Origin of the sequence: Paraburkholderia sp. ZP32-5, assembly GCF_021390495.1 — a bacterium.
Lineage (GTDB): Bacteria > Pseudomonadota > Gammaproteobacteria > Burkholderiales > Burkholderiaceae > Paraburkholderia.
Genome location: NZ_JAJEJP010000001.1, coordinates 4084683 through 4142353, shown reverse-complemented (window position 1 = coordinate 4142353; position 57671 = coordinate 4084683). Strand labels below are relative to the sequence as shown.

The following is a 57671-nucleotide window of genomic DNA, read 5'->3' as shown; positions in this document are numbered from 1 at the left end:
ACCCATCGATCGATGCATGCGCCTGCTGCCCCGTCGAATCCGTCCCACTCGCATGCTGATAGACACCGACCGCATAGACATCGGTGCGCTTGCTGAAGAAATAATCGGCGCCGGCCGCGATCTGGTTGTAAGTCGCGCCGAGTTCCTTGCCGCTCGCCGTCGTCACCGATCCGCCCTTGACCCAGTTATACGCAGCACCGAGCAGCACGGACGTCGTCAGTTGATACTTGAAGTTGAGCTCGACGCTGTTGAACGACGTCGAACTGCCGGGCGAGAACGTCGGCGTGCCCGATACCGCCAGTGCACCGAGATTGCTGAAACGCACGTTCGAGTAGATCAAGCCGACGCGGGCTGCGCCAAACGCATAGGCTCCCGCTGCCGCGGCAATCTGCTCGGTGCCCGCCGAGGCAAACCCTGAAAATGCTGGCCGCGTGCTGCCGATGTTGTTGGTATTCGGCGCACCGGAGCTGGTGACGGAACTCGGCGTCAATGCATTGCCGTTGCCGCCGAAGAAACCGTAATTCGGGTCCCGCGCGTTCAGGTACGCAGTGGCCAACGCGAGCGGACCGTTCGCATAATCGGCGCCGAGCGCGAATACCTGATTGCGCGTCACATCGCCGGCCACGCCGCCGAGGCTATAAACGCCGCCGAAGCGCACGCCGCCGAACCGTTGCGTATTGAACTTGATCGCATTGTTGAGGCGGTTCGTGTCGACGATGTTATCGACCTCATCCGCGTGACCCATCATGTAGCCGCCCCACTGCGCGGCGGCCGACAGCGGCTGCACGTAGTCGGCCAGCGAGTCGTACTGGCGGCCCAACGTCAACGTGCCGACGCTGTTGCTGAGCCCCACGTAAGCCTGACGCCCGAACAGCAGGCCGCCTTGCTGAAGCCCGCCGTTCGGCAGCGTATAACCGTTTTCGAGCACGAACAGGCTGCTCAGGCCGCCGCCAAGCGACTCGGTGCCACGCAGGCCGAAGCGGCTGCCGTTCGCGCCGGTGTTGTTGCCGTCCTGTTGCATGATCGTCGAGTGGCCGCCCGCGTTGTTCGTGTACGTGATGCCGTTATCGAGGATGCCGTACAGCGTGACCGAGCCTTGCGCGAAGGCTGCGCCGTGAACGGCCAGGCCGCAGGTGGTGCCGAGCAGCAGGCCGATCGAGCGGATGCGAAAAGTGGTTCGCACGTTCCATGTCTCCTTTGATTTGAATTGGCCGTGTGGCGACGGTGCCAAACGGCAAGGGCGAGTGCGCGGCCTGCTGACGGATGAGCTGGCACGAGCGCGCCCCGGCCGGCGGTGCGCGCACACGCAGCCTGTCGAGGTTGAAAAAATTGGGCGTGAGAGGAGTCCTGCTTTGCGCGGACTCACTAGCTAGCGGCCGGTTATGGCCGCGCTGTCAGCTCGTGGGACTTGGCCCGCCGGCGGGTAGCAGACCGCTCTCGCCGGCGATGTCGTGAGACAGCCGGCGCGACTGGAAAAACCACTGCCCATCGACTCGCACGACTTCGTCTTCATAGCGGCCGGCCACCGCGATCGCGGGTCCGTTCGCACTGTCGCGAACCACCATGAAATACGAGCGGACCGTCGCTGTATCGCCGCGCAGATCGATCAGGATGTTGGTCGTCAGGTGCCGGCGGCGCGTGCCGGGTCCCGGCACCGGAACCAGCGACGTCAGCAATTGTTCGATCGCACGCGGGCCGGTGGCCGTGCCGTTGCGCGAACTCCATGTGCCATCCGCGGCGAACAGTGCGGCGAATTCGCTCAATCGATAATCGTCGAGCAGGAAGCAGTAGCGGGCCAACAGTTCCCTGATGCTGTCCTTGTCGTCGGCCGCGCTCATACGTTCGCTCCTGAAGTCGTGCTGATCTGCACGTCGCCGGATGCGGTAGCAGGTGCAATCGGCTTGCGGGTCATCGTCAGACACACGGTCGCGCCCACCACCAGCAGGATGCCGGCGATCACGAACGCCGCGCTATAGCTGCCTGTGAAGGACACCACGTAGCCGGTCGCGATCGGCGCGAGCACGCCGAACAGGTTGCCGCCGGTCACGAGGAAACCATGCGCGCGCCCGGTGTTGGCCGGATTGGGCAGCAGATCGCTGAGCAGCGCGATATTCAGCCCGACCGTGCTGCCGATGCTCGTCAGCGAGAACGAGAACAGCGCGAGCACGACGAAGGTGTTGTGGACCAGCGGCGTCACCAGAATGCAGGCCGAGCACAGCAACAGCAGCGCGACCATGTTGCGGCGGCGTCCTGAATTGACGGGTGCGTTGCGCAGCAGGCGGTCACTGAGCCAGCCCATGAAAATCGTGCCCGGCACCGCGACCGCATACGGCACGGCCGTGTAGAAACCGGTCTTCAGCACCGACAATCCGTGAGCGCTTTGCAGATAGCTCGGCAGCCAGCTCAGAAACAGATAGACGGTGTAGACCGCGCAGCCCTGCACGATAAAGAGCCCCCACAGGCTCGTGCAGCGCAGCAGCGCGGACAACGGCGCGCTCGCCGATGCTTGCGCGCTGCCGCCGCGCTCGGCGAGGATCATCGCCCGTTCTTCGTCGCCGATATAACGCGCTTTCTCAGGCGAGCGATATGCGATCAGCCAGATCAGCATCCAGCCGAAGCCGATTGCCGCGGACACGAAAAAGCCGCCGCGCCAACCCATTGCGCTGACCAGCGTGCCCATCAGGATCGAGCCGATCGCCGGTCCCGCGTAGCCGCCGCAGTTGAACACCGTCGTCGCGAAGCCGCGTTCGCGAGCCGGCATCCATTCGCGAATCGTGCGGGCACCGGCCGGATAGGTCGAGGCTTCGCCGAAACCCATCAGCAGTCGCGACAGGATCGCCGAACCGAAGCCGCCGCTGACGCCGGTCAGCACGGTCGCGAACGACCAGATTGCCATGCCCCACGCGGTGGAGCGCTTCGTGCCGATGCGGTCGACCAACATGCCCCAAGGCAACACGAAGATCAGATAGGTCCACAGGAATGCCGAAAAGAGATAGCCCAGTTGGACCGTCGACAATCCGAACTCCTGCGCAATCGGATGAGCCGCCACCGACAGCACGACGCGATCGATGTAGTTGATCGAGCATCCGGAAAACAGCAACAGGTAAATAACGATCCGGCCCGCTTTCATTGACGTGTCTCCATCGATGTTCCTTTTATGCGTTGTGCAATACGGTCGATGGTCAGAACTGTGCGTCAATGCCCCGCTTTTGTAAAAAACCTTTGGGTGATCGGAAGCCATGCCGCTTTGGTATGGCTGCCGGGATGAAATCGGGCCGCGGGGAGCGCCCGGAAACAACGCTCCCCGCGCTCGCTGTTACGGCAACTCCGCCGCGCTCACGCCCGCCGGCAACGTCGCGCCATCACGAACATAGAGCGGCAACGTATCCACATCCGGAAGGATCGTGCGCGACTGCGGCCCCTGATACACGGCACCGGTCCAGAAGTCGTGCCACGTGCCCGCCGGCAGATAGACGTGCCGCGTGCCGATCCCGACGGTGGACAGCGTCGACGTCACCGGCGCGACCAGCAGGTCCGGGCCGAACAGATATTCGTCGTCGGCGGCAACCGCATTGGCGTCGCTCGGATACGCATACGGCAGCGGCCGCACGATCGGCGTGCCATCGGCAATCGTCTGACGCGCGGCGGCAGCGATATACGGCACCAGACGATCATGCAGCGTCGCATAGCGGCGATACACGGTGATCGCGTGATCGGTGACCCACCACGGCGGCACCGGCGTCTGCATCACCGGTGACAGCGCGCCCAGTTCCGTCCAGCGGATATACGTGCCTTCCGTCGGCGTCAGATCGGGATTGTTGAAGCCCGCGACACCGGTGTTCTGCCGATCACCGACATAGCCGCCGACGTCGCCGCCGGTGAACGCAAAGCCGCTCATCGATAGCGACAGCAACGCGCGCAGCGCCTGCGTCAAGCCTTGTTCACCAGGCTGGCTCTGATTGTCCGCCTCCCAATGTCCGGCCCAGCGCGCCGAACCGTTCCAGCCGCCGCGCGCGAGAATCACGAAATCGTCGTTCGGACGTTCGGCATGGAACGCGTCGAAAATCGCGTGGTGATAATCGTCGATATACGCGTTGTGATTGAGCCGGTTCGGCAAGCCGTTTTCCCAGACCGACGTGTCGGAAAGATCTTCCTCGCCGCGATCGACCTTGACGCCATCGACACCGCGACGGATCAGCGCCTGCAGGCTGTCGCGCCACGTCGAATAGGTCGCCGGGTTGGTGAAGTCGACGTGCACGCTCAGTCCGCGCGGCGGGTAATAGGTCTCTTCGTTGTTATCGGAGCGGGTGCCGGTGATGGTCCAGGCTTTGCTCTCGTAACTGGTCTGGTAGGTGCCGTTCACATACGGCGACAGCCACACCATCAGGCGCACGCCCTTGCCGTGGATCTGCGAGATCAGCGCGTCCGGGTCGGCAAACTGGGTCGGGTTGAAGTCGAAGCTGCCTTGACCGTTGTCCCACGGATTGTCGAGCCATACCGCGCCGAGCGGGATATTGCGGCTCTGCATGCCGTCGACCAGATCATTGACCGATTGCGTGCTGGTGTCGCCGTCCTGCCAGACCATCGGCTTCCACATCCAGTCGGGCGGAGTCCATTGCGGACCGCCGACGCGGCCGATGTACGCCGATAGCATTTGTGCCGGCGTGCCGTCGTAGTAGACCAGATCGAGCGCGTTGTTCTCGATCGTCGCGCGTACCGCGTCGGGGCGCTGGTCGCTGCGCGCAAACACGATTTCACCGCGCGCATCCGAATTGATCGCCGCGCCCCAGCCGCACGGACACCAGAAGAACGGCGACACGATTTCATTGGTCGACGTCTGCCGGTTCGAACCGGGACCATGACTGATCCACAGCGGCAGTGCGGTGTTGCGCATGTTGACCGACGAGAACCGTTGGCCGCCGCCGAAATACGCCTGGCTTGCGGGGCTATCCCACGATGTCGAAACAGCGGTGACGTTCGGTGCCGCCGGTGCGTAGTGGACCTTGACCGTACCGTCGCTCGCGAACGTCAGTGTCAGTGCCGCGCCGAGGCCGTCATCGGTCGTGACCGCCACTGTCGCGGTATCGCCCGATACCTGTACCGATTGCGCGCCGGTCGCGTAGTGCCACTGCGACCCGGTCAGATACGACAGCGGCCGATAGCTGACCTGCGGCAGGCCCGGATACGCCTCGTCGATGCCGTTGAGCAGATCGTTGAATTTCGCGTAGTCGGGATTGACCTGGGCCACCGGGCCGCTCGTCGCGGCGTCCTGCATCAGCGTGTTGCCGGCGGCGGTGGTCCATTGCAGATGCCAGCCCGAGCGGCTCAGCGTGAAACTCGTTTGAGCGTTACTGACGACGAATTGCGTGGGCGTTTCGCTGACTTTCAGCGCATTGCTGGTGCTGCCGGTATTGCCGCCACTATTTCCGTTGCCATTTTGTGTCTGAGTGGTTGAATCTTTTGAGCCGCTACAGGCGGCAATCGCGAAAGTCAGGCTGACTAGCAGCGCATGGAGTCGGCGGGCGCGCATCTCGATTTTAAATGTGAGTTATCGGAATTGAACCGCAATGAGAAAGCGGCGGTTCACGGCGAAATAATGACAATGGCGAGAAAAAATATTGAAATCGTTATCAATCGGTCAGGCTAACGATTACGAATTTTTACGCGCTCTTTTACAGATTCGTGTCAGGGCGCCGCGCAATTGGAGCTTGCTAGCGGTGCGACGGATGGTATTCAGCCCGGATTTCAGCTAGATGACGAAAGCCTTGTCGCACCTTGCATCATTCATGCGTGTCAGATCGATGACGAAAGCCTGCGATTTTCAATTCAAATGATCGATTTATAAAAAAACATATTAGGTTTATTCAATAAATTAATAGGTATGGCTAAATGAAGGCATTTCAGTGAAATGAAATAGGGCTAGGTAAGGCACGAAAGCTGTCATTAAGGAGACATACGCCAATGTCTTAATGCCGCACGAATCGCTTTCGGGCCGGGGATTGAATTGTTTTTGAACCCGATTGTGAGCCGACGAGTTCTCTTCGAAAACTGACTTATTGACGGGTTGAAAATGGATCGCCGTAAATTTATCAAGTGGGGCAGCTTCATGACGATGTCGGTCGCGAGCACCACGCTATTGAGCGCATGTGGTGGCAGCGACGTCTCGACGAGCACCACGAACAACGCCGGCGGCGGCGGTACCGGCGGCACGGCGAAACCCATGTCGTTTTCGCTGGGCGTGGCCTCCGGCGATCCGCAACCGGATAGCGTCGTGCTGTGGACGCGCGTCGACGGCGCCGACGGCACCAACCCGGTCAACGTCGGCGTGCAGGTATCGACCACCGCCGACTTCAGCGCGCTGGTCGTCAATACGACGGTGTCGGCGACGCCGGATTGGGATTACACGCTGCGCCACAAGGTCACCGGCCTGAGCGCGAACACGATTTACTACTATCGCTTCACGGTAGGCAGCGTGACCAGCACGACGGGCCGCACGTGGACGCTGCCGGCGGCGGGCCAGTCGCTCGCGAAGCTGAATTTCGCGGTGATCAACTGCCAGGACTGGAGCGTGAATCACTGGGCTGCATTCGACGCGATGCAGAACGAAGACATCAGTTTCATCGTGCACGTGGGCAACTATGTGTACGAGCAACTGGGCATCACGCTGCCGGTTACGCCGGCAACCGACCCGCAGCATCCGCCCATCAAGCTGCCCAACGGCACCGCGCTGCCCGACGGTTCGACCTACGCGACCACGCTCGCCGACTACCGCACGCTGTACATGACGTACCGCAGCGACCCGCGCCTGCAGCGTCTGCACGCGAACTGGCCGATGATCGCGATCTGGAACGACCACGAGTTTTCCGACGATTGCTGGCAGGATCACGAGACCTACACGTCCGCCGAAGCCGAGCAGACCGCGCGCCGCCGCAGCGCGAACCAGGCGTGGTTCGAATTCATGCCGGCCGACGTCACGTTCACGGCCGACAATCCGTCGTTCCAGAACATCCAGATCTATCGTTCGTTCACGTTCGGCGATCTGGCCACGCTGGTGATGACCGACGAGCGTCTGTACCGCGCCGCTCACGAAGTGGCCGAGACGACCTCGGGCAATCCGATCGGTGCCCGTTACTTCGTGCCGAAGGCCACGGTGGCCGCGGCCGAACAGGCGCGCCTGACCACTAGCGGCGGCGCGCTGACGCCGGTGACGATGCTGGGCGACACGCAGCGTCAATGGTGGCAGAGCCAGATGAGCGCGGCGAAGACCACGTGGAAGCTGTGGGGCAACGACGTGTCGCTGCTGCGCATGGAAGTGGATCTGATGGCCGCGCTGACGAACGCGCTGACCCAGGCCGTTCTGCAAACCACAAGCGGCCTCACGCCGTTCGAGGCGGGGTTCCATACGGCGATCCAGGCGGACCTGGCCGCCGCAGTGGCCGGCAACCTGATCCCCGCGCCGTTCGCGAATCTGAGCGCGTTCGCGGGGCCGGGGCCGGGGGGCCTCGGTTTCCCGACAGCCGACGTTCAGGACACGATCGCCGCGCTGAACGCGATGCTGCCGCCGTACTCGACGCTGACCACGATGCTGATGAACGCCGACCAGTGGGACGGTTACAACGCCGAGCGTCTGAATTTGATGGCGTTCCTCGCGGACAACAGCATCAACAACGTGGTGGCGCTGACCGGCGACCTGAATGCGTTCGCCGCCGGTACCGTGATGGACGACTTCGACGCCGCTACACCGAAGCCCGTGATGGTCGATCTGGTGACGGCCGGTATCTCGAGCACGTCGCTGTTCACCTCGTACGTGGGCTTCGTGAACAACCCCGCGAACAACACGGGCTGGCTGAATGAGTTGGCGACCAACGGCACCTTCAACAGCCTCGACACGACGCTGACGTCGAACAACAGCTGGCTGACCTACGCGAACACCAACGCGCAGGGTTACAGCGTGATCACGCTGACGCCGACGCTGCTGACCTGCAACTTCCGCAAGCTTGCTCCGGTGAGCCCGGCGGGTGTGGTGCCGACGGCGGCGACTGCGATCGCCAGCACCCAGGTGGTGACGGTGGCGGTGAATACGCCGGCAGTGACGGTGGTGGCGGCGCCGACGTAAGCCGCTGTTGTGCAGCGGGCGGGCGATGCGAACGCGCATTGCGTGCCCGAATAGATGGCCGCTTGCGGTTGCCGTGGATGCTTTCGCGGTGCCGCAATGCGGCTTTTTTGCATTTGGTCGGCAGCCGCTGTCACGCGACTAGCGACAGGTTGCGAATTACTTCACGGCGCCAACATCGCCAACACCGCCTGCATTGCCGACGCAGCCCACAGACGCCTACAAGCTTGCTGAAAGCCGCCCCTTGCCGATAGAATCCCCCGGTCACTAGGGAGTAGCCTTCCTTCATCGCATGAAGGAGAGCGCGTCAACATACTTGGCCTGCAGGCCATGGCGCGTTCGACCAGGTCGGTTTGGCGAGACTATTGACGCACTGCCTCGTTCTGGTCGGACGAGTGGCGGTGCGTCATGGTTCGTTACCTGCGTCCGACCACGGAGTTGCCCTGTGAATCATCGTTGCCCGCCGGCAGTCCCCTCGTGTGTTTTCCGTCCAGCCAGCCGTGCTCATCAGGCATGCGCCGGGAGTGCCGCATGACCGGTCTCGTCTTCGAACTCGCGATCATGCTGGTCGTCATCCTCGTGGCGGCCGAACTCTTCACCAATGCGCTCGAACATCTGGGCGAACGTCTGAAAATATCGGAAGGCGTGACCGGCTCGCTATTCGCGGCGGTCGGCACCGCGCTGCCCGAAACGCTGGTGCCGTTGCTCGCGATCGCCGGCAGCAAGGCCGGCGGCACGGTCAACGAGGAGATCGGTGTCGGCGCGATTCTCGGCGCGCCGCTGATGCTCTCCACGCTGTCGACGTTTCTGATGACACTCGCGGTGCTGCGCTCACGCGGCGTGCAGGGCTGGGTCGCGCCCGAGCGCACCGGCTTCACGCGCGATCTGAACTACTTCCTGTGCGCGTTCGCGCTGGCGGCCGTGGCGATGTACGTGCCGCATGAGCAACTGATCGTGCGCGCGCTGTTCAGCGTGGCGCTGGTGGGCGTCTACGTCGTCTATGTGGTGATGACGTTCCGTGCGTCGAGTCAGCTCGTCGACGCCGGGCACGGCACCGAGGCGCCGGGCAAGATGCTGCTCGCGCGTATCGGATTGCCGACCAATCTCGCGACGATCGCGCTGCAACTGGCGCTCGCGGTCGCGTTGCTGGTTTGGGGCGCGGAAGGCTTCATTCACGGCGTGCGCGGCGTGTCCGAAGCGGTGGGTGTATCGCCGCTGCTGCTGTCGCTGTTGATCATTCCGATCGCGACGGAATTGCCGGAGAAGGTCAACAGCATTCTATGGATCCGGCGCGGCAAGGACACGCTCGCGTTCGGCAACATCACCGGCGCGATGGTGTTTCAGGGCACGCTGCTGCCTGCGATCGGCATTCTGCTGACGCCGTGGACGCCGCGCATCGAAGTGCTGACCGGTGTCGCGATCACGCTTGCCTCCGCCGCATGGCTGCGTATCAACGTACGCGAGCAAGGCTTGCGTGTCGGCGCGCTGCTGGTGTGTGGCGTGCTCTACGTGACCTATCTGTCGATCACGTTGACGCGTTAGTGCCGGGCCCCGCCGCGCTTTTTCGAGTGCCGCAAACTCGTGATACAGTGCGACGCCATAGAGGACCGCCGCCACGGCCGGGGCCCACACAGGACAGACGCTAAGACAGACCCGACCACGGTTGGACGAAGTCAATCCGCAAAATCGCCGCAACCGGAAAACGCGCCGGCTTATCGTGCCGGCGCAATCCCTACCCATGCCAAACAACGTCCCGATCGTCACCGTCTCGTACAACACGCCGGATCTGGTCTGCAACCTCGTGCGCTCGATACGCGCTTTCTATCCGGCCAACCCCATTCATATCGTGGATGGCTCGGATAGCGCGCAAGTGGACGCGCTGCGCGAAGGACTGCAAGGTATCCCCGGCGTGGAACTGCACGCGCATGGCTTCAATATTCATCACGGCCCGGGCATCGCCTGGGCGCTGCAAAACCTGCCGCTCGGCGAACGCTGCCTGTTTCTCGACAGCGACGTGACGCTGCTCAAGCCCGGCATGCTCGAAGATCTGCTGGCGAAGCTGCAGCCCGGCATGTACGGCGTCGGCTGCGTGATGTCGGTGCGCCCCGACGGCATCAACGTGCGCGAAGGCGAGCCTGCCGATCCCAGCCTGCTGTACCTGCATCCGGCCTGCATGCTGTGTCATCCGGCGGTGATGCTGCAATGGCCGTTGCCGTTCAAGCACGGCGCGCCGATGCTGGCGGCGATGCAGGCCATCCACGATGCGGGCAAGTCGGCCGAGCTGCTCGGCGACGTGCGGTGGGTCGAGCACGATTTTGCCAATCCTGTTGAGCCGGTGTTTATTTCGCACCCGTGGCAAGGCACGGTGCAGCGCTCGGGTAGCTACAACCTCGATAGTCCCGATCGCGACATCCGCAAGAGCGGGCAATACGACACGACCGGCATCCCGTTCAATGCCGATCTGCTGAACGTGATCCAGCCGGAGACGCAGCGCGTTATCGAGGTCGGATGTAACGTCGGTGGCCTCGCGGCCGCGCTGAAGCGGCGCAACGCGCAGTGTCACGTGGTTGGGATTGAAATCCGCGAGGAAGCGGCGCGCTCGGCGATGCAGCACTGCGATGCGGTCTACGCGCTGGACGTCGAGGCGATCCCCGAGACCGCGTTCCAGCAGTTCTCCGATCGCCAGTGCTGGGTATTCGGCGACGTGCTGGAGCACCTGACCGATCCGTGGAAGGTGCTCAAGCGTATCCGCGCCGTGCTGCCGCCCGGCGGCAGCGTGGCGGTGTGCCTGCCCAACATGCAGCACTGGAGCGTGCAGGCGAGGCTCGCGATCGGCGCGCTGCGCTACGAAGAGGGCGGCTTGCTGGACCGCACGCACTTGCGTTGGTTTACCCGCCAGACCATCCTCGAAATGTTTGACGGCTGCGGTTATCGGCTGGTGGCTGGCCATCCGCGCATCTTCGACGAACCGCAGCGCGCCGCCGCACTGCCGTGGATCAAGGGCTTGGCCCAGGCGCTCGGCGTCGATCCCGAGCAGGCCGAAGCCGATGCACTGCCGATGCAGTACGTGATGCGCTTCGAAGCGGCCTGAGCGCCGCAGTCGCAACGCGAAGGGACCGAGCGCGGCAGCGCCGGTCTCCTTCACCACTCCGCGCTTTCCCGATCCGACCGCGACCAATCACGACCAGTCGCCAGCGCGCCGCGATGTACCGACAAAGCGGCGCTCGCTCGTCACTCAGTTCCGCCCCCCATTCCCACGCAAGCCGCCGCCCGACCCGTCACCCGGCAAACAGCCACAGGTTTCGGGCTCTAATTCGTGATTTGCGCGCGTGACAGGCTTGTCATAATCCGCTGAGCATCCGGAAGTGTCGGCGCAAAGCGCTTGTGATGAACGCGGGCGAACCCCCGTCACGCGCGCGCAAAGGCAATCCGGATGGCCGCCGCCGGCATCCCGCCGATCGCCCGGGCGGCCACATCAGAGCGGCAGACGGTTTGTCGTCCGGCAGGACGAGCGCTGTTATCCAGGATCGATTCGGGAAATTCATTCAATGACTGAAGGCAGCGGTGCGACGACCCAGACGGGCATGCTGCTCGTCGTGCTCGGTATGCACAGAAGCGGGACCAGTGCGACGGCTCGCGCGATGACGGCGCTGGGCGCCGATCTGGGCAATCGCCTGCTGCCGGCCGCCGACGGCAACAACGACAAGGGCTTCTTCGAAGACTACGACATCGTCAAGCTCAACGTCGAACTGATGGCGGCAGCCGGCATGGACTGGCACACGCTGGGCGAACTGGACCTGTCCCGGATCCCGCCGGAGCGGCTCGACGCATTTCAGACCGAGGCGCTGATGACGCTGCGCGGCAAATGCGCCGGCAAGGTCTTCGCGATGAAGGACCCGCGCCTGTCGCGGCTGATCAAATTCTGGAAACCGGTGTTCGACTGCGTCGGCGTGCCGGTCAAGTACGTGCTGTCGGTGCGGCATCCGCTCAGCGTTGCGCGCTCGCTGGCCAAGCGCGACGGTATGGCCGAAGAAAAGGCGCTGCATCTGTGGCTCGAACATGTGGTGCCGTCGCTCGTCGAAACCCGCGACCGTGAGCGCGTGATCGTCGACTACGACTGCCTGCTCGACCAGCCCGCCGCCGAACTGGAGCGGATCGCCGCGCAACTGTCGCTGCCGCTCGACCCGCAACGCTTCGACGAATATCGCGCGACGTTTCTGGAAGACGGCCTGCGCCACACGCGCTTCCAGCCGCAGGATCTGAATCTGGTTCGCGCGGCGCCGCGCGCGCTCAGACAACTTTACGGCGCGCTCGATGCCGTGTGCCGCGACGGCGCAAGCGGCGCCCCGGCGCTCGATACCGCGCTCGACGACGCGCAACAGTTCCTGACCGACGTCGCGCCGATGCTGCGCTACGAAGCGCGGGTCTATCACCACATCGCCGAGCGCAATGCCGCGATCGCGCAACTGAACCAGCATCTGGAGATCTTCAAGCAGGCCGTGGCCGGCAGAGATCAAAAGATCGCCGCACTCGAAGCACGTCATCCGCAGCGCGCGGATAACGCGATGCCGGCACCGGTTCGCGGCAACGGACCGTTGATCATCAGTTGCCTGTTCGGCGCGATTTTCAGCGAGGTTCACGACGCCATTCCGGGCATGCGCTGCGTGTTCTTCTCCAATAACCGCAACCTGAAAAAAGCCGCCGAAGCGAAAGGCTGGATCTTCGAGTTCGTGAAGACGCACCCGATGACGGACGATTACCGGTTTGCGTCGCTGCAGTCGAAGTACATCAAGTATCTGCAGTTCTTCGACGCGTTTCCGCAATACGCGGCGGAAGAGCTGATCATTTACTGCGATCACAAGTTCGCGCTCGATAAACGCCACGTCGAGTACATCGTCGGCAATTTCGAGGAAGGCAAAGCGGTGTTGATCCGCAATACGCCGCGCGTCAAGCTGTCGATCCAGGACGAAATCGATCAGGCGATGGAGTGGGAACGCTACGCGAGCACGATGCCGCAGACGGTCGCATGGCTGGAGCGTGAGATCGCGGCCCGAGGTCTGTCGATGTCGAACCGCATCATGAATACAGGGCTGATCGGCTATCGAAACGTCGCATCCGTCAAACCCTTGCTCGACGAAGTCTACGAAACCACATGGCGGCTGGCCCAACCGGAATGCCAGATCATCTGGGGTTTCCTGTCGCAGGCGTACGAAAGATTGATACAGCGGATCGAATGGGAAGTACTCGATCCGAAGTGGGTGGTTCTGATTTGATAGCGGTTTGACAGCGGCTTGACAGACCCAGCGAGCCGGCGCGCGGTTAGCAAACTAAAAAGCAAATTCAAAGCAAATTTAAAAAGCCAAATTTAAAAGGCACCAGATATGGCGAACGAAATAGCCAAGCAAATGCTTCGTCGTGGCAACGACCAACGCTTCTTTACGCGTTGGCTGTCGGGTGACGGCATCGATATCAGTACGGAACCCGGATCGTTGTCGAGCTTGTCCTCTTTCTTTCCGCTGGTGAAGTCGCTGCGCAACTGGCAGCAGTCCGATGGCGACGCGATGTTGATGGGAAGCGTCGCGGACGACACGTACGACTTCGTGCACGCGAGCCACTATCTGGCGCGGATGGACGATCCGCTGCAGGCACTCGGCAACTGGATTCGCATCTGCAAACCGGGCGGCCATCTGATCATCACCGCGCCCGACGAAGACCTGTACGAGCAGGGCGTCTGGCCGTCGACGTTCAATACTGACCACAAGTGGTCGTTCACGATCCATAAGCCGGCAAGCTGGTCGCCGCGTTCGATCAGCCTGTTGAAGCTGTCGATGCATTTTCAGGACGAAGTCGAAGTGCTGAAGATCGAAAAGCTGGATGCCGCGTTCAAGCAGGGCGAGGCGCGTTTCGATCAGTCGTCGTACGGTCTCGCCGAATCGGCAATCGAACTGGTGTTGCGAAAGCGCGAGCGCGCGGCAGAGGCCGGGAGCGCCGTGGATAGCGTCGAGGCCACGTTCGCGCTCGCCACGATTCATCATCAGGCTGGCCAAACCGACGAAGCGCTCGAAGGTTACAAGGCGGTGCTGCAGCATCAGCCCGAACATCTGCCCGCGTTGAACAATCTCGCGTTGCTGCTATCGAGCGAGAAGCGCGAACGTCTGCTGCGGCAAGCGCTGTCGATCAAGCAGGACGATCCGGGCACGCTGCAGAACCTGGCGATGCTGCTGGCCGAAAGCGGTCGCTTCGGCGAAGCGAAGGACATGTACGAGCGCGCGCTGCAGGTGCTGCCCGACGACTCGCGGGTCGTGTCGGCGCTGTGCGATGTCTATGTGGTGCTGGACGAACTGGATGCGGCGATCTCGCTGCTGGAAAGCAAGGCGGCGCTGTTCTCGACGCAGGACCAGGTCTATTGCCTGCTCGGCAAATACTGCCAGGCCGCTAATCGTATCGATGACGCGCTTGCCTATCTGTCGCATGCGTTGGTGCTGAACCCTGAGCACATCGAGGCACATATTCTCCGGGGTCGTCTGTTGTGGAAGAAGGGCGACTATGAGAGCGGCGCGAGCGAAATCCGCTGGGTCTGGCATGCGCATGCACCGGAGTTGCGCGAGCAGACCGGCCTGTTCACCGATGCGGCCGGTGAGCCGATTCGCCAGGATGGACGCACGATCGTGTTGACCGCCGACGGCGGTGCCGGCGACACGCTGCAATTCGCACGCTACGCGAAATTGCTCAACGAGCAGGGCGCGCGCGTGATTCTCGAATGCCCGGATGAACTCGCGCGGGTGCTGCGAGGTATCGACGGTGTAGATGAAGTGGTCGGCATCGGGCAACTGCCCGCGACGGTTGACGCCCGCGTGCCGATGCATAACCTGATCGGCGCGTTCCGCACGACGCTGTCGCGCATTCCGGCCGATGTGCCTTATGTGCATATCGACGCGGCCGATGTGGCCCGCTGGCGCGAACGTCTGGAGCCGCACACCGGATTGCGCGTCGGCCTGTACTGGGACGACCATCCGAAACACTGGCGGGATCTGCGCCGCTCGGTGACGGTCGAGCAGATGCTGACGTTGCCCGCGCTGCCGGGCGCGAACTACTTCACGTTGCGCCAGGGGCTGGAAACGCCGGTGCCCGCGTTGATCGACTGGTCGAGCGAACTGAACGACCTCGCCGACACGGCCGCGCTGATAGCCAACCTGGACCTGGTGATCACCGTCGATTCCGCGATTGCGCATCTTGCCGGCGCGCTCGGCACGCCGGTCTGGCTGCTGAGCCGCTTCGACGCCGAATGGGTCTGGCTCGACGAGCGTGTGGACAGTCCGTGGTATCCGAATCTGACGCTGTTCCGTCAGGCCCGCGCGGGCGACTGGGCGCAGGTATTGGCGAGTGTGTCGGTGCATCTCGCGCAGTGGATTGTGGCGCGCGCGAAGCCGGCGGCGGAAAGCGCGGCGGTGCCGGAAAGCGCGCCGGTGCCGGCGCCGGCGTTGCCCAAAGCCAAGGGACAGAAGTCAAAGAAGGCGGCGTCGACGAAGAAGCATCGCGCGCGCGGGTAAAGCCCCGGCTCGCGCGACCCGCGTCCGCCATGTCGTCATGGCGGACGCGGAATTACAGCGGCTTCACTGCAACCGCATCACAACCTCACAGCAGCTCGGCGGGCAGCCCCAGCCCGACCCGCTGCATCAGCGCCGCGCGTTGCTGGCGCAACGCATCGTTCGGCGCCGGGTGACGGCGATACACATACAGATAGTCCATGATCGCGTGCGCGTTGGTCGCGTTGCTGCTGTCGCCGCGCCGATCGGACGAATCGTCGGTGATTTCGTGGACGATCGAGCACGGCAGCGCAACGTGCGACGCCATCTCCTTGCGATAGATCGCCAGCATGAAGTCCCAGTCTTCGTAAGCCCGCATGAACGGGTCGAAGCGCGTCGAGCCGATCAGCGCGCGCGGGAACATCAGGCACGACATGTGAACCTGGTTCTGCACGAACACCATTTCGTTGAGCCGGCCGGCCGCGTCGAGCCGACGTTCGGAAATGAATTGAGGCTGCGGCCCGGCGCGGTTTTCCGTCACGACGAGGCAGTCGAAATAAACGAAGCGGCCTTCGATGACTTCCTGCTGGCTCGCGAGCCGCGACATCAGATCGGGCTGCCACGCATCGTCGTCGTCCAGAAACATCACGTAGCGCCCGGAGGCGAGATCGAGGCCGAGATTTCTGCTCAATGCCGGGCCCGGCGCGCCGCTGCGCCGGATCTTCATATCGTCCGGGCCGAGCAGGCGTTGGCAAACCTCGTCGGTGGCCGGATCGACCTCGTCGGAAATCACGATGATCTCGTAGGCGAACGGGCTCGTTTGCGACTTGATCGATGACAGCGCGCGTTCCAGCAGAACCGGGCGCTTATGGGTGGGAATGATGATGGAAAGAAAGGGGATGGCGGTTCGCGTCGTCATGTCGTTCACGGTTCGAGCGGATTATCGGCGGCCGGTTGATGCGGCGGATAAGGTTGTTCAGCGGGGCGGGTTGTGTCGTCGAGGACGGCAGCGGAAAAGCTAGACCAGGTCGCCAGCGACACTCACGCCCATCTGTTGCAGAAAATTAACCCGGTGTTGGCGGGCTTCGTCGCTCGGCGCCGGGTGACGGCGATACACATACAGATAGTCGAGCAACGCATTGAGGTCGCGCGCGCCATCGCTTTTGCCGCGATGATCGGTCGATTCGTCCTTGGCCTGAAAGATCATCACGCCTTGCACCGGCACGTGCCGCGCCATTTCCTTCTCGCACAGGCTCAGCAGAAAATCCCAGTCCTCGTACGCGCGCATATGGGTATCGAAGCGGATGCTGGTCAGCAGGCGGCGCGGAATCGCGAGGCTGGAATTCGGCAACTGATTGCGCACGTAGATCAGCTCGTTCAGGCGGCCCGATAGATCGAGCGGCTCTTCGGAAAGGCGGCGAGGCGGCGATTCGGCACGGCTTTCGGTCGCGATCATGCAGTCGAAATACACCAGCCGGTCTTCCTGGATCGCCTGCTGCTGCGCGAGCTGGGCGAGAAAACCGGGCTGCCACGCGTCGTCGTCGTCGAGAAACAGGATGTAGCGGCCCGACGCCAGGCCGATCGCGAGATTTCTGCTTTGGGACGGCCCCGGCGGCCCGTTGCGGCGGATATGGATGTCGCCGGCGCCTAGCAAGCGGTTGCATACCTCGTCATCGGCGGGATTGGCGACGTCGGCCACCACAATGATTTCGCACGGAAGCGAAGGGTCCTGCGACTTCACCGATTTAAGTGCGCGCTCCAATAATACCGGCCGCTTATGGGTCGGAATAATGACCGAGAAAAAGGGCGCTGCGGATTGCATCTTCGCTCCGTGTTGGAAATGAGCACTTTAACGGCGCCCCCCGCCATGCGGCAAGGCACCCGGCCTGTATATCGGCCGCGCGCGGCGCGATTTGAGCCGCTTCGGCGGTTCGGCAGAAATTACCTTTTTCATATAGCTGTCACCCGATCGCCGAACGGTCGTGCGGCAGTGCCGCAACTGCGACGATGAATTCGCGGTGACTTGACATCACCACGTCAAACTCCAGGCCTGGTGCGGCTTTCCGGCCGATTGGCGACGCCCGGCCGGCGCCGCCTGGGTCACTTCACGACGGCTTTTCACGCCGGCCATTTTTCCTTACCGGACATCTCTAAAGGTTTCGTAAACGCCGCCGATATCACCAATGCATGGGTTCAGAGAAGGAACCAGGCGTCGAAGCGTTCGGGTTAGCACCTTCCGGTACTGGCTGGAAACGGATTGATAGCACTACGGGTAGCACTGCGGGCGAGGACGTTTCTCGCATGTTGGCCACGATCTTTCGCGTGATGGCGCGGCGGGAAGAGATCTGCGGTGGCCGGTGATCAAAATTTGAAGATTAAAAAGTCATGACATCTATCATCTCGCTGATGAGTCCGGACAAAGTCGCGGCAATGTCCACGACGCAGTTCCAGCAGCTAGGCAGCGCCGACATTGCGGCACTGACTACCGCGGACATCCAGCAGCTTTCAACCGACCAGCTCTCGGCGATCAACGCCTCCTACGTCGTCAACCTCAGCGCCGCGGCTATTGCGGCGCTGTCCAGCGCTCAGCTGGGGGGCTTGTCGACGACCCAGATCAAGGACCTGTCGACCTCGCAGGTTGCCGCACTCGGCACCTCTGCGCTGGTCGGCCTGACCACGAACCAGATCGGGATCCTGCAAACGGTCCAGCTCAAGGTTCTGACCACGGCGCAACTGAACAACCTCGGCACGACGAACCTGCAAGCGCTCGGGGCGCTGCAATCGGACGTCCAGGCACTGACGACCGCGCAACTGAACGGCTTGAACACCAGCAGCCTGCAGGCACTCGGCACCTCGGGCGTGTCGTCGCTGACGACGGCTCAGGTGGCTGGCCTGAATACGGCGAGCCTGCAAGGCCTGTCGACCGACCAGGTCGGCGCGATGAATTCGGGCGACGTCGCCGCGCTGACGACCGCGCAGCTGAACGGCATGGGCACCGCGAACCTGCAGGCGCTCGGCACGCTCGGTATCTCCGAACTGAAGACGAACCAGGTGGCGGGCCTGAACACGGCCAGCCTGCAAGGCCTGACGACCGACCAGATCGCCCAGCTCGCAGCCTCGACCGGCGACATCGGCGCGCTGACGACGGCGCAACTGAACGGCCTCGGCACGACCAACCTGCAAGCACTCGGCACGGCCGGCGTGTCGGCACTGAAGACGAACCAGGTCTCGGGTCTGAATACGGCCACGCTGCAGGCCCTGACGACCGACCAGATCGACTCGCTGGGCACCGCCGACGTACGCGCCCTGACGACCGCGCAACTGGCTGGTCTGGGCACGACCAACCTGTCGTCACTGACGACGACGGAAGTCGCCGCGCTGACCACCGCGCAACTGAACGCACTGGGCTCGGCTAACCTGCAAGCGCTCGGCACGGCGGGCGTCGCCGCGCTGACGACGGCACAGGTCGCTGGCCTGAGCACGGCCAGCCTGCAAGGCCTGTCGACCGACCAGATCGGCGCGCTGAGCACGACCGATGTCGCCGCACTGACGACGGCACAACTGAACGGCCTCGGCACGACCAACCTGCGCGCCCTCGGCACGACCGGCGTGTCGGCGCTGACGACGGCACAGGTCGCGGGTCTGAACACGGCCGCGCTGCAAGGCCTGAGCACCGACCAGATCGGCGCACTGAGCACGCTCGACGTCGCCGCGCTGACGACCGCGCAACTGAACGGTCTCGGCACGACGAACCTGCAAGCGCTCGGCACGACCGGCATCTCGGCACTGAAGACGAACCAGGTCGCCGGCCTGAACACGGCCACGCTGCAAGGCCTGACGACGGATCAAATCGGCTCGCTGAGCACGGCTGACGTGCGCGCGCTGACGAGCGCCCAATTGGCGGGCCTCGGCACGACCAACCTGTCGTCGCTGACGACGACGGAAGTCGCCGCGCTGACGACCGCGCAGCTGAACGCGCTGGGTTCGGCGAACCTGCAAGCCCTCGGCACGGCCGGCGTGTCGGCACTGACGACGGCACAGGTCGCGGGTCTGAGCACGGCTAGCCTGCAAGGCCTGAGCACCGACCAGATCGGCGCACTGAGCACGACCGACGTCGACGCGCTGACCACGGCGCAACTGAACGGCCTCGGCACGACCAACCTGCGCGCACTCGGCACGACCGGCGTGTCGGCGCTGACGACGGCACAAGTTGCGGGTCTGAACACGGCCGCGCTGCAAGGCCTGAGCACCGACCAGATCGGCGCACTGAGCACGCTCGACGTCGCCGCACTGACGACCGCACAGCTGAACGGCCTCGGCACGACCAACCTGCAAGCGCTCGGCACGACCGGCGTGTCGGCACTGACGACGGCACAGACGGCCGGCCTGAACACGGCTAGCCTGCAAGGCCTGAGCACCGACCAGATCGGCGCACTGAGCTCGACCGATGTCGGCGCACTGACGACGGCGCAACTGAACGGCCTCGGCACGACCAACCTGCAAGCACTCGGCACGACGGGCGTCTCCGAACTGAAGACGAACCAGATCGCCGGTCTGAACACGGCCACGCTGCAAGGCCTGACGACTGACCAGATCGCGCAACTGGCAACGTCGACGGTCGACATCGCCTCGTTGACGACCGCGCAGCTGAACGGCCTCGGCACGACCAACCTGCAAGCGCTCGGCACCGCAGGTATCTCCGAGCTGAAGACGAACCAGGTCGCGGGTCTGAGCACGGCCACGCTGCAAGGCCTGACGACCGACCAGATCGATTCGCTGGGCACCGCTGATGTGCGTGCACTGACGACCGCTCAACTGGCTGGCCTCGGCACGACGAACCTGTCGTCGCTGACAACGACGGAAGTCGCCGCGCTGACGACCGCGCAACTGAACTCGCTCGGTTCGGCCAACCTGCAAGCGCTCGGCACGACCGGTATCTCGGCACTGACGACGGCTCAAGTGGCAGGTCTGAGCACGGCAAGCCTGCAAGGCCTGTCGACCGACCAGATCGGCGCACTGAGCACGACGGATGTCGCCGCACTGACGACCGCGCAACTGAACGGCCTCGGCACGACCAACCTGCAAGCACTCGGCACGGCCGGCGTATCGGCACTGACGACGGCACAGGTCGCGGGTCTGAGCACGGCTAGCCTGCAAGGCCTGTCGACCGACCAGGTCGGCGCACTGAGCACGACCGACGTCGGCGCACTGACGACGGCACAGCTGAACGGCCTCGGCACGACGAACCTGCAAGCACTCGGCACGGCTGGTGTCTCGGCACTGAAGACGGCACAGGTCGCTGGCCTGAGCACGGCTACGCTGCAAGGCCTGACGACCGACCAGATCGGCGCGCTGAACTCGGGCGACGTTGGCGCACTGACGACGGCACAGTTGAACGGCCTCGGCACGACGAACCTGCAAGCGCTCGGCACGACCGGTATCTCGGAACTGAAGACGAACCAGATCGCCGGCCTGAACACCGCGACGCTGCAAGGCCTGACGACCGACCAGATCGATTCGTTGAGCACGGCTGATGTCCGCGCCCTGACGACCGCTCAACTGGCTGGTCTGGGCACGACGAACCTGTCGTCGCTGACGACGACGGAAGTCGCCGCACTGACGACCGCGCAGCTGAACTCGCTCGGCTCGGCCAACCTGCAAGCGCTCGGCACGACCGGTATCTCGGCACTGACGACGGCACAGGTCGCAGGTCTGAGCACGGCAAGCCTGCAAGGCCTGTCGACCGACCAGATCGGCGCACTGAGCACGACGGATGTCGCAGCACTGACGACCGCTCAACTGAATGGCCTCGGCACGACCAACCTGCAAGCTCTGGGCACGGCCGGCGTGTCGGCACTGACGACGGCACAGGTGGCAGGTCTGAACACGGCCGCGCTGCAAGGCCTGTCGACCGACCAGATCGGCGCACTGAGCACGACGGACGTCGCCGCACTGACCACGGCACAGCTGAACGGTCTGGGCACGACGAACCTGCAAGCTCTGGGCACGACCGGCGTATCGGCTCTGACGACGGCTCAGACGGCCGGCCTGAACACGGCTAGCCTGCAAGCGTTGACGACCGACCAGGTCGGCGCGCTGAACTCGAACGACGTTGGCGCACTGACGACGGCACAGCTGAACGGCCTCGGCACGACCAACCTGCAAGCGCTCGGCACGACCGGCATCTCGGAACTGAAGACGGGCCAGCTCGCCGGCCTGAACACGACGACGCTGCAAGCACTGACGACCGACCAGATCGCGCAACTGGCGACCTCGACGGCCGACATCGGCGCGTTGACGACGGCACAGTTGAACGGCCTCGGCACGACGAACCTGCAAGCGCTCGGCACGGCAGGTATCTCGGAGCTGAAGACGAACCAGGTCGCTGGCCTGAACACGGCGACGCTGCAGGGCCTGACGACTGACCAGATCGATTCGCTGAGCAGCGCGGACGTGCGTGCACTGACGACGGCGCAACTGGCCGGCCTCGGCACGACGAACCTCGCCGCACTGACGACGACCGAAGTGTCCAGCCTGACGACCGCGCAGCTGAACTCGCTCGGCTCGGCCAACCTGCAAGCGCTCGGCACGACCGGTATCTCGGCTCTGACGACGGCACAGGTCGCAGGTCTGAGCACGGCAAGCCTGCAAGGCCTGTCGACTGACCAGATCGGCGCACTGAGCACGACGGACGTCGCCGCACTGACCACGGCACAGCTGAACGGTCTGGGCACGACCAACCTGCAAGCTCTGGGCACGTCGGGCGTCTCGGCACTGACGACTGCACAGGTCGCGGGTCTGAGCACGGCAAGCCTGCAAGGCCTGTCGACTGACCAGATCGGCGCACTGAGCACGACCGACGTCGGCGCACTGACGACGGCACAGCTGAACGGCCTCGGCACGACCAACCTGCAAGCCCTCGGCACGGCCGGCGTCTCGGCACTGAAGACGGCGCAGGTCGCTGGCCTGAGCACGGCTACGCTGCAAGGCCTGACGACCGACCAGATCGGCGCGCTGAACTCGGGCGACGTCGGCGCACTGACGACGGCACAGCTGAACGGCCTCGGCACGACGAACCTGCAAGCCCTCGGCACGACCGGTATCTCGGAGCTGAAGACGAACCAGGTCTCTGGCCTGAACACGGCTAGCCTGCAAGCACTGACGACCGACCAGATCGGCGCGTTGGGATCGGCTGACGTCCGCGCCCTGACGACCGCGCAACTGGCAGGTCTGGGTACGACGAACCTCGCCGCGCTGACGACGACGGAAGTCGCCAGCCTGACGACCGCGCAGTTGAACGCGCTGGGTTCGGCGAACCTGCAAGCTCTCGGCACGACCGGCGTCTCGGCACTGACGACGGCACAGGTCGCGGGTCTGAGCACGGCTAGCCTGCAAGGTCTGAGCACCGACCAGGTCGGCGCACTGAGCACGACGGACGTCGCCGCACTGACCACGGCGCAGCTGAACGGTCTGGGCACGACGAACCTGCAAGCTCTGGGCACGACGGGTGTCGCGGCACTGACGACGGCACAGGTCGCGGGTCTGAGCACCGCCACGCTGCAGGGCCTGACGACCGACCAGATCGGCGCGTTGAGCTCGACCGACGTAGGCGCGTTGACGACGGCACAGCTGAACGGCCTGAACACGACGAACCTGCAAGCTCTCGGCACGACCGGTATCTCCGAGCTGAAGACGAGCCAGGTCGCTGGCCTGAACACGGCAAGCCTGCAAGGCCTGACGACGGATCAGATCGGCGCGCTGAACTCGGCTGACGTGGGTGCGTTGACGACGGCACAGCTGAACGGCCTTGGCACGACGAACCTGCAAGCCCTCGGCACGACCGGTATCTCCGAGCTGAAGACGAGCCAGGTGACGGGTCTGAACACGGCCAGCCTGCAAAGCCTGACGACCGACCAGATCGGCGCGCTGGGCTCGGCTGACGTCCGCGCCCTGACGACCGCGCAACTGGCGGGTCTGGGCACGACGAACCTCGCCGCGCTGACGACGGATGAAGTCGCCAGCCTGACGACGGCGCAACTGAACGCGCTGGGTTCGGCGAACCTGCAAGCTCTGGGCACGACCGGCATCTCGGCGCTGACGACGAGCCAGGTCGCGGGTCTGAACACCGCGGCGCTGCAAGGTCTGAGCACCGACCAGATCGGCGCACTGAGCACGACGGACGTCGCGGCACTGACGACGGCACAGCTGAACGGCCTCGGCACGACGAACCTGCAAGCACTGGGTACGACGGGCGTCTCGGCACTGACGACGGCACAGGTCGCTGGCCTGAACACGGCTAGCCTGCAAGGCCTGACCACCGATCAGATCGGTTCGCTCAGCACGACGGATGTCGGCGCGCTGACCACGGCACAGCTGAACGGCCTCGGCACGACCAACCTGCAAGCTCTGGGCACGACCGGTGTGTCGGCTCTGAAGACGAACCAGGTGGCGGGTCTGAGCACGGCAACGCTGCAGAACCTGACGACCGATCAGATCGGCTCGCTGGGTTCGGCTGACGTGGCTGCGCTGACGACGGCACAGCTGAACGGTCTCGGTACGACCAACCTGCAAGCCCTCGGCACGACCGGTATCTCCGAGCTGAAGACGAACCAGGTGGCGGGCCTGAGCACGGCCAGCCTGCAAGGCCTGACGACGGATCAGATCGGCGCGCTGGGTACGGCAGGCGTGCGGGCTCTGACGACCGCGCAACTGGCGGGTCTGGGCACGACGAACCTCGCCGCGCTGAGCACGACGGAAGTCGCCAGCCTGACGACGGCGCAACTGAACGCGCTGGGTTCGGCGAACCTGCAAGCTCTCGGCACGACCGGCGTCTCGGCTCTGACGACGGCACAGGTCGCGGGTCTGAGCACGGCAGCGCTGCAAGGTCTGAGCACTGACCAGATCGGCGCTCTGAGCACGACGGATGTTGGCGCACTGACCACGGCACAGCTGAACGGTCTGGGCACGACCAACCTGCAGGCTCTCGGCACGACCGGTATCGCGGCACTGACGACGGGTCAGGCAGCGGGTCTGAACACGGCTAGCCTGCAAGGCCTGTCGACCGACCAGATCGGCGCGTTGAACGCGAACGATGTGGGCGCGCTGACGACCGCGCAGCTGAACGGTCTCGGTACGACGAACCTGCAAGCCCTCGGCACGACCGGTATCTCGGAGCTGAAGACGAGCCAGATCGCCGGCCTGAACACCGCCGCGCTGCAGGCTCTGACGACCGACCAGGTCGCGCAGCTGGCATCGTCGACGGCTGACATGGGTGCGCTGACGACCGCGCAGCTGGCGGGCCTCGGCACGACCAACCTGGTAGCCCTCGGCACCGCTGGTGTCTCGGTGCTGAAGACGAACCAGGTGGCCGGTCTGAGCACCGCGACGCTGCAGGCTCTGTCGACCGATCAGATCGCGCAGTTGGCGACCTCGACGGCTGACATCGCCGCGCTGACGACCGCGCAGTTGAACGGTCTCGGCACGACGAACCTGCAGGCCCTGGGCACGACGGGTATTGCTGAGTTGAAGACCAGCCAGGTGGCGGGTCTGAGCACGACGCAGTTCACGTCCCTGACCACGGATCAGCTGTCGGCTCTGACGACCGCTCAGGTTAATTCGTTGACGTCGGCTCAGCTCAATGCGCTGGGTACCGATGACATCAAGTACCTGAACATCGCCTAAGCGTTCCAAGCAGTGATCGCCCCGGTGTCGCCAGACGAGCGTAGCAATACTCGTCTGGCGCGCCGGGGCGAAGTTATCTGGTGACTAGCGAAGCCTTCAAACTATGACTTCATCGATCATTTCATCGCTCACCGCTGCTCAAGTCAGCGTCATGACGACCACGCAGTTTGCGCAGATGTCGACCGCCGACGTGGCGGCTCTGACCACGGCGGATGTCGTGCTTCTGAGCAGCAACCAGCTCGGCGCGCTCGCGCCATCGTCGGTCGTGACACTGAGCACCGCGGCAATGGCCTTGCTCAGCTCCGAGCAGTTGAGCGGTTTTTCGACCGCTGAAGTCCAGGCGCTGAAAACCTCGCAATTGAATGCGTTGAACAGCGCGTCGTTTCAAAGCCTGTCTTATGCCGACATCGCTGCGTTGGGCACCGCGCAGTTGAAGGGTCTCGGCACGACACAGATCCAGAACCTCACGTCCACGCAGATCCAGGCGTTGGGCGCGACGGGCGTCGCGGTGCTGAGCACCGCGCAATTGGCCGCACTGGGTTCGGCCGGCGTGAACGCGCTGACCACGGACCAGCTGCAGGCACTGAAAACATCGCAGATCGCAGGCCTGAAGGCCGTCATGTCCAACCTCGGCACGGCCGAGGTGCAGGCGCTGTCGACTGCCTATATCGCCGCATTGAACACCGCGCAGATCTCCGCGCTCGGCACCGCGCAAGTGGCCGCGCTGACGACCGCGCAAGTGCAGGCGCTGACCGCCGCGCAGCTGAACGCGCTCGGCACCGCGCAGCTGCAAGCGCTGTCGACCACCGATATTTCGGTGCTGCGCACCGCGCAGGTGTTGAACCTTGCGACCGCGCAGCTCTCGCACCTGACTTCGACTCAGGTGCAGGCGCTCAACACGTCCGACCTCGATACGCTCAGCGCCGCGCAACTCGGCTCGTTGAGCACGGCGAGCGTCGCCAACCTGAGCACCACGCAAATCCAGGCGCTGCTGACTCGCCAGATCTCCGGCTTGAGTACCGCGCAACTGGCTAACCTGAGCACGACGCAGATCCAGGCGCTGTCGACGGCGGCGCTTGCCGTGTTGAAGACCGCGCAGATCGCGGCGCTGAGCACGACCAGCATCGCGGCGTTCACGTCGAGCCAGGCGCAGGCGTTCACCGCGACGCAGCTGAACGCGCTGGGCGCGGCACAGTTGCAGGCGTTCTCGACCGCTGACGTCGCGGCGCTGCGGACCGTGCAGATCGCGAGCCTCAATACCGCGCACATTGCGAATCTGACCTCCGCGCAGGTCCAGGCGCTCGGCACCGGCGGCCTGCAATTGCTGAGCGCCGCGCAGATCGGCGCGCTGAACACGGCGGCCGTCGCGAATCTGAGCACCGATCAGCTGCAGGCGCTGAAGACCAGCCAGATCGTCGGCTTGACCACGTCGCAGCTGGTGAATCTGTCGACGACGCAGATCCAGTCGCTGCTCAACAGCGATCTCGCGGTACTGAAAACCGCGCAGGTGGCCGGGCTGGATGTCGCCGCGTTGACGTCGGCGCAAGTGCAGTCGCTGGGCACCGCGACGCTGAACGCGCTGAGCTCGTCGCAGATGCAGATGCTGTCGACGGATGACATCGCCGCGCTGGGCACCAAACAGATCGCGAGTCTGAACACCGCTCACGTCAGCTATCTGAACTCGTCGCAAGCCGCGGCGCTGAGCACCTCGGATGTCCAGGCGCTGAGCACCGCGCAACTGAACGCGCTGAGTGCATCGGCCCTGTCCAACCTGAGCAGCGATCAGGTGCAGGCGCTGAAGACGAACCAGATCGCCGGCTTGAGCACGGCGAGCGTCGCCAACCTGAGCACGACGCAAATCCAGGCATTGTCGACCACCGACGTCGCCGCGCTGAAGACCGCGCAGATGGGTGCGCTGGGCACGGCCGGCATCGCCGCGATGTCGTCGACGCAAGTCCGCGCGCTGAACACCGCGAGCCTGAACGCGATGAGCTCGACGCAGTTGCAGACGTTGTCGAGCGACGATATCGCCGCGCTGACCGCGAAGCAGATCGCGGGTCTCGCCACCGCGCAGGTCTCGCATCTGACGACCTCGCAAGCCGTGGCGCTGGGCAGCGCCGGCATCCAGAGTCTGAACACCGCGCAGATCGGCGCGCTCGGCGCGGCGAACGTCGCCAAGCTGACGACCGACCAGATCGAGGCGCTGAAGACCAACCAGATCGCCGGCCTGAACGCGGCCGAATTGTCGGCGATGACGACCGACCAGTTGCAGGCGCTGACGACCGCCGATGTCGCCGCGCTGAAGACCGCGCAAGTCGCGGCGCTGGGCACGAAGGGCATCGCCGCGTTGACCAGCAGCGAAGTACAAGGCCTGAGCGCGGCGACGCTCAATTCGTTGACGACCGCGCAGCTTCAGACGCTGTCGACCGACGATATCGCCGCGTTGAAGACCAATCAGATTTCCGGTCTGAACACCGCGCAGATTTCCAGCCTGACGACCGATCAGGTCGGCGCGCTGTCCACTGCCGACGTGCAGAAGCTGAACACCGCGCAAGTGATCGCGCTCGGCTCGGCCGGCGTGGGCGCGCTGAGCTCGACCCAGGTGACGACGTTGAGCGCCAGCCAGTTGAACGCGATGAGTTCGTCGCAGATCGGCGCGCTGGGCACGACCGGCGTCTCCGAATTGCTGACCTCGCAGATCAAGGCGCTGAGCACCAAACAGATCGCCTCGCTGACGAGCGACCAGATCGGCGCGTTGGGCACGACCGGCATCAGCGTGCTGAGCGCTGCGCAGATGGTCGCGCTGGGCTCGGCGGGCACCGCCGCGCTGACCACCGATCAGGTGCAGTCGCTCGGTACCGCCGCGCTGAACGGCCTGACCGCGAGCGAAGTGCAGGCGCTGAGCACCGACGCGATCGCCGCGCTGAGCACGACCCAGGTTGCCGCGCTCGGCACGCGTCAGATCGCGAGCCTCAGCTCGGCTCAGGTCGTCGCGATGAGCGCCGATATTCCGGCACTGAGCGCGACGCAAGTCGGCGCGCTGGGCTCGGCCAACGTGGCCGCGATGACGAGCGGCGAAATCCAGGCGTTGGGCACCGCACAGGTGACCGGCCTGACCACCGCCGAGCTGTCCGCGCTGAGTACCGACCAGGTGCAGGTGCTGTCGAACGCCGCGATCGCCGCGTTGAAGACCCAGCAGATCGTCGCGCTCGGCTCGAACGGCGCCGCCGCGCTGACCACCGACCAGATCCAGTCGCTGTCCACCGCGAGCCTGAACGCGCTGACGTCGACCCAGGTCTCGTATCTGGGCACCGATGCGATCGGCGCGTTGACGACCTCGCAGGTTTCCGGCCTGAGCACCGCGCAGATCGCCGCGCTGAGCGCCGACCAGCTCGCCGCGCTCGGCACGGCCGACATCAGCATCCTGAGCAACACGCAGCTCGCGGCGCTCGGTTCGAGCGGCATTACCGCGCTCAGCAGCGACCAGATCCAGGCGCTCAGCACCACGCAGGTTGCCAACCTGACCACCGACGAAATGTCCGGTCTGACGAGCAGCCAGGTGCAGTCGTTGTCGACGGCCGACGTGGCCGCGCTGAAGACCGCCCAGGTGGTGGCGCTCGGCTCGAACGGCATCAACGCGCTGAGCACCGATCAGATCCAGTCGCTCGGCACTGCCGCGCTGAACGCGCTGACGTCCGCGCAGGTCACGTATCTGAGCACCGATGACGTGGCGGCGTTGACGACCACGCAGATCGCGGGCCTCAGCTCGACGCAGCTGACCAGCCTGAGCGCGACGCAGATCCAGACCCTGAGCTCGACCCAGTTGAACGCGCTGAAGACCGCGCAGGTCGTGGCGCTCGGTTCGGCCGGCGTGGTGGCGCTGACTTCGACGCAGATCGCCGGCCTGAGCACCGCGGCGCTGAACGCATTCACGTCGACCCAGTTGCAGGCTCTGACGACCGACGAAATCGGCGAACTCAGCAGTACGCAGCTGGCGGGTCTGAAGACCTCGCAAGTCGCGAACCTGACCTCGACGCAGGTACAGGCGCTGGGCTCGGCGGGCATCGCGATGCTGAGCACCGCGCAGATCACCGCGCTCGGCTCGAACGGCGTGTCGTCGCTGACGACCGACCAGATCGCGGCGCTCGGCACCGCGCAGCTTGGCGGCTTGAGCAACACGGAACTGGCGAATCTGTCGTCGACGCAAGTGCAGACGTTGAGCACCAGCCAGATTCAGTCGCTGAGTACCGCGCAGATCGCGGCGCTCGGTTCGAACGGCATCGCCGCGCTGACCTCGGCGCAGATGCAAGGGCTGAGCACGACCGCGGTGGGCGCGCTGACGTCTACTCAGGTGCAGGCGCTGTCGACCGATGACATCGGCAACCTGAGCCTCACGCAACTGGCCGCGCTGAAGACCTCGCAGGTAGCGAATCTGACCTCGTCGCAGATGCAAGGGCTGTCGCTGACGCAGCTTCCGGCGCTGAGCACCGCGCAGATCCAGGCGATCAGTTCGTCGGGAATTCAGGCGCTGAGCTCGACGCAGATACAATCTCTGACGACGACCGAACTGGCCGCACTGAGTTCGTCGCAGATCCTGGCATTCTCGACCGATGACATAGCCGCATTGAGCTCGCAGCAGCAGGCGAGCCTGAATACGACGGGGCTGACCTCGGCGCAAATCCAGGCGTTGAATCTCTAGCCACATCCTGCCGGCCCGTGAAATGACGGGATCACGGGCCGGCAGGCGCTTTCGACCGCATCATGAACCAATCTATCGCCTTCGTTGAATCCGAGTTTTCGAGCAGAATCCTGGCCGCGTGGCGGGGTACGTTGTCGCTGGCCGAGCTGATCGACTACGGCAACCGGCTGACGAACGAGGGCTTGCATGAGTTGTCGGTGGTGCTCTATCAGACCTGGGTCGAGCACAACAACACGGCGTTCAACCATTTCGCGCTGTTCAATCTGGGCGCCGCCTACGACCGGATGGGCCGCCTCGAAGACGCGAAGCGCGTGTATCGCAGCGCGATCGATCTGTCTCCTTCGTTCGTCCAGCCGCACTTCAACCTGGGGCTGGTGTATGAGCGTCTGAAGCAGCCGCAGGCCGCGCTGGCCGAATGGCAATGGGTCGCCAACACGGTCTCGATGCACGACCAGGAAGGCGCGGCGCACCGGTTGATGGCGATGAACAACCTCGCGCGCCTGTTCGAGAACGAGCGCCAGTACGGCGATGCGCTCGACTGGCTGCGCAAGAGTCTGGAAGTCAATCCGAACCAGACCGACGTGCTGCATCACTGGGTGTTCCTGCGCGCGAAGATGTGCGAATGGCCGGTCTACGCGGTGCCGCCGAACGTCGACCCCGCGTTGATGATCCAGTCCACCTCGGCGCTCGCGATGATTTCGCAGTCCGACGACCCCGAGGCGCAACTGGTGGCCGCGCGCCACTATGTCACCAACAAGGTCAATCTGACGCTGCCGGCGCTGTCGAACGGACATGCCTATGGGCACAAGAAGCTGCGCGTCGGCTATCTGTCGTCGGATTTCAGCCTGCATCCGGTGTCGATGCTGATGGTGCAGCTATTCGAGCTGCACGATCGCGAGCATTTCGAGGTGTACGGCTATTGCTGGTCGCCCGAGGACGGTTCGGCGCTGCGCCAGCGCGTGATTGCCGCGATGGACCATTTCCAGCGTATCGATCAGATGAGCGACGCGGACGTGGCGCGCCTGATCCGCGAGCAGGAAATCGACATCCTCGTCGATCTGCAAGGGCAGACCTTCGGTGCCCGTCCCGACATTCTGTCGGCCCGGCCCGCGCCGGTGCAGATCACGTATCTGGGCTTGCCGGCCACTACCGGCTTCCCGTTCATCGACTACGTGATCGCCGACGAATACCTGATTCCGCCGCAATTCGCGCCGTACTACAGCGAGAAGCCGCTGTATATGCCGGACATCTATCAGGTGAGCGACCGCAAGCGCGTGATCGCCGAAGCGCCGACGCGCGAAAGTCTCGGCTTGCCGGCGGAAGGCCTGGTGTTCTGTTCGTTCAACAACAACTACAAGTTCACGCCGCAAATGTTTGAGGTATGGATGAACATTCTGCGGCGCGTGCCGGACAGCGTGCTGTGGCTGCTGTCGGACAATCGCTGGGCCGAAGCGAATCTGCGCAAGGAGGCTGAAGCGCGTGGTATCGACGGCAGCCGTCTGGTGTTTGCGACGCGCACGTGGCCGGAGATGTTCCTCGCGCGCATGAGCATCGCCGATCTGTTCCTCGATTCGTTCCCGTTCAATGCCGGCACCACGGCCAACGACGCGTTGTGGGCCGGCTTGCCGCTGGTCACGTGCTCCGGCCGCTCGTTTGCCGCGCGCATGGCCGGTGCGCTGTTGACCGCGGCCGGACTCAGCGAGCTGATCTCGACCGATCTGCGTAGCTACGAGGAGAAGGCCGTGGCGCTCGCGCAGTCTGCCGACGAGCGGCAGCGCTTGCGCGCGGTACTGGCCGAGACGAAGGAAAGCGGCGCGCTGTTCGATACGCCCAAATTCGTTCGCAATCTGGAGCAGCGCTTTGGCGAGCTGGTCAGCGCGCTGGGGTGAGGCGGGCATCGCCGCCATTCATCGCTAATGCGGCGACGGGCGGCGAAGAGTAACGATGCTGGGCCACGCTCGTGGCCCGGTAAAAACGGCAGCAGCGGCGACCTACGCCTGCTGCAAGCGCTCGATCATCTGGCCTCGCAGGTCGATGTACTTCACGTAGTAGTCGTGGAACGTGGTACTGAGCGCGGCCTGTTTCAACGCATCCAGCGTGACCATCTCATCGCGGAATTTGCCGTTCAGCAGGTTGTTGTCCGCCGGCAATTTGATCGGGTTGTAGTTGCGCACCTTCCAGTTCGACGGCTCCAGGCTCAGCAGCAGCGAAACGATCCGCTCGATTACGAAGATTTTCGCCGGCGTCGGCGGCACGTATTGGGTCGGCGCATTGAGCCGCTGCGCCAGCTCGCCGCGGCCCGATTCCGCGCAGCGGAAAATCACCTCGCACAGTTCGAACCAGCGCCGCCAGAAGCGCGGCTTCGCGACGAAGTAGTTGCAGTACACCGTCTGCATCGAACTCATCAGCATGCCGTGCGTCAGCGTGTTCGCATTCATGCCCGGCGCGACCATCGCGATCGCGTCGCCGATCGTGTGCATGATGCCGGGATGCCAGAACTCCGCCTGCTCGAACACATTCTTGAAGAAGGCCGCGTTGCTGAAATACGGCGAGAACGTGACGACGTCCACGTCGTCGGGCGTGCTGTCCAGGAACGCGTTGACCTGCGCGGAAGTCAAGCCGGTCTTCTCGGCGAATTTCGGCGACAGGAAGCCATAGCGCGTATCGGGCGCCAGCGGGTGCGTCAGCAAAAAGCGGCGGATCGGCCCGTATTCATACCAGTCCGGACGTTGTCCGGAGTTATCCAGCGGAATGAAGCCGGGGTCGAGCATCGCCCGGGTTTGCGACGAGTAGTAGATCTGGTGGACGGCGTGGTTCATGCGTTGAAAACAGGGCTCCAAGGCTCCGCGTTTCGATACGTGTGCATCGCACGCTATGTTCCGAGTGCCGGCCGTTGGCCGATTCGGCAATAAGAAGGGCGTTTCCGGCTTTTCTTCAGCGATCCAGCAGAGGCGAAATCAGTAGACTGAATAGGATCCCGTCGATTCGTTCTTTTCTCGCGATGTCTCATTCGAGTTTTACGCGAGAAATGCCGCGAGCGCGGGCTGCACTATAAAACGTTTACTTCGCACTGAGCAGGATGCGCGTTCATGAATCAATCTTCCAGCGGGCAGGCACTCCCGAAAGCGCTTGGCGTACTGCTGTGCTACAACGACGCCGAAATGCTGTCGGAGGCGATCGACTGGCTGTTGCTGAACCGGCATGACGTGATCGCACTGGATCACGGCTCGGACGACGGCACGGCCGCGGTACTCGACAAATACCGGCATCGGCTGGTGGAAAGAATTTTCCTGCCGCGCGATTTCGACTTCTACAAGCTCTACGAGACGATGTCCCGTCACCTGATGTCGCAATACATCGCGCGCTATGACTGGATTTCCTGGCCCGACCAGGATGAACTGCTCGAAGGCCCCGATCGCAGCAAGTCCTACTACGATCATCTGGTCGACGTGTTCAATTCGCCGTACGACTGGATTCAGTTCAACAACCAGAACTTCTGGTTCACCGACGAAGACGATGCGCGCATCGCGTTGCCCACGCAACGAATCCGCCATTACTCGATCGTGCCGGATTGCGCGCCGCGCATTCGCTCATGGCGCGCGTCGTCGACCAATGTCCGCTGGTTCAATCACAATCCGCCGGAAGGCAAACCGGTGCCGGTGCGCTTCAATCTGCGTCACTATCCGATGCGCAGCGCGGAGCAGGCGGCTAAACGTCTCGATAAGGATCGCGCGGACCTGCGCCGCGGCAACGCGAATTTCCACTACGAGAACATGAAGAAGAACCGCAACATTCTTCATATCGACGCGTCGCAGCTGCATTTCGACGATGGCAAGTCGGAGCTGTCCGTCGAGCCGAAATTCAACTGGCGTGATGTGTACGGGAACGGAGCTGTCCCGGAGTAGGTTTCGCGTGGCACCCTGCTTTGAGGCGGCGGGGCGTTCCTGGCTAGCAGCGCTTCTTGCCCGAGTTCGAATGCTGCTCCGGTTGGCTCCGGGGTTGCATCAGCATCGGCTTCCGCATCTGCATCAGGTTCAGTAACGCCCAGCCTCCAGCACCGGCTCACCGCGCAGCTCGTCGCGGATCTCCGTCGAAGAAATGCCCTCGGTGCGCGGCAGATAGACCACTTCGCAATACGGCTTCAGAAAGTCGAATTTGCCTAGCCAGTCGTCGCCCATTACGAAGATGTCGGCGCCATAGGCCTGCACGTCGCCGACCTTCTGTTCCCAGTTCTTTTCTTCGATTACCAGATCGACGTAACGACACGCTTCCAGCACCGCCTTGCGGTTCGCGAAATCGAGCATCGCGCTTTTCTTCTTCAGCGCGTTGAACTCGTCGTTGGACAGACCGACGATCAGCCGATCGCCTAGTGCCTTCGCGCGCGACAGCAAGCGGATGTGACCGGCATGCAGCACGTCGAACGTGCCATACGTAATCACGGTTTTCATCGCCGTTTTCATCACGTCATCCCCCGATTTCCTGTTTCACCCGCTCGACGACGCGCGCACCGCTCTGGTCGTCGAGATATTCGAAGAACATCTTGCGTTTGAGCTTGTAGATCTCGTCGGGCTCGCGACGGTCTTCGCGCAGCACGTTATCGAGCGACGTCAGCAGCGCCTTGAAGTCGGTGCAGACCGGGCCCGGGAACACTTCGTCGAGGTTGTAGAAGAGGCCGCGCTCGCTGGTCGAGTAGCGTTCGAGATCGTACGCAAAACTGATCTGCGGACGGCCCGTCAACATGAAGTCAATGAAGCAGCTCGAATAGTCGGTGATCAGCGCCGCCGCTTCGCGATACAGCAGTTCGATTTCCGGATAGCCGCCGCGATCGAGACTCACCGTCGGCATGCCCCATACGCAGAGCTTCTGCGAATAGCTGTGCGCGTTGTCGGCCATATGCTCGCGAATGCCGAGCACCGCGCCGTGCGCATTCAGGCAATCGGCGAGCGCCTGGCGCTCCGCGTCGCTGAACGCGTAGTAGCTTTGCGCCTGGGCGCTACGGAAAGTCGGCGCGAACAGCACCAGCCGGCGGCCGTCGAGCACCTTGCGAAGCTGCGCGAGCTGCGCCTGGAAGTCGGTCGGCAAGCGGGTTTCTTCACGCGTGATGTGATCGTTGCGCGGCAGGCCGGTGACCCAGATATCGTGGAACGTCAGCGGGTAAAACGACGCGGTCATCGCCAGCTGGTCCATCTTCGACGAGGCGATGATCGCGTGGTTGTACACGTGCTCCGCTTCCAGATGGTCGCGATGCGATGCGGTATCGATCGACGCGTAGCCCACCCGCTTCAGCGGAATGCCGTGCCACAGATTGATGAAGCGATGCTGCTTCGCGTCGAGCGGAAACGGTACGTTGATACGCGGCGCGTGCTTGACGAAGATATAGCGCGCGCGCATCAGCGCATCCTGCGCGGCGCGGCTCGCGAGCGGCAGGATCTCGACGTTCACGCCGTCGACGTGAACCGCCTTGCTGCGCGTCAGAATGATCTTGCGAATGCGCGGATCGTTTTTGACCACTTCGAACACCGCGCGATCGTTGCCGCCCAGCGAATGATCGAACGCACACACCGGAAACGCCCAGCAGTAGTCGTCTTTCGGCACCTTCAGATCTTCGGCGCGGAACGCCTCATCGTCGAGCAGGCCGTTGCCGTGAAGCTGCACCGGCCGTTCGGCGACCGGACGCGCGCGCTGCCGGTCCGGCTTCGCGGTGATCCGGACCACGTAGCGGCGCGGCTTCGCATCGTCGATGGCGGTATCCGGATCGCTGCCCGCGAGTTTCGCCATCTCGCCGACCTGGCGCAGAAACGGTTCGCCGAAAGGCTCGTCGCCGACCTTCGGCCAGCCGTCGGTCATGTCGAAGCCGGCCTTGTCGAACAGCTCGATCATCGTGGTGCGGGTGAACCAGCGCAGCTGCTTTTTGTCGAGATAGCCGCGTTCATAGCGCAAGTCGCCGATCGCGAGCCTCGCCTGAATCGACCAATGCTGCGCGTTGGGGATGCTGACTACGATCGAGCCGTTTTCCGGCAGCACGTCGCCGATTTTCGCGAGGATGCCCCACGGATCGCGCGCACGCGCGAGTGCGGCGCCGAGCACCCAGCATTCGCGCGAGCGATGCTGCTCGTAAAACTGCTCGCTGGCCGAGTCGAGATCGACGACTTCCACACCGTCGCACTGCATTCTCGCCAACGCGACGGCCGCCGGATCGGCATCGACGCCGAAGTAGTCGCAGGACGGATTCAGCTTCTTGAATTCATGCGCGAGCGCGCCGCTGCCGCAGTCGATCTCGATGACCGATTGCGACGTGACGGGGATGAGCTGCAGCAGGTCCGAATCGTGGCGATGTCGCGCCGGTGCTTGATTCATGGTGATTCTCGGTAAGGCAAAAAATGGAACCTGGAACGGTCTGTCGAACGTGCTCGCAAGCGAGCACGTCGGCGCCGCTCAGGACACCTCGAACGATTCGGCCGGCGCGCCTTCGCACCAGCGCCGCCACATCACACGCAGCGCGCGGCTCATGCTTTCGGCCACGACATCGGGGCGGAACATCGGCGATTGGCTGCAACGTTCGCGCAGACCCGAGCGCAACGTCGCGAGCGCCGGAATGTCCGCGGCGAGCGCGACCGCCTTGTTCACGTAGTCGTCCTTGCCGCTGGCGATGTACTGTTCGAGCCCGACGTGCGACATCGCGGTCAGGCCGCTACGTCCCGGCACCGTATGCGCGGGCAGCGTCAGCGTCGGCACGCCCATCCACAGCGAGTGCAGCGCGGTCGTGAGGCCGGAGAACGGGAAGCTGTCCAGACAGATGTCGACGTGGTGATGCTGCTGCAGATAAACCGACACGCTCGAGCGCGCGCGGAATTCGATGCGCTCGCTCGCGATGCCTTCTTCGGCGAACCACTCGGCCAGCTCGCCGTTGCCGTCGCGCGGCATCGCGCCGATCATCAGACGCGAATTGGGCACTTCGCGCAGCACGCGCGCCCACAGCGCGATCACGTCGCGGCGCAGCTTGTCGAGCCGGTTGAAGCTGCCGAACGTCACATAGCCGTTGTGCAACGCCGGCAAGCCGTTGACCGGCGGACACATGCGGTCGGCCTCGAACGGCGCGAGCGCGGGCAGGTAGGCGATCTTTTCGGTGAACTGGTCGCGGAACTGCTCCGACGGCACCCAGAAGCGATCGGCGATGAAGTAGTCGACCGCGTCGAGCCCGGTCGTGCCGGGATAGCCGATCCAGCTCGCCTGCAGCGGCGCCGGTTTATAAGCGAAGGTTCGCAGACGGTTCAGCGCGGTATGGCCCGACAGGTCGATCAGGATGTCGATGCCGTCGGTCGCGATCAGGTCGGCGAGCGCGCCGTCCTTCATGCCGACGACGTCGCGCCAGTTGCTGCTGAAAAGGCCGCGCAGACGCGCGGTCACGTCGTCGTTCACCGGCGTGCTGGAGTAGCCGTACACGGCGAGACTCGGGTCGCGCAGCAGCGCGATCAGCATCGGCTCGAAGAAGCTCGCCACCGCGTGGTGGCAGAAGTCGCCCGACGTGAAGCCGATTCGCAGACGCCGCTCGGGGTCCTTACCGTTCATGTGCCTGGGCCAGTGCGGCTTCAGTGGCGCTTCGAACTGGTCGGCGAACGCGCGATGCGCGGCAAACACGTCGGCCGGCGTCATGTTTTCGCTGTGCGTGACGCAGAACGCGCGGTTGCTGTACATCATGTCGTTGTCGGGCGACAGACTCGCGCCGCGCGCGAACAGCTCCGCCGCTTCGTCGAGGCGGCCCTGCTTCATCAGCGTGACGCCCAGCGAGTTCACCGGCATGCCGGCGTCGGGCGCGGCCTCGATCGCGCGCAGACCGATTTCCTCGGCGTCTTTCAGATGTCCCTGGCCCATCAGGATCACGCCCATCACGCGCAGACCTTCGGCGTGATCGGGCTTCTGCTTCAGCAGGCGGCTGCAGTAGACGTGCGCTTCGCGCAGGCGGTTCTTCATCTGCAGTATGCCGGCCGCCAGAATCAGCAGATCGATGTCGGTAGGCCAGAATTCGAGCGCTTTTTCGATGTATTCGAGCGAGTCCTCATAGCGGCCAAGGCGATGCAGCGAGATGCCGATCACCTTCCAGCCGAAGCCATGCTCTGGCAGACGCACGACCAGTTCGCGCGCGCCGTCGATCGCTTCCTGGACCTTGCCGCGATTGAACAGATCGGCGATCGCCTTGCACTGCTTTTCCTCGGCGGCGGTAAGCGGGCGCGAGGGCTTGGCCGGCGCGTTCTCGATGGCGCGCGGCGCGTCTGCCGGCTGAACCGGCAGGCCCTCCTGCGGGCCGGCGAAGACCGGGCGCGGCACCTTGACGGTCGGCTGCGAAGAGACCTTCGTCATGATCGCGATCAGCTGATCGATCGCGGGACCCGCGAGGCCGCGTTGCTGGCCCATTTCGAGCGCGACCCAGGCTGCTTTCAGCCGACCGGCCTGGAACAGCGCGTCGACGTAGTGCGCCCAGTACTGGAGCTGATTCGGATTGGCGCCGATGGCCTTTTCGAGCAGCGGAATCGCGGCGTCCGGCTGATGCAGCCGGATCGCGATGGTGGCGAGCTTGTGGCTCGCCTCCGGATAGTCGGGGAAGGTTTCGAGAACGGCCTGAAACAGCTTGCCCGCTGCCGCGTATTCGCCGCGGCTGTCGAGCACGAGACCGTCGCGCATCGCACGCGCGGCGTACAGATGCTGGCTGGACAGCTGGTCGTCCGGTGCGAGCGCGACGAGCTTTTCCAGCGGTGCCAGTGCCGCGGCCAGATCGCCGCGCCGCAGCGCCGCGTGGGCCAGAAACTTCCAGCCGTCGGCGCGCGCCGGGAACGTGTCGGTCATTTGCCGCGCGAGCGTCTCTACCTGTTCGAACGAGCCTTGCTCGACCAGCGTCGAGATGGTCTGCGCGAATTCGTTGGCGAGCAGTTCGGCTTCGTCGGCGGGGGCGGTTTCGGCGGTGGGCGCCGCGTTGGCGCTGTCCGTCACCTGCAGAGTGAAACCGTGTCGGCGGCCCGATTCGCAGACCTCACGCGCTTCGTCGTGACGTCCGTTCAGGCTCAGCGCTTCGATATAGCTCGCCCAGAACTGACGACGCTCAGGCGCCGCCGCGACGGCTGCGCGGAAGTACGGCAGGCCTTCCTCGAACAGGTCCATCTGCAGCGCGAGCAGGCCGAAGTTGTGGTTCGCATCGGGGTGATCGGGTTCGGCGAGCAGGATCGAGCGGTAAAGCTGCTCCGCCTCGGAAAACCGCTCCGCGCGGTGATGTTCCACGGCCCGTTGGAGCTCGATGTCGATAGTCATGCATTTCCTCTTATGCGCGGACCGGGCTCGTAAGGGCGAACCGCGCGACATGGATGACGATGCCGCCCGCGCGGGCGAAGCCGCAAGCGCCCGTGCGCATGGCTTGCCTCGCGGCTCGTGTGGCCGCTTGCATGGTCCGTAGCTGGGCGCACCGTCCTTTCAATAGTCTAGCGACGCGCGCCAGCACCAATTTGCGGAGTAAAGGGCGGATTCACCCGCTTTTCACGGGGCCGGGAGCGGATGTGAAAAAGCCCGCGGCGGGCGGGCTTGGGGCGGGATAGTGCGCCGCGCGTGGATCGGCGGCTGGTTTGCTCGCTACCGTGCAGCGTGTGAAGAAGTTGCCGGCGGAGGTTGCTTAAAGACGCGGCGGGAGGCGGCGCCGCGCTTCAGAATTCAGAACCGCGCGACGCGCTGATACTGCCGGGCGGCCTGAATATTCTGGCTTGCCGCCTGATATTCAGTCGCGAGTTCGGTACTCGCCAGCTTCGCGCTTTGCAGCGTGGCCTGGTCGAGTGCCTGAATGCGGCGCACGAGCGCGAGTCCGCTCGGCGGTTGCGGCGCGGTGATCGAATGGACCAGAGGGGAACGCTGCTCGGACAGTTGTGCTGCCCGCTGCCAGTCGGCAATGCGAGTTGCCTCGTCGATTTCCTCGGTCAGCGCCAGAACGCGTTCGAGCAGTTGTGCCTGTTCCATTTTCTATCCTTTGCCGATGTGTGCCGCGCTTGCGGAATCAGCCCTTCGCGTCGGACAACGCACCCGAGCTGTTCGAGCCGCCGAACAGTGCGGTCAGATACTGCGTGTCGTTCTGCGTGCTCGCCATCAACGTGTTGAGCGCGGTGAATTCAGCATTGTATTGCGTGGTCAGCTGGTTCGAGTACGCGGTCAACGCGGTGGTTTGCGTGGTGATGTTCTTCAGGTCGGTCGTCAGTGCGTCGGTCTGCAGCGAGATCAGCCCGCCTTCGTCCGAGGTCGCCGTGTAATTCTTGACGGTCGCGTTCAGCTGCTGCCCGATGCCGTTGGTCAGGTTGAAGACTGCCGCAACCTGGGACGGGTCGGTCTGCACGGCGCTGTTTAGCGCATTCGGATCCAGCGACAGCGTACCGTCCTGGTTCAGCGTGATGCCGAGCGAGCTGAGCGCACCGCTCACGCCGGAGCTCGACACGCTGCTGCTGACGATATTGCCGAGCGAAAGCTGCAGGCTCTGGACCATCGAATTGCCGAGCAGCGGGCCGCCTTGCGAGCCTGCCGCGGCGGACTTGTTGTACGACGTGAGCGAGCTGATCGTGCTCATCACTGCGTTGTACGCGGTGACGAAATTGCTGATGTCGGTGGCTTCCGTGGCCGTGTCCGGTGCGACGGTCAGCGTCTGCGTGCCCGAGCCGACCGCCGCGGCGGTCAGGTTGATCGTGACGCCGGGCAGCGCGGTAGTCACCGCGTTGGTCGAACTCGTAGCTTGCGTGCCGTTGATCGTGAACACGGCGTCGGCTGCGGCCGATGCCTGGACCCAGCCGCTCGACGAGCTGACCTGCGACTGCGAGGCCATCGTCAGGCCTGCGAGCGGGCTGCCGGAGGTGGCGCCGCTCACAGTGGCGGACACCGAGATGCTGGACGATGCCGGTGTCAGCACGAGCGTCTGGTTGCCGCTTGCGTCGGTGCTGACGCTCGCGGTCACGCCGGCGCCCTTGGCCGTGGCCGCCGAATTGATCGAGTTCGCGAGGTCGGTCAGGCTATCGGTTGCGCCGACGCTGACGTTCAGCGTCTGGGAGCCCACCGTGACGGCCATCGTGCCGGCGCCGAGCGCCGAGGCCTGCGTGGAGCTCAGCGAGCTGGAGCTGACCGTCGTGCTGGTCGATACGGCGAGGTTGCCGAGCGTGGAACCGGAGCTTGCGTTCGACACCGATACGTTGATCGTGTTGGCCGCGCCCGTCGATTTGGAGCTCAGCACGAGGTGCGAGCCGTCCGAACCGGTGACGACCGTCGCCGATACGCCGGGGTTGTCGTTCGCCGAATTGATTGCGGCGGCGATGCCGCTCAGGCTGTTGTTCGACGCGTTGATATCGACGTCCATCGACTTGCCGCCGACCGACACGCTCAACGTGCCGGTGCCGAGCGACTGCGCCGCGCTGGTGCTGAAGGCGCCCGAGGTCAGGCTTTGCGCGCTGGCGACCTGCGATACGTTCAGCGAGTACGTGCCCGCTACCGCGCCGCTGCCGGCGCTCGCGGTGATGGCGGTGCCGGTCACCGAGGCGGTGAAGGCGGTCAGCATCGAGCCGTTGAACAGCGGCGCGATATTCACCTGCAACTGCGCCAGCGAGGCCTGCAGCTGGCCGAGGGCCGAGATCTGGGCGTTGTCGGTGCTGGTCTGGGTGGCCAATGCCTGCGTCTGGCCGGCGACCTTGGCAGTGACGAGGGCCGACACCAGCGAGCCGACATCGAGAGAGTTGCCCGTGGAGCCGCCGATGATCGACTGGGCCGCCGCCTGTAGCGCGGCCTGGGCCGCGGCTGCCGCTGCCTGTGCGGACGATTGGCTCCCTGACGTTGCGTTGGAAGTACCGGGGATAGTCGACATGAAAAGCTCCCTGCGTGCTCTCGACCGCGTGACCGTGGCCGTATCTGAAGTGTTGGGTCAGGACGTGCTGACGGGAGGCCGTGCCTCCCGTTGAAAATTCTTGCGCAGATGGACCGCGTTACGTTGACGGCCCACCTGCGTCGACTGCGAAGACTACCTTATTGCAGCAGCTTCAGCACTTGCTGCGGCTGCGAGTTGGCCTGTGCGAGCACCGAGATACCAGCTTGTTGCAGAACCTGCGCCTTGCTCAGGTTAGCGGTTTCCTGTGCGAAGTCCGCGTCCGTGATTTGCGATTGCGCGCTCGACAGGTCGGTCGATTCAGCTTGCTGCGACGTGGCGATACCGGTCAGGCGGTTTTGTGCCGCGCCGAGCGTTGCCTGAATGTTGCTGATCGTCGACAGTGCGTTGGCGACCGTTTCCATTGCGAGGTTCGCGCCAGCGGTCGTGCTGACGTCGACCTGCGCGACGGAAGTCGGCTGGTTCGTGTAGTTGATCTGCTGCAGCGAGGTGCCGGTTGGGCTGGCGCTCGACGTAGCTGCCGTGCTGCTTGCGCCGTAGATCGTGCTCTTCGGCGTGCCGCTTGCGAACGACAGCGTGCCGCCCGTCGTCGAGAACACCGAAGCCGCGACCGAGCTGGACAGCTGGTGGCCGTTCTGGTCGACGTACGCGAAGCCGCCTGCGCCGTTCGTTTCGACGGTGATCGACGTGATCACGTTAGCCGTGCCAGCTGCAGCCGTGCTGCCCGACGTCGGGTCGATGTTCAGGCCCGACAGCTTGCCGAGGACCGTGCCCGAGTTTGCGGACGAAACCGCGTTGCCCGCCGAGTCCGTGCTGCCGAAGTAGTTGTTGATCGCCGTCATTTCGTTGTCGAGCGACAGACCGTTCGACGCGGAGGCCGAGTTCAGCGTGATGCTGTCGATACCGTTGGCCGAGCCCGTCACCGTGAACAGGTTCGATGCCACCGAGCTCGAGATGACCTGGTTGTTCTGGTCGGTGTACGTGAAGCCGCCCGTGCCGTTCGCCAGAATGTTGATCTGGGTGATCGCGCCCGTGCCGCCTGTCGAGTTCGCTGCGCCCGACGACGTCAGGTCGAGACCCGTGATCGAGCCGACCGTGTTGCCGACCTGGACCGGACCCGAACCGAGCGACGCTGCCGACACGCCTTGGCTCAGGTTGATCGTGATCGTTTGACCGACGTTTGCGCCGACTTGCACGCTGACGTTACCAGCCGTGCCGTTCAGCAGGTTGATACCGTTGTAGTTGGTTTGCGAAGCCAGACGGTTCACTTCAGCGACTTGCTGCGCGACTTCCTGTTGCAGTGCTGCCTGGTTGCTGCCCGACAGCGAGCCGCCGGCTGCTTCGTTCGCGAGCTGGCTGATCAGCTGCAGACTTTGCGTGATCTGCGTCAGGCCCGTGCTTGCCGTTTGCACCATCGACGTACCGTCGTTGGCGTTCGACACACCTTGCGTCAAACCGGTGATAGCGGTTTGCAACGTGGTGGAAATTGCGAGGCCAGCCGCGTCGTCCGCTGCGCTGTTGATGCGCTTGCCCGACGACAGGCGGGTGATGGCTTGCGACAGCGCGCTGCTGGAACCGTTCAGGTTTTGTTGAGCAACCAGCGACGAGATGTTGCTATTGATGCTGAGCATAAATTTCTCCCAAGAGGCGTTTTAGCCTTAAGACTTGTGCCACGTTGACAAGGGCGGACGCATTTCGATTGGTTGCTGGCCGCCTCTGAGCAGGATGTCGGCCCTCGAAAAAAAAACTTGAGGGCGCTTTTCGTAATTCCTTATCGGATTTATTTTCGAGATGTTGCGAAATTGTTAGATTTACCTGACATTGCTTGCGGGCCGAAAGCCGCACGTAGCCTGCCTGACGCGGGCGCTGCGGGGAATCGGAAGGGAGCGTATTCTGGTTCGCCCACTGTTATCGATTCCGGAGAAATCATGCAAAAACGCAGGATTGGCCGTTCCGAATTGCAGGTCGTGCCGTTGATGTTCGGCGGCAATGTATTTGGCTGGACCGTCGATGAAGCGACGTCGTTTTCGATACTCGATGCGTTCGTCGACGCGGGGCTCGACTTCATCGATACCGCCGATGTCTATTCCGCATGGGTGCCCGGCAACCAGGGCGGCGAGTCGGAGACGATCCTCGGCAAGTGGTTCCGGCAAAGCGGCAAGCGCGAGCGGATCGTGCTCGCTACCAAGGTGTCGAAGCATCCGCAACGCAAGGGGCTGTCGGCCGCGAACATTCAGGCGGCGGTCGAGGATTCGCTGCGACGCCTGCAGACCGATTACATCGACATCTATTTTTCTCACGATGACGATACGGCGACTCCGCTGACCGAGACGCTCGGCGCGTACCAGAAACTGATCGAGGCCGGCAAGGTGCGTGTAATCGGTGCGTCGAATTACAGCGGCGCGCGCGTGGAGGAAGCACTCGCGGTATCGCGCCAGCACGGCTTGCCCGAATACCAGTTGCTGCAGCCCGAATACAACCTGTATGACCGCGCGCAATACGAGCGCGACAGCGAGCCGGTGGCGCTCGCGAATCATCTCGGTGTGGTCGTGTATTACAGTCTCGCGAGCGGTTTCCTGTCGGGCAAGTATCGTAGTCAGGCAGATCTGGCCGGCAAGGTGCGGGGCAGCCGGGTGGAGAAGTATCTGAACGAGCGCGGCCTGCGGATTCTCGGCGTGCTCGATCACGCCGCCGAACGGCACCGCAGCACGCCGGCGGCGATTGCGCTGGCCTGGCTGATCGCGCGTCCGAGCGTTACCGCCCCAATTGCCAGCGCGACTTCGGTCGACCAGCTTGAGAGCCTCGCAGCCGCAGTCCAGCTTACGCTGACCGCCGACGACATCCGCGAACTGAATGCGGCGAGCGCCTGATCACACGGGGCGGCAAGCGCGGACTGCGGGTGGCGAGGCGCGTTGATTACATCGCGGTCGGAGGCCAGGGAAAAGCCTGGCGCAACGGCCAAACCCCTGGTAGGATGGAGAGTTTCCTGCTATCATCGCGAGTGAATTGAGATCTTTGCCTGTTTCGTCAGTGTTTTTCATTGATGAAAGGTTGGCGAAACGGCAACAGACGCGGCTTTTGTTTCACGTCTGTCCGCGTTCCGCGGTGAATTCTCCACCTCTCTTTTCCGGCCTCCGTGGCCGCTTTGCCTCTCGCTTCATTTGTGGTTTGGCCGGGGTTGCTTTTCTGCCCTGCGTTTGCCTGTTACTGGCCATGAATCGAAGCGACCGGAGGGCCGGCGCGTGAGTGGTTGCCTGAACGGCTACCGCCATGCAATTAAACCCGTATCTAGTGATTGAGTTAGGAATTACATGACGACGATTCTTCTGAAGGAAAACGAGCCGTTCGAAGTGGCAATTCGCCGCTTTCGTCGCGCAATCGAAAAGAATGGCCTGATCGCAGAACTGCGTGAGCGCCAAGCGTACGAAAAGCCGACGACCGCTCGTAAGCGCAAGAAGGCTGCTGCTGTGAAGCGCCTGCACAAGCGCCTGCGCAGCCAGATGCTGCCGAAAAAGCTGCATTAAGCACGCTTTTTTGCACACGCCGAACGGCGGTGTGAGCTTCGAAAGAAGCCACATCGCCGTTTTGCTTTTGGGCGGCCGATACGCACATCTCATCCTGGTGAGTTCGAGCTGTCGCACACCCGAATGCGATGGCTTTCGTGCGCTCATATGGCAGAGGGCGTCGCGTTTCCTGTCGCGGCCGCCGTCTGCCGGAACTGCCGGTTAAGCCGCGCTTCTGAGCCGCTCGGCGGACAGATCGAATTGCCGCGCGATCGAGCCCAGCCGCTCGCGCCACTCCCATGTGCCGAAAACGTCGTGCACATTCTGCAGGCAACTCAGCAGATCGATGGTCGCCGGGTCATACACATTGATGCGTGCACGAAGCAGCGCCTTTTTCAGTGCAGATATGCCGACGTCCATATAAGCAGGGACCTCCGCCGATGCCTTGCCGATAAAGCGCACCGGGATGCCTTCCATTGCCGTCATATAGTCGCGCGGCTTGATGAAGCTGCCGACCGGGCAGCCGCCGCAATAGCCACGATAAGCGCCGCCTCCCTTTGGTAGCAGCGCCGCGCGTTTCTGGCCGAACAAATGTGTCACGGCCCGATCGAAAATGTCCTGATGAGTCAGGAAACTCAGCGTTTTCATGGTTGGTCTCCCGCGCCCGAGGCGGCGGTTATTCGTTATTGAGCGTGCCTGATGCAAGCGGATGAAGGCTAGTATCCAGCGTGCGTCGCTCGGCGAAGGGCGGACTAACGTGGCGAAAAGGCTTCAATTCCCCGGTTTTGGGGCGGGGCCCGACTGAGGCTCGCTGGTCCGCCATCGCTTCCTGATCCTCACCGCTCATAACCGTATAACGACCGACGTCTGCCGGAAGCACAGCAGGGCTTTACCGGATAAGCGGATTGGATCCGCGGTTGGCATGACTGCGGACGACCGCAGCCCACCAGTCGGCGCTCCGCGGCTAGCGCTGGGGAGTTAGTCGAACGGCTCGGGAATTTCCCCAGGCCCTACACGTTTGTTAGACCCACGGCACTAAGCATCGAAGACGCCCGGCCCCCGCACAGCGCCCCGGGGTGAGCCCTCAACCCGCCTTGCGGCGGCGCCCTTTCTTACCCAGCGACGCGCATCGCGCGCGACACATACAGGTCGTTTCGTGATCGTTCACCATGCCGATCGCCTGCATGAACGAATAGCAGATCGTCGAGCCGACGAATTTGCAGCCATAGCGTTTGAGCGCCTTGCTCAGCGCGTCCGATATTTCTGTCGACGCCGGCGCGTGCTTGTACGAAGCCCATTCGTTCTGGATCGGCGTATCGTCGACGAACGACCACACGAAGTTCGCGAGCGAGCCGTGCTCGGCCTGAATCTGTTGCACGGCGCGCGCATTGAGAATCGCCGCCTCGATCTTGCCGCGATGGCGCACGATGCTTTCGTCGGTGACTAGCGCATCGACGTGTTTTGGCGCGAAGTGGGCCACTTTGTCGATGTCGAAATCGGCAAATGCGCGCCGATAGCCCGCCCGTTTGTTGAGTATCGTCGACCATGACAGACCCGCCTGCGCGCCTTCGAGCACGAGCATTTCGAACAGGTGCTGATCGTCGCGCGAGGGCACCCCCCATTCGGTGTCGTGGTACTGTGCGAGCGCTTCGCTCGATACCCAGTTGCATCGTTGTGTCACTGTCGCGCTCCCGCGTGGCCATTTCGTTCGCCAGCATAGCTGAAGCTGCGCGCGCCGCAAGCTGGCCGTTCGGCTAATTGCCGGATCGCACGTGACCTGCCACGCTACGCATTAACTCACCCACGGACTGATTCGATTCGATGACTCACGACTACTTTCTGATTGGCGTCGACGGCGGCGGTACCGGTACGCGTGTTGTGCTCGGTGACGCCCAGGGCCGCGAACTGGCACAGGCGGCGAGCGGACCGTCGGGGCTCGGGCTCGGCATCGCGCTCGCGTGGCAGTCCATTCAGGCGGCTTGCGGCGAAGCGTTCGAGCGGGCCGGGGTGACGCCGGACTGGTCGCGCTGCGTGCTCGGCTGCGGACTCGCGGGCGTGAATAACCGCGACTGGCTCGCGGCGTTTTACGCGCAGGCACCCAGGCTGGCCGGGCTTGCCGTTGAGTCCGACGCTTACACGACGCTGCTCGGCGCGCATGGCGGCGCGCCTGGCGTGATCGTCGCGCTCGGTACAGGCAGCGTGGCGGCGTCGCTCGCGAGCGACGGCGAATTTCGTATGGCAAGCGGCTATGGCTTCCCGTCGGGCGACGAAGCGAGCGGCGCGTGGCTTGGGCTCAGGTTGATCGTGCATGCGCAGCAGGCGCTTGATGGTCGCGTGCCGCGCGATGAGCTCGTCGAGGCGCTGCTTGCGCATACGGGAGCGCAGGATCGCGACAGTCTGGTCGTGTGGTTGTGCGAGGCCAATCAAACCGCTTACGCGCGGCTCGCCCCGATCGCTGTTCAACACCGCGCGCATCCATTCGCGGCGCGACTGCTCGACGCGGCTGGCGTCGAGGTCGGCAAGATGATCGCGGCGCTGGATGCGACGGGAACGTTGCCGGTCGCTCTGTGCGGTGGGCTTGGTGCGCCATTGCGCGACTATGTGCCGGATATTTATCAGGCACGGTTGCGTGAGCCAATGGCGGATTCCGCGCATGGCGGATTGCAGCTCGCAAGGCGAGAGGCGGAACGGCTTGCCGGTTGACGGAGTGGGGGAGTAGTGGAAGAACGCAACGAGCGCACAGAGCGCGAGCCGCGAGCGCTAATCGCTTCCTCTCTGATCCAGCGCCCCAGCCAGCAACGGTAAAATACGCACTTTGTCGCTGCCCCGACGGCCCACGGCCGCAGGCTCTCACCATGTACAAAGTCATCGCCACAGACCTCGACGGCACGCTACTCAACGCTGATCACCAGGTGGACCCGTTCACGGTTGCCACGGTGCGCAAGCTGGAAAGCGATGGGCTGCAATTCGTGATCGCCACCGGGCGGCATTATTGCGATGTCGCCGGCATCCGCGATCTGCTCGGCATCAAGCCTTATCTGATTACGTCGAACGGTGCGCGCATTCACGCGCCGGACAACACGGTCATCCACGCCGACGATCTGCCGCCCGCGATCGTCCAGCGTCTCGTGCAACCGGAAATCGTCGGCGCGCATGGCCGCGTGATCGTGAATCTGTTTGCCGACGACGCGTGGCTGATCGATCGCGATGCGCCCGATCTGCTGAAGTTCCATCGGGACTCGGGCTTTACCTATCAAATAACCGACCTGCCGGCCCACGATGGCGCCGATATCGCGAAGGCGCTTTACATCGGAGACCCCGCCGATCTCGCGCAGGTGGCCGCGAACCTCGAGCGTGAATTCGGCGAGCATCTGTACGTGACCTATTCGCTGCCGGACTGTCTGGAAGTGATGACGTCGAACGTGTCGAAAGGACGCGCACTGCAGATCGTGCTCGAGCGCCTCGGTGTCGACGCGGCGCATTGCGTCGCGTTTGGCGACAACATGAACGACATCGACTTGCTCGAGACGGCCGGTCATCCGTTCATGATGAACAACGCCAATCCCGATCTGATCACCCGTCTGCCTCACGTGCCACGCATCGGCAACAATTTCGAGGCGGGCGTCGCGCATCATCTGCGCAAGCTCTTTTCGCTCGACGACGAACTGACGTCGTGAGCCGGAATAAAACCGGCCCGCATCCACGCTAGCGGATGCGGGCCGCACACTTCGTGCTGTGAGGTGGCTTCGACCGGCCTCATCGATTGTCGATCGTCAGCCACGATCAACGGTCATTCACCGCGCCCAAGGCGGATCGGCATCAGATGGATTCCCGCCGACCCACGCCCGTCAGTCGCGCCATCCGCGATGCCCACCGCGGTCATCGTGGCCCCAGCGGCGGTTGTCGTGACCCCAGCCGCGGTCGTAGCGATGATAGTCACGGGCGTAGTAGCCGTGGTCGTAGCGATGATTCCAGCCGCTATAGCCGTAGTACACCGGCGTCGGTGCCGCATAAGCCGGCGCGCCGAGCGACAGGCCGACGCTAAGATCCGTGTGCGCCTGGGCGACACCGCATGCGCCCGCCGCGAGTCCGGCAGCTACCAGCAAGTGAGTGACGATGCGTTTCATGTTGCTCTCCTGTGACGCGACGTAGGTTTGTCGCACAGGACCAATGTACGCACTCGGGGCGACGCGGACTGCGACGAGATGTTACGGACTGCAAGCATCGTCGAGGCAATCGAAGGGGGACGGAAAAGCCTCGCGGTGGTCGCGGCGAACGGGAACGTTTCGCTGAAAGCCGCGCCGCATGGGCAATCCCGAAGAGCAGCACGAGGCAGGCAAACGCCGATGCGCGCGCGCTATCCGATTTAACCGGTGACGCGCGTAATCGTGGCTTACATCTGTATTACCCGATTAATCTGCCGAACTCCCGGACCCGGCTGAAATCGAAGCCGGCGAAACTGAAGTCGAAGCCGCCGCTCCCGGCAACGCCGCGCAAGGGCAATCGGCCGCGCGCCCGTCGAGCCCTTCACGATCGTGTTTGAAGCTCGCGCGAGGCGTACCGTCGCGCCAATCGAGCCGAACTATATAGATGCTGTCGAAGTCGCCGCTGCGCCATTTGGGTATGTCGGCCGCGTTGCCGCCGTGCGCGCTCAGCATCTGGCGCGACAGCTTTTCGATCAGCCTGTGCTCCCACGCGATCACGATCAGCTTGCCGCGGTTAGCCGGATCGACGAGCGCTTTGCCGAGCTGATCGATCTGCTCGAAGCCATACGGCGTTTGCACGGGCATCTGGAATTGAATCGCGGTCGGCTCGATCGTCGCGAGCGGACGCACGTAATAGTAGCGATGGCCACCGTCGTCTTTCTGCTGGCCCGGGTCGGGCGCATAGATCGCATCGGGTTTGCCGAACTTCGCGGCGATCACGGCCGGCAAGGCAAGCGCGCGGTTGAGCCCCTGGCAATCGAGTTGGCCGTAGCCTTGAGCGGGCTTTTCCCCGTGGCGCACGAACACGAGCGTTTCGACATCGCCGGCGGCAGCGGTGGACGTGGCCACCGTCGCTGCGCTAGCCGCAGCATTAGCCGCGTACGCGACGGGCGTCGCGAGCCCACCGATACACAAGCCACTGAGCACGAATGCGACGCCATGCAGGAATCCGCGGAAACGGTTCATCGATAGCACCTGTGCGAAGCCGGGAGGTCGCCCGATTCTAGCAGCGGGCCGCGCGAACCGATGTCCGGTGCGCCGCATCGCCCAGCGCAAAAAAACGGGCGCCGAGGCGCCCGTTCCTATCGACTACGTGGACCGCGCAACGATCTATCAGTCGAGCGCGAGCGTGCGCGCGGTCTCGCTGCGGTTCCCGGCGATCAGCGGATACAGGACGCCCGCGATCACCGCGCCGATAATCGGCGCGACCCAGAACAGCCACAGCTGATCGATCGCCGCACCGCCGACGAACAGCGCCGGGCCGGTGGAGCGCGCCGGGTTGACCGACGTGTTGGTGACCGGAATCGAAATCAGATGGATCAGCGTCAGGCACAGGCCGATCGCGATCGGCGCGAAGCCGGCCGGCGCGCGGCGATCGGTCGCGCCGAGAATCACGAACAGGAAGAAGCCCGTCATCACCACTTCGCAAACGAATGCCGCGACGAGCGAGTAATGACCCGGCGAGTGCTCGCCGTAGCCGTTCGTCGCGAATCCGCTCGCGACGAGATCGAAGCCCGGCTTGCCCGATGCAATCAACGACAGCACGAACGCGCCGAGCACGGCGCCGATCACCTGGGCGACGATATACGGCAGAAGATCGCGCGCCGGGAAGCGGCCGGCGACGGTCAGGCCGACGCTGACCGCCGGATTCAGATGGCAGCCGGAGATATGGCCGATCGCGAACGCCATCGTCAGCACGGTCAGGCCGAACGCGAACGAGACGCCGACGAAGCCGATGCCGAGACCATGAAGCGGTCCGGCGAAATTCGCTGCGAGAACCGCGCTGCCGCAGCCTCCGAGGACAAGCCAGAAGGTGCCGAACACTTCGGCGACCAGGCGTTTTGACAATTGCATGATTGGTAATCCCTTAAAGACGCTTCTGGAGCATGCATCGCTAAGCGCGTATGCATGTGTTCAGCGCGCAATTCTAGACAGGGCTATCCCAATCCAGTGTCAAAAATTGTCAAGGTAAAGCGGGCTCAGTGATTATTTTGGGATAAAAGAACCTTCTGCAATTCATCGCAGTTTAATAATTATCTGAGGAAACTTTCCTAAACCGGTATTACCCGCCATTGCGAATTTTTATAATTACAGTTAGTCTGCGGTCGAATGAGTTCTAGAAAGGGGAGAACCGAATGTCTCAATACGCAGACCTCAAGGCGCAGATCGCCAAATTACAGGCACAAGCAGAAGAAGCGCGCCGCACGGAGATCGACAATGTCGTCGCCGACATCCGCCAAAAGATCGCCGAATACGGTCTGACCGCGCAGGATCTCGGCTTTGCGGTCGCCGCGAAGCGGGGCCGCCCGCCGAAGAAGGCGCCGCTGCCGGCGAAATACCAAGACCCGAAGTCAGGCAATACGTGGAGCGGTCGCGGCAAGCCGCCCAAATGGATCGTCGGCAAGAATCGCGAGCGCTTTTTGATTGGCTCGGCCTGAGTTCGAAGCGAAGCCCGGCAGTGCGGATGAAAGCGGCCTGAAGGTAATTTTTGGTGTTTTGCTCTTATTGACTACGCGCTAATCCGCAGGTGTGCACAACCGTCGGGCCATTAAAAAAGCCGCCCTTGCGAGGCGGCTTTTTCTCGTGCGGATGACGAGATAATTGTCAATTTTCGCTTGCGCAAACGATTCCGTGCTCGAATTCGTTCGCTATTCGTCTCTATTGCCCGTTCAGAGCGGCGGGTTCAAAGCGGTGCGTTCAAAGCCGATTCGTTCAAAACGCGCACCCAAAATGTGGATCGGGCGCACTGGAAACGGCCGGTGTACAAAAAGCACCGGCGCGCTTTCCAGTCGCGTTTAGCCGACCGCCACCTGACGCAATACCGGGCGGCGCGTCGTTTCAATCAACGCCGAATAGCCGTCGACATAGTTCTGCGCCATCGTTTTCGAGCTGAAGCGGCGCTCGAACTGCGCGCGGATTTCCGTGCGCGACAGTTCATCGAGACGCTGCAGCGCGGCCACCGCGCCTTGCACGTCCTCGACGATATAGCCGGTCACGCCATGGTCGATCACTTCCGGCACCGAACCGCGGTTGAACGCGATCACCGGCGTGCCGCACGCCATCGACTCGATCATCACGAGGCCGAACGGCTCCGACCAGTCGATCGGGAACAGCAGCGCCTTGGCGCCCGACAGAAACTCCGGCTTCTGCGCCTCGTTGATCTCGCCGACGAATTCCACATGCGCCATCGACAGCAACGGCTCGATCTCGCGCTTGAAGTAGTCCATGTCGACCTTGTCCACCTTGGCGGCGATCTTCAGCGGCAGACCGCTTTGCGCAGCGATCTTGATGGCTGTATCGACGCGTTTTTCCGGGCAGATGCGGCCGAGAAACGCCAGATATTCGGGCTTCTTGTGCGGCTGCGGCGTCAGCAGTTGCTCCGGCAGCCCGTGATAGATCGTGCTGAGCCAGTTGGCCTGCGGCAGCGGGATGCGCTGCGAATCCGAAATCGACACGACCGGCACGTGCGAGAACGTATCGAACACCGGCTGCAGTTCCGGTAGATCGAGTCGGCCGTGCAGCGTGGTCACGAACGGCGTGTCCATCGTCGTGAAGAGCGGAAACGGCATGTAGTCGAGGTGAAAGTGCAGCACGTCGAACTCGTGCGCGACCTTGCGCACCTTTTCCATCATCAGGATGTGCGGCGCCAGCGCGTCGCGAATCGTCGGATCGAGGCGCAGCGCGCGCGGCCAGCACGCCTCCAGATTTGCCGAAGTGACCGAATCGCCGCTCGCGAACAGCGTCACGTCGTGTCCGAGATCGACCAGTGCTTCGCTCAGATACGACACGACACGCTCGGTGCCGCCATAAAGTTTTGGGGGGACAGCTTCATACAGCGGCGCAATTTGTGCGATTCGCATGCGGTTTCTCCTGTTCACTGAGGCTTCGCACAGCGGCGCGCGGGTAGCGCATGAAGCGAATGCCTGACGGACGGTTGGGCGCGGTAAGCCGCCGCCCGGGGGTGCTCGGAATTGCATCGGGTAATCCCTTAGCGTTCATTATCGGGATCGACGACGCTAATTCGAGTCATTTTTCAAACGCTTAATGTTGTTACAGCGCGAAACACGCGCCGTTACAGCTCATATGGCGGGCCGTCCCGATAGATGGGGAGCGTCAAACCGCATACTTAAACAAACGCTCAACAGGCCAACGCGGGCCCACGCGGGTCAACGCGCACGAGCAAGCGCCGCGCCCGGACTTCGAAAAAATGGAAAATAGACTCGAAATAGCCGCGTTGTGCGAAAGTCGAAAGCTCTTATAATTGTTTCCCAGCATTTCAAGGTGCGAAAAAAAGCGCCTGAATGCTCACCATCCAGGACGGCTAATAGCTGCCGCAGTCATGTTAAAGCGCATCGCCGACTCCACGCTGCGCAACGTTTTCATCCCACCTGCTACTTCTCCGGCGGCGCCGGCTGTAGGAAAAATTCCTACACAAATGACGGATTTATCCGGCGGGACGCCGGGGTGTCTCTCCGATTTTCGTCAGCCCCCCCTTTAGACACAATGCCTCAAGACCAGAAACGACCGAGTCGCGCTGCGTAACGCTGCGCGTTCGGCAAACGTTTCCGCAAAACGGCCTGACCAGCCGCTTATATGTACGGGGGAAATCATGAGCACGAGCGATATGCTCAATGAGATCAGAGAAGTCAACCTGTCCTATTTGCTACTCGCACAGCGTCTGTTGCGCGAAGATAAGCCGATGGGCATGTTTCGCATGGGAATTTCGGATCAGCTGGCGGATGTGCTCGCCAATCTGTCGTTGGCTCAGACCGTCAAGCTCGCGGCGTCCAACCAGATGCTGTGCCGATTCCGTTTCGACGATCACGCAGTGCTGTCGGCCCTCGCGGACAAGGGCAAGCAAAGCGCCGTCGCGCAGGCGCACTCGGCGATCCTGATGGCGGGCCAGCCGGTCGAGCAGATCGGCTGATGGCCGGTAAGAGCGTCGTACTCGAAGTCAGGGACATCACTCTTGCGATCGAACTGATCGGGCTGGGCGCCCGCCTGCAGCTGCTGGAGGCGGAAACCAGTCTGTCACGCGACCGGCTGATCAGGCTGTACAAGGAACTGAAAGGGGTGTCGCCACCCAAGGGCATGCTGCCGTTTTCGGCCGACTGGTTCATGACCTGGCAGCCGAACTTTCATTCGTCGCTGTTCTATAACATCTACCGCTTCATCGCCGGTCACGGCGGCTGCCGCACGATCGAGGCGATCGTGAAGAGCTACCGGCTTTATCTGGAGCACGTCCAGCTGCACGCCGACGAGCCGGTGCTCAGTCTGACGCGCGCATGGACGCTGGTGCGCTTCTTCGATTCCGGGCTGTTGCAAACGAGCGCCTGCCGCCGCTGTGGCGGGCATTTCGTCGCACACGCGCACGATCCGCAGCATGGGTTCGTCTGCGGGCTGTGTCAGCCGCCGTCGCGCGCGGGCAAAACCAGGCGGGCCGTGCAATCACAGCCGGCGGAGCAATCCGCCGACTTCCGCGCCGCGCCGCAAGCGGCCGGCCCCACCGGCGCTATCGGCCCCAGCGCCCCCACCGGCAAGGCGGCCCGCGCAAGCCGCACAGTCCGCGAGGCGGCCCACGCCGCGCGCGCCGCTGCCACCCGGGCGCCCAGCGCCGTCGCCGGCCTCTAACCGTCGCACGCCCGGCGGGCGGCGAATTCCTCTGGTTTACACCGGATTAACGGTCGGCGTTTCCCCCCAAAGTTTTTCGCGCCGTTGCCGTAAACCAGTTTAACGACGGTCAACGTCGCTTTTTGTGAGGGCTCGGCAGTGCTGATATTCGTGGGAACACTCGTGACGATATTGTCCGTTTTCGGCGGTTACGCGCTGGAAGGCGGTCATCTCGGCGCGCTGATGCAGCCCGTTGAAGTGCTGATGATCGCGGGTGCCGGCCTCGGCGCGTTCATTCTCGGTAACGGGATGAAGACGATCAAGGCAACACTGCGCGTCATCCCGACGCTGTTCAAGGGCGCGAAGTACAACAAGGACGTCTATATGGAGCTGATGGGGCTCCTGTACGTGCTGCTGGCGAAAGCTCGCAAGGAAGGCACGCTGACGCTCGAAGCCGACATCGACGATCCGTCGAAGAGCCCGATCTTCACGCAGTACCCGAAGATCCTCGCCGACCATCACATCGTCGAGTTCCTGACCGACTATCTGCGTCTGATGGTCGGCGGCAACATGAACGCGTTCGAGATCGAAAGCCTGATGGACGAGGAAATCGAGACGCACCACCAGGAAGGCGAAGCGCCCGCGCATGCGCTGAACAAGGTCGGCGACGCGATGCCCGCGTTCGGTATCGTCGCCGCGGTGATGGGCGTGGTGCACACGATGGCCTCGGCCGACAAGCCGCCCGCGGTGCTCGGCGAGATGATCGCGCAGGCGCTGGTCGGTACCTTCCTCGGCATTCTGTTGTCGTACGGTCTGATCGGCCCGCTCGCGAGCGTCGCCGAACAGCGCGTGACCGAGTCGACCAAGATGTTCCAGTGCATCAAGGTGACGATTCTCGCGAGCCTGAACGGCTACGCGCCGGCGATTGCCGTCGAGTTCGGCCGCAAGGTGCTGTTCTCGACCGAGCGTCCGTCGTTCGCCGAGCTCGAAGAGCACGTGCGCCGCGTCAAGGCGAAATAAGAAAGAAGGCGACGGGACGAACCGATGAGCAGCAAGGACAAAGACCGCGCAATCGTTGTCAAGCGCGCTTCGCCGAAGAAAGCGGGCCATCACGGTGGCGCCTGGAAGCTCGCGTACGCGGACTTCATGACCGCGATGATGGCGTTCTTCCTGCTGATGTGGCTGCTCAGTTCGGCGTCCACCGTGCAGTTGCGCGGCATCGCCGACTACTTCAACCAGCCGCTGAAGATCACGCTGTGGGGCGGCGATCGCAGCGCCGAAGATTCGTCCATCCTGAAGGGCGGCGGCCGCGACATCTCGACCGACGCGCAGGGCGTGACCCGCTCGACCGACGGCAGCAGCAGCCGCGCCGAACATTCGACTTCGCACAACAACGACGATTCGGTGAAGCAGCTGCAAGGCGCGCTCGAACGCCAGGAGCAGGTGCGCCTGCACGACCTGCAGGTCAAGCTGATGGCCGCGATCGAAGCCAACCCGGTGCTGCGCCAGTTCAAGCAGCAGATCCGTATCGACTCGACACTGACCGGCCTGCGCATCGAAATCGTCGATTCGCAGAAGCGGCCGATGTTCGCGACCGCGCGCGACGTCGTCGAACCGTACATGCGCGACATCCTGCGCGAGATCGGCCATACGCTGAACGACGTGCCGAACCGCATCATCGTGCAGGGCCATACCGACGCGGTGCCGTATGCAGGCGGCGAGAAGGGTTATAGCAACTGGGAGCTGTCGGCCGATCGCGCGAACGCGTCGCGGCGCGAGCTGGTCGCGGGCGGTATGGACGAAGCGAAGGTGATGCGCGTGCTCGGGCTCGCGTCGACGCAGAACCTGAACAAGGCGGACCCGCTCGACCCGGAAAACCGCCGCATCAGCATCATCGTGCTGAACAAGAAGTCGGAGGAAGCGCTCGACCACGACGATTCGACGACCACGACGCTGTCGGACGACGCAGCCGGCTCGAAGCCGCTGCTGCAAAAACTTGCGCAGCCGGTAACGGCCGCACCGAAGCCGACGGCGCCCGCGCCGGCGGCCCAGTAACAGACCGCGGCCGCCGGGCCGCGGCGCGCCCCGGTGGCGCGGCCCGCCCGGCAGCCCGGAAGTCAAGCGCAGCGAGGTTTTCATGATCAGGCACATCCTGGCAATCGACGATTCGGCATCGATGCGGCAGATCCTCGCCGCGACGCTGACGAGCGCCGGCTATGAGGTCACGCTCGCGGCGGACGGTATTGAAGGGCTCGAAAACGCGCTGGCGATGTCGTTCGATCTGGTGCTGACCGATCAGCATATGCCGGGCAAGACGGGCCTTGATCTGATCACCGCGTTGCGCGGCAATCCGGCGTACCGGAGCACGCCGATCCTCGTGCTGACGACGGAATCGGGCGAGCCGTTCAAGGCGGCCGCGCGCGAGGCGGGCGCGACCGGCTGGATCG

38 protein-coding genes and 1 riboswitch (2 of these 39 cut by a window edge) are annotated in these 57671 nt (G+C 63.6%); of the genes, 19 read left to right on the top strand and 19 right to left on the bottom strand.

Annotated features, from left to right (window positions below; genetic code table 11):
- From L0U82_RS18040 to L0U82_RS18025, 4 genes are all read right to left on the bottom strand, one after another.
- Positions 1–1183: the 5' portion of a porin gene (locus L0U82_RS18040; protein WP_442793624.1), read on the bottom strand. 62 nt of this gene lie to the left of the window's left edge; the window shows 1183 of its 1245 coding nt (coding positions 1–1183); it begins with the start codon at positions 1181–1183; its stop codon lies beyond the left edge, outside the window.
- Between the two features lie 211 nt (positions 1184–1394).
- Complete coding sequence (locus tag L0U82_RS18035; protein ID WP_233832770.1) at positions 1395–1838, bottom strand: nuclear transport factor 2 family protein; 444 nt, start codon at positions 1836–1838, stop codon at positions 1395–1397.
- Entirely contained in the window at positions 1835–3130 is a 1296-nt protein-coding gene (locus L0U82_RS18030) for an MFS transporter (protein WP_233832768.1), read from the bottom strand. The genes L0U82_RS18035 and L0U82_RS18030 overlap by 4 nt, the downstream gene beginning before the upstream one ends.
- Positions 3131–3316: 186 nt before the next feature.
- Positions 3317–5530: a glycoside hydrolase family 31 protein gene (locus L0U82_RS18025; protein ID WP_233832766.1), complete on the bottom strand. Its 2214-nt coding sequence runs from the start codon at positions 5528–5530 to the stop codon at positions 3317–3319.
- Positions 5531–6070: 540 nt separating this feature from the next.
- Between L0U82_RS18025 and L0U82_RS18020 the strand changes: the two genes are divergently transcribed.
- The 5 genes from L0U82_RS18020 (at position 6071) to L0U82_RS18000 (ending at position 15663) form a co-directional block, all read left to right on the top strand.
- Positions 6071–8116 carry an alkaline phosphatase D family protein gene (locus L0U82_RS18020; RefSeq protein ID WP_233832763.1) on the top strand — a complete coding sequence of 682 codons (2046 nt, stop codon included), beginning with the start codon at positions 6071–6073 and terminating at the stop codon, positions 8114–8116.
- Between the two features lie 254 nt (positions 8117–8370).
- Positions 8371–8541, top strand: a riboswitch (yybP-ykoY riboswitch).
- Between the two features lie 103 nt (positions 8542–8644).
- Positions 8645–9655, top strand: a complete 1011-nt coding sequence (locus L0U82_RS18015) for a sodium:calcium antiporter (protein WP_233832761.1) — start codon at positions 8645–8647, stop codon at positions 9653–9655.
- A gap of 196 nt (positions 9656–9851) precedes the next feature.
- Entirely contained in the window at positions 9852–11204 is a 1353-nt protein-coding gene (locus tag L0U82_RS18010) for a bifunctional glycosyltransferase/class I SAM-dependent methyltransferase (protein WP_233832759.1), read from the top strand.
- Between the two features lie 457 nt (positions 11205–11661).
- Positions 11662–13386, top strand: a complete 1725-nt coding sequence (locus L0U82_RS18005) for a sulfotransferase family protein (RefSeq protein WP_233832757.1) — start codon at positions 11662–11664, stop codon at positions 13384–13386.
- A gap of 108 nt (positions 13387–13494) precedes the next feature.
- Positions 13495–15663 (top strand): tetratricopeptide repeat protein, encoded by a 2169-nt coding sequence (locus L0U82_RS18000; RefSeq protein ID WP_233832755.1) that lies wholly within the window; start codon positions 13495–13497, stop codon positions 15661–15663.
- An 85-nt stretch (positions 15664–15748) separates the two neighbouring features.
- Here the strand turns inward: L0U82_RS18000 and L0U82_RS17995 are convergent, their stop codons facing one another.
- Both L0U82_RS17995 and L0U82_RS17990 read right to left on the bottom strand, forming a co-directional pair.
- A complete protein-coding gene (locus L0U82_RS17995; protein ID WP_233832753.1) occupies positions 15749–16558 on the bottom strand; it encodes a glycosyltransferase family 2 protein in 810 nt (269 codons plus the stop codon).
- Positions 16559–16657: 99 nt separating this feature from the next.
- Entirely contained in the window at positions 16658–17461 is an 804-nt protein-coding gene (locus tag L0U82_RS17990) for a glycosyltransferase family A protein (RefSeq protein ID WP_233832751.1), read from the bottom strand.
- Positions 17462–18024: 563 nt separating this feature from the next.
- Between L0U82_RS17990 and L0U82_RS17985 the strand changes: the two genes are divergently transcribed.
- From L0U82_RS17985 to L0U82_RS17975, 3 genes are all read left to right on the top strand, one after another.
- Positions 18025–25320 (top strand): heme utilization protein, encoded by a 7296-nt coding sequence (locus L0U82_RS17985; RefSeq protein WP_233832749.1) that lies wholly within the window; start codon positions 18025–18027, stop codon positions 25318–25320.
- A gap of 103 nt (positions 25321–25423) precedes the next feature.
- Positions 25424–30019, top strand: coding sequence for a beta strand repeat-containing protein (locus L0U82_RS17980; protein ID WP_233832747.1), 4596 nt, complete (start codon positions 25424–25426; stop codon positions 30017–30019).
- A gap of 62 nt (positions 30020–30081) precedes the next feature.
- Positions 30082–31908, top strand: a complete 1827-nt coding sequence (locus L0U82_RS17975) for an O-linked N-acetylglucosamine transferase, SPINDLY family protein (RefSeq protein ID WP_233832745.1) — start codon at positions 30082–30084, stop codon at positions 31906–31908.
- A 102-nt stretch (positions 31909–32010) separates the two neighbouring features.
- Here L0U82_RS17975 and L0U82_RS17970 read toward each other — a convergent pair whose 3' ends face one another.
- A complete protein-coding gene (locus L0U82_RS17970) occupies positions 32011–32838 on the bottom strand; it encodes a hypothetical protein (protein ID WP_233832743.1) in 828 nt (275 codons plus the stop codon).
- 270 nt (positions 32839–33108) lie between these two features.
- Between L0U82_RS17970 and L0U82_RS17965 the strand changes: the two genes are divergently transcribed.
- Positions 33109–33924 (top strand): glycosyltransferase family 2 protein, encoded by an 816-nt coding sequence (locus L0U82_RS17965; RefSeq protein WP_233832741.1) that lies wholly within the window; start codon positions 33109–33111, stop codon positions 33922–33924.
- A gap of 129 nt (positions 33925–34053) precedes the next feature.
- Here the strand turns inward: L0U82_RS17965 and tagD are convergent, their stop codons facing one another.
- The 6 genes from tagD to L0U82_RS17935 all read right to left on the bottom strand — a co-directional run bounded on the left by tagD (position 34054) and on the right by L0U82_RS17935 (position 43537).
- Positions 34054–34467, bottom strand: a complete 414-nt coding sequence (gene tagD / locus L0U82_RS17960; protein WP_233832739.1) for a glycerol-3-phosphate cytidylyltransferase — start codon at positions 34465–34467, stop codon at positions 34054–34056.
- Between the two features lie 16 nt (positions 34468–34483).
- Positions 34484–36376, bottom strand: coding sequence for a CDP-glycerol glycerophosphotransferase family protein (locus L0U82_RS17955; protein WP_233832737.1), 1893 nt, complete (start codon positions 36374–36376; stop codon positions 34484–34486).
- 78 nt (positions 36377–36454) lie between these two features.
- The gene (locus tag L0U82_RS17950; RefSeq protein ID WP_233832735.1) at positions 36455–39319 is read right to left on the bottom strand and encodes a tetratricopeptide repeat protein; all 2865 of its coding nucleotides are present in this window, start codon (positions 39317–39319) and stop codon (positions 36455–36457) included.
- 393 nt (positions 39320–39712) lie between these two features.
- The gene (locus L0U82_RS17945; protein WP_233832733.1) at positions 39713–40012 is read right to left on the bottom strand and encodes a flagellar protein FliT; all 300 of its coding nucleotides are present in this window, start codon (positions 40010–40012) and stop codon (positions 39713–39715) included.
- A gap of 37 nt (positions 40013–40049) precedes the next feature.
- On the bottom strand, positions 40050–41888 hold the full coding sequence (fliD, locus tag L0U82_RS17940; RefSeq protein WP_233832731.1) for a flagellar filament capping protein FliD: 1839 nt from the start codon (positions 41886–41888) through the stop codon (positions 40050–40052).
- Positions 41889–42046: 158 nt separating this feature from the next.
- Positions 42047–43537 (bottom strand): flagellin N-terminal helical domain-containing protein, encoded by a 1491-nt coding sequence (locus tag L0U82_RS17935; protein ID WP_233832729.1) that lies wholly within the window; start codon positions 43535–43537, stop codon positions 42047–42049.
- A gap of 297 nt (positions 43538–43834) precedes the next feature.
- On the opposite strand from L0U82_RS17935, the gene L0U82_RS17930 reads away from it, so the two are divergent.
- Positions 43835–44776, top strand: a complete 942-nt coding sequence (locus L0U82_RS17930) for an aldo/keto reductase (protein WP_233832727.1) — start codon at positions 43835–43837, stop codon at positions 44774–44776.
- A gap of 441 nt (positions 44777–45217) precedes the next feature.
- Positions 45218–45430, top strand: a complete 213-nt coding sequence (gene rpsU / locus L0U82_RS17925; RefSeq protein WP_007581560.1) for a 30S ribosomal protein S21 — start codon at positions 45218–45220, stop codon at positions 45428–45430.
- 201 nt (positions 45431–45631) lie between these two features.
- Here the strand turns inward: rpsU and L0U82_RS17920 are convergent, their stop codons facing one another.
- Both L0U82_RS17920 and L0U82_RS17915 read right to left on the bottom strand, forming a co-directional pair.
- Positions 45632–46057, bottom strand: a complete 426-nt coding sequence (locus L0U82_RS17920; RefSeq protein WP_233832725.1) for a hypothetical protein — start codon at positions 46055–46057, stop codon at positions 45632–45634.
- A 436-nt stretch (positions 46058–46493) separates the two neighbouring features.
- Positions 46494–47090: a DNA-3-methyladenine glycosylase I gene (locus tag L0U82_RS17915; RefSeq protein ID WP_233832723.1), complete on the bottom strand. Its 597-nt coding sequence runs from the start codon at positions 47088–47090 to the stop codon at positions 46494–46496.
- 140 nt (positions 47091–47230) lie between these two features.
- Here L0U82_RS17915 and L0U82_RS17910 point away from each other — a divergent pair, with 140 nt between their 5' ends.
- Both L0U82_RS17910 and L0U82_RS17905 read left to right on the top strand, forming a co-directional pair.
- Positions 47231–48112: a BadF/BadG/BcrA/BcrD ATPase family protein gene (locus L0U82_RS17910; RefSeq protein ID WP_233832721.1), complete on the top strand. Its 882-nt coding sequence runs from the start codon at positions 47231–47233 to the stop codon at positions 48110–48112.
- Positions 48113–48264: 152 nt separating this feature from the next.
- Entirely contained in the window at positions 48265–49086 is an 822-nt protein-coding gene (locus tag L0U82_RS17905) for a Cof-type HAD-IIB family hydrolase (protein WP_233832718.1), read from the top strand.
- 171 nt (positions 49087–49257) lie between these two features.
- Here L0U82_RS17905 and L0U82_RS17900 read toward each other — a convergent pair whose 3' ends face one another.
- The 3 genes from L0U82_RS17900 to aqpZ form a co-directional block, all read right to left on the bottom strand.
- A complete protein-coding gene (locus tag L0U82_RS17900) occupies positions 49258–49536 on the bottom strand; it encodes a hypothetical protein (RefSeq protein ID WP_233832716.1) in 279 nt (92 codons plus the stop codon).
- Between the two features lie 285 nt (positions 49537–49821).
- Positions 49822–50580, bottom strand: a complete 759-nt coding sequence (locus tag L0U82_RS17895) for a histidine phosphatase family protein (RefSeq protein WP_233832714.1) — start codon at positions 50578–50580, stop codon at positions 49822–49824.
- Positions 50581–50727: 147 nt separating this feature from the next.
- Positions 50728–51468 (bottom strand): aquaporin Z, encoded by a 741-nt coding sequence (gene aqpZ, locus L0U82_RS17890; RefSeq protein WP_233832713.1) that lies wholly within the window; start codon positions 51466–51468, stop codon positions 50728–50730.
- A gap of 281 nt (positions 51469–51749) precedes the next feature.
- Here aqpZ and L0U82_RS17885 point away from each other — a divergent pair, with 281 nt between their 5' ends.
- Complete coding sequence (locus L0U82_RS17885) at positions 51750–52052, top strand: H-NS histone family protein (RefSeq protein ID WP_233832712.1); 303 nt, start codon at positions 51750–51752, stop codon at positions 52050–52052.
- A gap of 357 nt (positions 52053–52409) precedes the next feature.
- Here L0U82_RS17885 and L0U82_RS17880 read toward each other — a convergent pair whose 3' ends face one another.
- Positions 52410–53474 carry a glycosyltransferase family 4 protein gene (locus tag L0U82_RS17880; protein ID WP_233832710.1) on the bottom strand — a complete coding sequence of 355 codons (1065 nt, stop codon included), beginning with the start codon at positions 53472–53474 and terminating at the stop codon, positions 52410–52412.
- A 746-nt stretch (positions 53475–54220) separates the two neighbouring features.
- Between L0U82_RS17880 and flhD the strand changes: the two genes are divergently transcribed.
- From flhD to L0U82_RS17855, 5 genes are all read left to right on the top strand, one after another.
- Complete coding sequence (gene flhD / locus L0U82_RS17875) at positions 54221–54541, top strand: flagellar transcriptional regulator FlhD (protein WP_233833340.1); 321 nt, start codon at positions 54221–54223, stop codon at positions 54539–54541.
- A complete protein-coding gene (flhC, locus tag L0U82_RS17870) occupies positions 54541–55245 on the top strand; it encodes a flagellar transcriptional regulator FlhC (RefSeq protein WP_233832708.1) in 705 nt (234 codons plus the stop codon). Before flhD ends, flhC begins: the two co-directional genes overlap by 1 nt.
- A gap of 138 nt (positions 55246–55383) precedes the next feature.
- Positions 55384–56244: a flagellar motor stator protein MotA gene (gene motA, locus L0U82_RS17865; protein ID WP_233832706.1), complete on the top strand. Its 861-nt coding sequence runs from the start codon at positions 55384–55386 to the stop codon at positions 56242–56244.
- A gap of 24 nt (positions 56245–56268) precedes the next feature.
- Entirely contained in the window at positions 56269–57279 is a 1011-nt protein-coding gene (motB, locus tag L0U82_RS17860) for a flagellar motor protein MotB (RefSeq protein WP_233832704.1), read from the top strand.
- A gap of 82 nt (positions 57280–57361) precedes the next feature.
- On the top strand, positions 57362–57671 hold the 5' portion of the coding sequence (locus L0U82_RS17855; RefSeq protein WP_233832702.1) for a response regulator. Its footprint extends 68 nt past the window's final position; 310 of the gene's 378 nt are visible here — the first part of the coding sequence; its start codon is at positions 57362–57364; the stop codon falls past the right edge of the window.

Coding starts and splice junctions, on each gene's coding strand:
- L0U82_RS17965 (WP_233832741.1), top strand. CDS start 33,109: ATGAATCAATCTTCCAGCGGGCAGGCACTCCCGAAAGCGCTTGGCGTA.
- rpsU (WP_007581560.1), top strand. CDS start 45,218: ATGACGACGATTCTTCTGAAGGAAAACGAGCCGTTCGAAGTGGCAATT.
- L0U82_RS17920 (WP_233832725.1), bottom strand. CDS start 46,057: ATGAAAACGCTGAGTTTCCTGACTCATCAGGACATTTTCGATCGGGCC.
- L0U82_RS17985 (WP_233832749.1), top strand. CDS start 18,025: ATGACATCTATCATCTCGCTGATGAGTCCGGACAAAGTCGCGGCAATG.
- L0U82_RS17950 (WP_233832735.1), bottom strand. CDS start 39,319: ATGACTATCGACATCGAGCTCCAACGGGCCGTGGAACATCACCGCGCG.
- L0U82_RS17955 (WP_233832737.1), bottom strand. CDS start 36,376: ATGAATCAAGCACCGGCGCGACATCGCCACGATTCGGACCTGCTGCAG.
- L0U82_RS17880 (WP_233832710.1), bottom strand. CDS start 53,474: ATGCGAATCGCACAAATTGCGCCGCTGTATGAAGCTGTCCCCCCAAAA.
- L0U82_RS17980 (WP_233832747.1), top strand. CDS start 25,424: ATGACTTCATCGATCATTTCATCGCTCACCGCTGCTCAAGTCAGCGTC.
- L0U82_RS18005 (WP_233832757.1), top strand. CDS start 11,662: ATGACTGAAGGCAGCGGTGCGACGACCCAGACGGGCATGCTGCTCGTC.
- L0U82_RS17990 (WP_233832751.1), bottom strand. CDS start 17,461: ATGCAATCCGCAGCGCCCTTTTTCTCGGTCATTATTCCGACCCATAAG.
- L0U82_RS17885 (WP_233832712.1), top strand. CDS start 51,750: ATGTCTCAATACGCAGACCTCAAGGCGCAGATCGCCAAATTACAGGCA.
- aqpZ (WP_233832713.1), bottom strand. CDS start 51,468: ATGCAATTGTCAAAACGCCTGGTCGCCGAAGTGTTCGGCACCTTCTGG.
- L0U82_RS17910 (WP_233832721.1), top strand. CDS start 47,231: ATGACTCACGACTACTTTCTGATTGGCGTCGACGGCGGCGGTACCGGT.
- L0U82_RS18020 (WP_233832763.1), top strand. CDS start 6,071: ATGGATCGCCGTAAATTTATCAAGTGGGGCAGCTTCATGACGATGTCG.
- L0U82_RS17900 (WP_233832716.1), bottom strand. CDS start 49,536: ATGAAACGCATCGTCACTCACTTGCTGGTAGCTGCCGGACTCGCGGCG.
- L0U82_RS17935 (WP_233832729.1), bottom strand. CDS start 43,537: ATGCTCAGCATCAATAGCAACATCTCGTCGCTGGTTGCTCAACAAAAC.
- flhC (WP_233832708.1), top strand. CDS start 54,541: ATGGCCGGTAAGAGCGTCGTACTCGAAGTCAGGGACATCACTCTTGCG.
- L0U82_RS17970 (WP_233832743.1), bottom strand. CDS start 32,838: ATGAACCACGCCGTCCACCAGATCTACTACTCGTCGCAAACCCGGGCG.
- L0U82_RS17930 (WP_233832727.1), top strand. CDS start 43,835: ATGCAAAAACGCAGGATTGGCCGTTCCGAATTGCAGGTCGTGCCGTTG.
- L0U82_RS17945 (WP_233832733.1), bottom strand. CDS start 40,012: ATGGAACAGGCACAACTGCTCGAACGCGTTCTGGCGCTGACCGAGGAA.
- L0U82_RS18010 (WP_233832759.1), top strand. CDS start 9,852: ATGCCAAACAACGTCCCGATCGTCACCGTCTCGTACAACACGCCGGAT.
- L0U82_RS18025 (WP_233832766.1), bottom strand. CDS start 5,530: ATGCGCGCCCGCCGACTCCATGCGCTGCTAGTCAGCCTGACTTTCGCG.
- motB (WP_233832704.1), top strand. CDS start 56,269: ATGAGCAGCAAGGACAAAGACCGCGCAATCGTTGTCAAGCGCGCTTCG.
- L0U82_RS18035 (WP_233832770.1), bottom strand. CDS start 1,838: ATGAGCGCGGCCGACGACAAGGACAGCATCAGGGAACTGTTGGCCCGC.
- L0U82_RS17975 (WP_233832745.1), top strand. CDS start 30,082: ATGAACCAATCTATCGCCTTCGTTGAATCCGAGTTTTCGAGCAGAATC.
- L0U82_RS18015 (WP_233832761.1), top strand. CDS start 8,645: ATGACCGGTCTCGTCTTCGAACTCGCGATCATGCTGGTCGTCATCCTC.
- L0U82_RS17895 (WP_233832714.1), bottom strand. CDS start 50,580: ATGAACCGTTTCCGCGGATTCCTGCATGGCGTCGCATTCGTGCTCAGT.
- L0U82_RS17995 (WP_233832753.1), bottom strand. CDS start 16,558: ATGACGACGCGAACCGCCATCCCCTTTCTTTCCATCATCATTCCCACC.
- tagD (WP_233832739.1), bottom strand. CDS start 34,467: ATGAAAACCGTGATTACGTATGGCACGTTCGACGTGCTGCATGCCGGT.
- fliD (WP_233832731.1), bottom strand. CDS start 41,888: ATGTCGACTATCCCCGGTACTTCCAACGCAACGTCAGGGAGCCAATCG.
- L0U82_RS18000 (WP_233832755.1), top strand. CDS start 13,495: ATGGCGAACGAAATAGCCAAGCAAATGCTTCGTCGTGGCAACGACCAA.
- L0U82_RS17905 (WP_233832718.1), top strand. CDS start 48,265: ATGTACAAAGTCATCGCCACAGACCTCGACGGCACGCTACTCAACGCT.
- L0U82_RS18030 (WP_233832768.1), bottom strand. CDS start 3,130: ATGAAAGCGGGCCGGATCGTTATTTACCTGTTGCTGTTTTCCGGATGC.